This is a genomic window from Sinorhizobium sp., assembly GCF_059070375.1.
The window spans coordinates 2,927,847-2,976,921 of sequence record NZ_JCACWC010000003.1 but is presented as its reverse complement, the minus strand read 5'-3'; the positions used below and the strand labels follow the sequence as shown (position 1 = coordinate 2,976,921).

The 49,075-nt window shown below is 63.3% G+C and carries 41 protein-coding genes and 2 pseudogenes (1 of these 43 running past the window's edge); 32 read left to right on the top strand and 11 right to left on the bottom strand.

Annotated features, from left to right (window positions below):
- Positions 1-5: 5 nt before the first annotated feature.
- Positions 6-971, bottom strand: a complete 966-nt coding sequence (locus tag AC5J09_RS26385; RefSeq protein ID WP_494298901.1) for a LysR family transcriptional regulator — start codon at positions 969-971, stop codon at positions 6-8.
- 74 nt (positions 972-1,045) lie between these two features.
- Here AC5J09_RS26385 and AC5J09_RS26380 point away from each other — a divergent pair, with 74 nt between their 5' ends.
- From AC5J09_RS26380 to AC5J09_RS26350, 7 genes and pseudogenes are all read left to right on the top strand, one after another.
- The gene (locus AC5J09_RS26380; protein ID WP_100672971.1) at positions 1,046-1,279 is read left to right on the top strand and encodes a hypothetical protein; all 234 of its coding nucleotides are present in this window, start codon (positions 1,046-1,048) and stop codon (positions 1,277-1,279) included.
- A gap of 168 nt (positions 1,280-1,447) precedes the next feature.
- On the top strand, positions 1,448-2,020 hold the full coding sequence (locus AC5J09_RS26375) for a 5-formyltetrahydrofolate cyclo-ligase (protein ID WP_026168795.1): 573 nt from the start codon (positions 1,448-1,450) through the stop codon (positions 2,018-2,020).
- A 116-nt stretch (positions 2,021-2,136) separates the two neighbouring features.
- Complete coding sequence (locus tag AC5J09_RS26370) at positions 2,137-2,961, top strand: TIGR00282 family metallophosphoesterase (protein ID WP_013844839.1); 825 nt, start codon at positions 2,137-2,139, stop codon at positions 2,959-2,961.
- 450 nt (positions 2,962-3,411) lie between these two features.
- Complete coding sequence (locus AC5J09_RS26365) at positions 3,412-4,569, top strand: efflux RND transporter periplasmic adaptor subunit (protein WP_324762307.1); 1,158 nt, start codon at positions 3,412-3,414, stop codon at positions 4,567-4,569.
- Positions 4,566-7,743: pseudogene (locus AC5J09_RS26360) on the top strand (efflux RND transporter permease subunit). Before AC5J09_RS26365 ends, AC5J09_RS26360 begins: the two are co-directional and overlap by 4 nt.
- 171 nt (positions 7,744-7,914) lie before the next feature.
- The gene (locus AC5J09_RS26355) at positions 7,915-8,748 is read left to right on the top strand and encodes an MBL fold metallo-hydrolase (protein ID WP_494298900.1); all 834 of its coding nucleotides are present in this window, start codon (positions 7,915-7,917) and stop codon (positions 8,746-8,748) included.
- 115 nt (positions 8,749-8,863) lie between these two features.
- Positions 8,864-9,610, top strand: a complete 747-nt coding sequence (locus tag AC5J09_RS26350; RefSeq protein WP_010970171.1) for a YebC/PmpR family DNA-binding transcriptional regulator — start codon at positions 8,864-8,866, stop codon at positions 9,608-9,610.
- Between the two features lie 69 nt (positions 9,611-9,679).
- Here the strand turns inward: AC5J09_RS26350 and AC5J09_RS26345 are convergent, their stop codons facing one another.
- Positions 9,680-10,678 (bottom strand): LLM class flavin-dependent oxidoreductase, encoded by a 999-nt coding sequence (locus AC5J09_RS26345; protein ID WP_494298899.1) that lies wholly within the window; start codon positions 10,676-10,678, stop codon positions 9,680-9,682.
- Between the two features lie 168 nt (positions 10,679-10,846).
- On the opposite strand from AC5J09_RS26345, the gene ruvC reads away from it, so the two are divergent.
- From ruvC to AC5J09_RS26325, 4 genes are all read left to right on the top strand, one after another.
- Positions 10,847-11,359, top strand: coding sequence for a crossover junction endodeoxyribonuclease RuvC (gene ruvC / locus AC5J09_RS26340; RefSeq protein ID WP_018096835.1), 513 nt, complete (start codon positions 10,847-10,849; stop codon positions 11,357-11,359).
- A gap of 56 nt (positions 11,360-11,415) precedes the next feature.
- The gene (ruvA, locus tag AC5J09_RS26335) at positions 11,416-12,033 is read left to right on the top strand and encodes a Holliday junction branch migration protein RuvA (RefSeq protein WP_494298898.1); all 618 of its coding nucleotides are present in this window, start codon (positions 11,416-11,418) and stop codon (positions 12,031-12,033) included.
- A gap of 172 nt (positions 12,034-12,205) precedes the next feature.
- Entirely contained in the window at positions 12,206-13,246 is a 1,041-nt protein-coding gene (gene ruvB / locus AC5J09_RS26330) for a Holliday junction branch migration DNA helicase RuvB (protein ID WP_494298897.1), read from the top strand.
- Between the two features lies 1 nt (position 13,247).
- The gene (locus AC5J09_RS26325; RefSeq protein WP_100672978.1) at positions 13,248-14,150 is read left to right on the top strand and encodes a metallophosphoesterase; all 903 of its coding nucleotides are present in this window, start codon (positions 13,248-13,250) and stop codon (positions 14,148-14,150) included.
- A gap of 30 nt (positions 14,151-14,180) precedes the next feature.
- Here AC5J09_RS26325 and AC5J09_RS26320 read toward each other — a convergent pair whose 3' ends face one another.
- Genes AC5J09_RS26320 through AC5J09_RS26310 form a run of 3 tightly spaced genes read right to left on the bottom strand, consistent with a single transcriptional unit; the run spans position 14,181 to position 17,166 of the window.
- A complete protein-coding gene (locus tag AC5J09_RS26320) occupies positions 14,181-15,074 on the bottom strand; it encodes an NAD-dependent epimerase/dehydratase family protein (protein ID WP_494298896.1) in 894 nt (297 codons plus the stop codon).
- On the bottom strand, positions 15,071-15,949 hold the full coding sequence (locus tag AC5J09_RS26315; protein WP_494298895.1) for a glycosyltransferase: 879 nt from the start codon (positions 15,947-15,949) through the stop codon (positions 15,071-15,073). Before AC5J09_RS26315 ends, AC5J09_RS26320 begins: the two co-directional genes overlap by 4 nt.
- Positions 15,946-17,166 (bottom strand): NAD-dependent epimerase/dehydratase family protein, encoded by a 1,221-nt coding sequence (locus AC5J09_RS26310; protein WP_494298894.1) that lies wholly within the window; start codon positions 17,164-17,166, stop codon positions 15,946-15,948. Before AC5J09_RS26310 ends, AC5J09_RS26315 begins: the two co-directional genes overlap by 4 nt.
- 127 nt (positions 17,167-17,293) lie before the next feature.
- On the opposite strand from AC5J09_RS26310, the gene ybgC reads away from it, so the two are divergent.
- On the top strand, positions 17,294-17,749 hold the full coding sequence (ybgC, locus tag AC5J09_RS26305; RefSeq protein WP_100672982.1) for a tol-pal system-associated acyl-CoA thioesterase: 456 nt from the start codon (positions 17,294-17,296) through the stop codon (positions 17,747-17,749).
- A gap of 9 nt (positions 17,750-17,758) precedes the next feature.
- Here ybgC and ligD read toward each other — a convergent pair whose 3' ends face one another.
- On the bottom strand, positions 17,759-20,356 hold the full coding sequence (gene ligD / locus AC5J09_RS26300; RefSeq protein ID WP_494298893.1) for a DNA ligase D: 2,598 nt from the start codon (positions 20,354-20,356) through the stop codon (positions 17,759-17,761).
- Between the two features lie 349 nt (positions 20,357-20,705).
- Here ligD and tolQ point away from each other — a divergent pair, with 349 nt between their 5' ends.
- From tolQ to serA, 13 genes are all read left to right on the top strand, one after another.
- A complete protein-coding gene (gene tolQ / locus AC5J09_RS26295) occupies positions 20,706-21,425 on the top strand; it encodes a protein TolQ (RefSeq protein ID WP_003527594.1) in 720 nt (239 codons plus the stop codon).
- A 27-nt stretch (positions 21,426-21,452) separates the two neighbouring features.
- Entirely contained in the window at positions 21,453-21,905 is a 453-nt protein-coding gene (gene tolR / locus AC5J09_RS26290; protein WP_100672984.1) for a protein TolR, read from the top strand.
- Between the two features lie 8 nt (positions 21,906-21,913).
- On the top strand, positions 21,914-22,981 hold the full coding sequence (locus AC5J09_RS26285; RefSeq protein WP_494298892.1) for a cell envelope integrity TolA family protein: 1,068 nt from the start codon (positions 21,914-21,916) through the stop codon (positions 22,979-22,981).
- A gap of 71 nt (positions 22,982-23,052) precedes the next feature.
- Positions 23,053-24,363, top strand: a complete 1,311-nt coding sequence (gene tolB, locus AC5J09_RS26280) for a Tol-Pal system beta propeller repeat protein TolB (RefSeq protein WP_018096845.1) — start codon at positions 23,053-23,055, stop codon at positions 24,361-24,363.
- Positions 24,364-24,626: 263 nt separating this feature from the next.
- Entirely contained in the window at positions 24,627-25,157 is a 531-nt protein-coding gene (gene pal / locus AC5J09_RS26275) for a peptidoglycan-associated lipoprotein Pal (protein WP_494298891.1), read from the top strand.
- Positions 25,158-25,348: 191 nt separating this feature from the next.
- The gene (ybgF, locus tag AC5J09_RS26270; protein ID WP_494298890.1) at positions 25,349-26,386 is read left to right on the top strand and encodes a tol-pal system protein YbgF; all 1,038 of its coding nucleotides are present in this window, start codon (positions 25,349-25,351) and stop codon (positions 26,384-26,386) included.
- Positions 26,387-26,397: 11 nt separating this feature from the next.
- On the top strand, positions 26,398-27,762 hold the full coding sequence (tilS, locus tag AC5J09_RS26265; RefSeq protein WP_494298889.1) for a tRNA lysidine(34) synthetase TilS: 1,365 nt from the start codon (positions 26,398-26,400) through the stop codon (positions 27,760-27,762).
- 99 nt (positions 27,763-27,861) lie between these two features.
- Positions 27,862-29,799, top strand: a complete 1,938-nt coding sequence (ftsH, locus tag AC5J09_RS26260) for an ATP-dependent zinc metalloprotease FtsH (protein ID WP_100672988.1) — start codon at positions 27,862-27,864, stop codon at positions 29,797-29,799.
- 293 nt (positions 29,800-30,092) lie between these two features.
- Positions 30,093-31,445, top strand: coding sequence for a phosphoglucosamine mutase (glmM, locus tag AC5J09_RS26255; protein WP_100673061.1), 1,353 nt, complete (start codon positions 30,093-30,095; stop codon positions 31,443-31,445).
- A gap of 172 nt (positions 31,446-31,617) precedes the next feature.
- A complete protein-coding gene (locus AC5J09_RS26250; RefSeq protein WP_494298888.1) occupies positions 31,618-32,493 on the top strand; it encodes an outer membrane beta-barrel protein in 876 nt (291 codons plus the stop codon).
- A gap of 344 nt (positions 32,494-32,837) precedes the next feature.
- On the top strand, positions 32,838-33,635 hold the full coding sequence (locus tag AC5J09_RS26245) for an outer membrane protein (RefSeq protein ID WP_494298887.1): 798 nt from the start codon (positions 32,838-32,840) through the stop codon (positions 33,633-33,635).
- A 137-nt stretch (positions 33,636-33,772) separates the two neighbouring features.
- On the top strand, positions 33,773-34,951 hold the full coding sequence (locus AC5J09_RS26240; protein ID WP_018096853.1) for a phosphoserine transaminase: 1,179 nt from the start codon (positions 33,773-33,775) through the stop codon (positions 34,949-34,951).
- A gap of 80 nt (positions 34,952-35,031) precedes the next feature.
- Positions 35,032-36,627, top strand: coding sequence for a phosphoglycerate dehydrogenase (gene serA, locus AC5J09_RS26235; RefSeq protein WP_494298886.1), 1,596 nt, complete (start codon positions 35,032-35,034; stop codon positions 36,625-36,627).
- Between the two features lie 67 nt (positions 36,628-36,694).
- Here serA and AC5J09_RS26230 read toward each other — a convergent pair.
- A pseudogene (locus AC5J09_RS26230) lies at positions 36,695-37,586 on the bottom strand (DMT family transporter).
- A 204-nt stretch (positions 37,587-37,790) separates the two neighbouring features.
- Between AC5J09_RS26230 and AC5J09_RS26225 the strand changes: the two are divergent.
- From AC5J09_RS26225 to AC5J09_RS26215, 3 genes are all read left to right on the top strand, one after another.
- Entirely contained in the window at positions 37,791-39,089 is a 1,299-nt protein-coding gene (locus AC5J09_RS26225; RefSeq protein ID WP_275597386.1) for an adenylosuccinate synthase, read from the top strand.
- A gap of 63 nt (positions 39,090-39,152) precedes the next feature.
- Complete coding sequence (locus tag AC5J09_RS26220) at positions 39,153-41,435, top strand: hypothetical protein (RefSeq protein WP_324762290.1); 2,283 nt, start codon at positions 39,153-39,155, stop codon at positions 41,433-41,435.
- A gap of 680 nt (positions 41,436-42,115) precedes the next feature.
- Entirely contained in the window at positions 42,116-42,298 is a 183-nt protein-coding gene (locus AC5J09_RS26215) for a hypothetical protein (protein ID WP_494298885.1), read from the top strand.
- Here the strand turns inward: AC5J09_RS26215 and rpoH are convergent.
- Positions 42,295-43,200 carry an RNA polymerase sigma factor RpoH gene (gene rpoH, locus AC5J09_RS26210; protein WP_003527567.1) on the bottom strand — a complete coding sequence of 302 codons (906 nt, stop codon included), beginning with the start codon at positions 43,198-43,200 and terminating at the stop codon, positions 42,295-42,297. The genes AC5J09_RS26215 and rpoH overlap by 4 nt on opposite strands.
- Before the next feature lie 197 nt (positions 43,201-43,397).
- Complete coding sequence (locus AC5J09_RS26205; protein ID WP_324762288.1) at positions 43,398-44,429, bottom strand: RluA family pseudouridine synthase; 1,032 nt, start codon at positions 44,427-44,429, stop codon at positions 43,398-43,400.
- A 29-nt stretch (positions 44,430-44,458) separates the two neighbouring features.
- Here AC5J09_RS26205 and AC5J09_RS26200 point away from each other — a divergent pair, with 29 nt between their 5' ends.
- Together AC5J09_RS26200 and AC5J09_RS26195 are read left to right on the top strand one after the other, a co-directional pair.
- Positions 44,459-44,842: a hypothetical protein gene (locus tag AC5J09_RS26200; RefSeq protein WP_003527564.1), complete on the top strand. Its 384-nt coding sequence runs from the start codon at positions 44,459-44,461 to the stop codon at positions 44,840-44,842.
- A gap of 4 nt (positions 44,843-44,846) precedes the next feature.
- Positions 44,847-45,674, top strand: a complete 828-nt coding sequence (locus tag AC5J09_RS26195) for a TrmH family RNA methyltransferase (RefSeq protein ID WP_494298884.1) — start codon at positions 44,847-44,849, stop codon at positions 45,672-45,674.
- 71 nt (positions 45,675-45,745) lie between these two features.
- Here AC5J09_RS26195 and AC5J09_RS26190 read toward each other — a convergent pair whose 3' ends face one another.
- Complete coding sequence (locus AC5J09_RS26190; RefSeq protein WP_494298883.1) at positions 45,746-46,828, bottom strand: hypothetical protein; 1,083 nt, start codon at positions 46,826-46,828, stop codon at positions 45,746-45,748.
- A 146-nt stretch (positions 46,829-46,974) separates the two neighbouring features.
- Positions 46,975-47,577 carry a DUF1134 domain-containing protein gene (locus AC5J09_RS26185; protein WP_494298882.1) on the bottom strand — a complete coding sequence of 201 codons (603 nt, stop codon included), beginning with the start codon at positions 47,575-47,577 and terminating at the stop codon, positions 46,975-46,977.
- 367 nt (positions 47,578-47,944) lie between these two features.
- Here AC5J09_RS26185 and chpT point away from each other — a divergent pair, with 367 nt between their 5' ends.
- Both chpT and AC5J09_RS26175 read left to right on the top strand, forming a co-directional pair.
- On the top strand, positions 47,945-48,607 hold the full coding sequence (chpT, locus tag AC5J09_RS26180; RefSeq protein ID WP_198516775.1) for a histidine phosphotransferase ChpT: 663 nt from the start codon (positions 47,945-47,947) through the stop codon (positions 48,605-48,607).
- 241 nt (positions 48,608-48,848) lie between these two features.
- Positions 48,849-49,075: the 5' portion of a response regulator gene (locus AC5J09_RS26175; RefSeq protein ID WP_010970151.1), read on the top strand. It continues 142 nt past the right edge of the window; only the first 227 of its 369 coding nucleotides appear in the window; the start codon lies at positions 48,849-48,851; its stop codon lies off the right edge, out of view.

The following is a 49,075-nucleotide window of genomic DNA, read 5'->3' as shown; positions in this document are numbered from 1 at the left end:
CCTACCTAGTAGGTACCCGGGATCGTAAACTCTCCATCGGTCGTCGTGGATCGCACTTCTTCCCTTTCCTTCTCGCTCGGTGCCCGGAACGCGCGGCGGATTGCATCCGCCATCGCGTCGACCGTCGGCGACCGGTTCCCGCGTCTCGTCCGCAGCACGACATTCGACATATCGATGATGCCGAAGCCATCCGCCTCGGTAAGCTCGCGGCAGCCGGGCGGTATGGTGCTTCGCGACAGGGGCGCAATGGCGAGGCCTGAAACGACGGCGGCGATGAGCCCGCCGCTCGTGCGGCTCACATAGGCGACGCGGTTCTCGATATTCCGGGTCGTCAGGCTGCGCAGGGCCAGGTCGTCGCACCAGCCGCCTTCCGCATAGGTATAGGTCGCGATCGGCAGGGGCTGCCGCAAATGGGTACCATGCTGCTCGGAGGTCGCCCAAACGGTTGGGTTTACCATCAGAACCTCGCTGCGGGTTCGTCCGCCCGGCTCGAAGACGACGGCGATGTCGAGTTCTCCGGCCGCGAGCGCTGCCGAGTTGGCCATGGAGGTTTCCTGACGCACCGTCACTTCGACGCCGGGATGAATGGCCGCGAAAGCGCCGAGCGCCTTCGGCAGGGTGGAGTTGACATATTCCTCGGAAATCCCGATCCGGACGGACCCGTCGAGCGCCGGTGAGCGCATCGCCGCAGCCGTATCGTCGAGAAGGGTAACGATACGGCGTGCATTGTCGACAAGGCGCCGGCCTTCACCGGTCAGTATCACGCCACGCGAATGGCGTTCGAAGAGCGCGGATCCGATGAGATCCTCAAGCCTGCGGATCTGCATGCTGACGGCCGATTGCGTTCGCCGCACCATGTCGGCAGCGCGTGTGACATTGCCGGTGTCGGCCACCGCGAGGAAGGTTCTGAGCAGGTCGCTGTCGAGCGGTGCGGTCATGTCGCTGCCATAAGAAATGCTGATGACAGGCATGGTTGCAATTCATTTGTCACATGTCAAGGACGGCGCAAAGATGGACCTGTCGCAATCCTTCCGAGGTCCTCGCCATGCCCGTTCTGGTCGTCTCAGCACAGCCCGTCAGAAGCTCCTCCCCGCCGCTTGCGACGGCCCTTGCGCGCTGGCGGCTGTGGCTTTCGCTTCGCACGCAATGGGCGCTGGTGAGCCGCCGCGGCGACCGGCACCTTCTGGCAGACGCCGCTATCCCCGCCACGTATCGCCTCGGATGCGAGGAAGACCGGCGCCACCGTGACGCAGTCCGGCATCTGCACTGGATGCTCTGAGGCAACTTCCTTCGAGAATTGGCATCCCTCAGCCATTGTGGCACACGCGCGAGTCGCGAAGTATTGCGAAAGCGGCGCCCGCATGGTTCCGCTTCGGGGTCGTTTTGCGCTATGGCATGGCGTTGAGGTTGATCACCGCGGCAATGTTTGCCCGCAGGGGAAGGTTGGATGTCACCCAAGGATCTGAAAGCAGCTTTGAGGAAGGAGCGCCTGGCGCTCCGCGATGCCATGCCGGCGGAGGCGCGTATCGAGGCGAGCCTTGCCATGGCCGATCATGCGGCCGAGGTCATCGCGCTCGATCCCGGACACGTCGTCTCGGGCTTCTGGCCGATCCGTTCGGAGGCCGACGTCCGGCCGCTGATGGTGCGGCTCAGGGATCGCGGTGCGCGCCTCTGCCTGCCGGTGATCCTGGACAGCAAGGCCATCGTTTTCCGGGAACTGCTCGACGGCATCGCAGTCGTCGAAACCGGCTTCGGCACCACCGGCCCCGGCCCCGATGCGCCGGAAGTCGATCCGGACATCATGCTCGTACCGCTCTCGGCCTTCGATGCCGTGGGCCATCGGATCGGCTATGGCGCCGGCTATTATGATCGGGCGATCGACCGGCTGCGCCGCAAAGGCCACATGCCGCGCCTGATCGGGATTGCATTCGACTGCCAGGAAGTGGCATCAGTGCCGGCTGAACCGCACGACGTGGCGCTGGACGCCGTATTGACGGAGAGCGGTTTTCGGCATTTCTGAGCGGGATGAGGATTTTGCGCGGATTCCGCCACATCCTGCTTAAAATTCATTGAACCGACCACGTGCATGAATTGGAGTCGATCCAGATTGCCTTGGTCCAAGCGGGATTGAACGGCATGCGACTTCTGTTTCTGGGGGATATGGTGGGCAAGACGGGCCGCATGGCCGTCTGGGAGCGCCTCCCGGGACTCGTGAGCGATCTCAAGCTCGACTTCGTCATCGTCAATGGCGAGAACGCTGCCGGCGGATTCGGCATAACCGAAGACATCTTTCTCGAGACGATCAGCGCCGGTGCCGACGTAGTGACCACCGGCAATCACGTCTGGGATCAGAAGGAGGCGGTGGTCTTCTGCGAGCGGCACGATCAGTTCCTGCGGCCGGCAAACTATCCTGCCGGCACGCCGGGTCGCGGCTCCAATCTCTTCTTCGCGCGAAACGGCGCCCGCGTTCTGGTTGCCAATGTCATGGGGCGCGTCTTCATGCATCCCGAGCTCGACGATCCCTTCAAGACGGCCGAGGCGATCCTCGACGCCTGCCCGCTCGGCGAGCAGGCCGATGCAGTCGTCTTCGATTTTCACGCCGAGGCGACGAGCGAGAAGCAATGCTTCGGCCACTTCGTCGACGGGCGTGCCAGCCTGGTGGTCGGCACGCACACCCATGTGCCGACGGCGGACCATCAGATACTCAACGGCGGCACCGGCTATATGAGCGATGCCGGCATGTGCGGCGACTACGACTCGTCCTTGGGGATGGACAAGGAAGAGCCGCTCAACCGCTTCATCTCGAAGATGCCCAAGGGTCGCTTCGAAGCGGCATCCGGCCCGGCGACCATCTGTGGCGTCGGGATCGAGATTTCGGACCGGACGGGGTTGGCGGAAAAGATCGCGCCGCTCAGGATCGGCCCGCGCCTGGCTGAGACGATCCCCCAATTCTGGGTTTGAGCGGCTGGGCTTCCTCCGTCTGCGCATCCATTTCCGGATGCGGGCGCTCTGTTCGGATCTCCTTTTTTCAAGGGTGACAGACCCGCCAAATGGTGGCAGGTTAGCGACCAAAATGAGAGCCGCACCGCACGCGGCCGCTATTCGTAAGTTTCCATGCCAATAATTGAAACGGGATGCGGTCGGAGGCGCTCATACTTTCCCTCATCCCGGCGTACAGCGCCGCGCGTTCCTCAGACGCGCAGAGGTCGCTGCAGCATTTTGATTGCTGCATGTGTCTTCCTTTGACCGAAAACGATCAAGGGAAACATGCAGGTAATGCAGCCGGAGTTCCATAGCGTCGCAGCTCGGTCGGGCGCACAGAGTCGCTGTGGCGCTCCGGTATCCAAAGGCGCCGCACCAATTGCAGTCCCGGTGCCGGCGATCTGACGTTCAGATATCTGGAGAGCGTGCATGTTGCGAAAGTGGCGTCTGCCGGCCATCGCCGGCTTTTTCGTCTCCCTTCTCGTCTCGGTCCCGGCAGGCGCGCAGGATGCGCAGTTGCCGACAGTGACCGTCGCCAAACCGGTCGTGCGCGATGTCGTCGACGCCGACGAATTCATCGGCCGCTTCGAAGCGGTCGACCAGGTCGCGATCCGCGCACGGGTCGGCGGCTATCTCGATCAGGTCTTCTTCACCGACGGCGCCATGGTGAAGAAGGGCGACAAGCTCTTCGTCATAGACCAGCGGCCGTTCCGCACCGCCCTTTCCCAGGCGGAAGCCTCGCTCGAGGCTGCGCGATCGACCCTTGTCTTCGCGGAGACCACGTTCAAGCGAACGGAATCGCTCGCGGAATCGGGCACGCTCTCGGTGTCCAGGCTTGACGACGACCGCCGTGCGCTGCTCGCGGCCCAGGCGAATGTGCGCGGCGCCGAGGCGGCCGTCGAGCGCGCGAAGCTGGATCTGGACTACACGACCATCACGGCGCCGCTGAGCGGACGCGTCGACCGGCGTCTCATTTCCCCCGGCAATCTGGTACAAGCGGACCAGACGGTGCTGACGACGATCGTCTCGCTCGATCCGATCGATTTCTATTTCGACGTCGACGAGCGCCGGCTGCTCTCCTATGCGCGTACGGCTCGGGACCGCGGCAGCGCTTTGCAGGAGGGGGCGGGCTCCATCCCGGTGCTGGTCACGATCGCCGACGCCAACGAGCCGCCGTTCGAGGGCAAGCTCGACTTCGCGGAGAACCGGGTCGACAACCAGACGGGTACGATGCGGGTGCGCGCGCGCCTCGCAAACCCCAAACTGATCCTGCAGCCCGGCCTGTTCGGCCGCGTAGAAGTGGAGGGATCGAACACCTATCGGGCGGTTCTGGTGCCGGACGAGGCAATCGCCGCCGACCAGAACGAACGCATCGTCTACACGGTCGGCGAGGATGGCAGCGTCGCAACCAAACCGGTGCGTCTTGGTCCCAGGCTCCACGGTTACAGGGTCATCCGCAGTGGCTTGACGGGGGAGGAGACGATCGTCGTCAACGGTCTCATGCGCGTCCGTCCGGGCGTGAAGGTCAAGCCCGAGCTCATCGTCCTGCCCCCCGAGGCCGCGCAATCGGCGGAGAATGCCCAATGAGGTTCGCGCATTTCTTTGTCGACAGACCGATCTTCGCGTCGGTGCTTTCGATCGTTCTGCTGATCGTCGGCAGCATCGCCTATTTCCAGCTTCCGGTGGCGCAGTATCCGGAGATCGCGCCGCCTACCATCGTCGTGCGCGCCTCCTATCCGGGCGCGGATGCGGAGACCGTAGCCAATACCGTTGCCACCCCGCTCGAGCAGGAGATCAACGGCGTGGAGAACATGCTCTACATGTCCTCCTATGCCACCGCTGACGGCTCGATGGCGCTGACGATCACCTTCAAGCTCGGGACCGATCTCGATCAGGCGCAGGTGCTGGTGCAGAACCGTGTCTCGATCGCCGAGCCCCGGCTTCCCGAGGAAGTCCGGCGCATCGGCGTAACCACGACGAAGAGCTCGCCGGACCTGATGATGGTCGTTCATCTGCTTTCGCCGAACGACCGCTATGACCAGCTTTATGTTTCCAACTACGCCCGCACGCGCATTCGCGACATATTGGTCCGGCTGGACGGAGTCGGCGACGTTCTTCTGTTCGGCGAGCGTGAATATGCGCTGCGCATCTGGCTCGACCCGCAGAAGCTCTCCGCCTACGGCATGACTGCAGGCGATGTCGTCTCCGCGCTGCGCGAGCAGAACGTCCAGGTCTCGGGCGGATCCATCGGCGGTCCGCCGATGTCGAGCGACAGCGCCTTCCAGTATACGGTGACCACCGACGGCCGCTTCAGCGACGCTCGCCAGTTCCGCTACGTCATCGTCAAAGCGACCGAAGAAGGCAGGCTCGTCCAGTTGCAGGACGTCGCCCGCATCGAACTCGGTGCGCGCGAATACGTGACCAACAGCTATCTCAACGGCAGCCCCGCCGTCGCGCTCGGCATCTTCTCCCGCCCCGGCAGCAATGCGCTCGCTGCGGCCGACGCGATCCAGGCGACGATGACCGAACTTTCGCGGGACTTTCCCGAAGGGCTCGAATACAGGATCATCTACAATCCGACGGAATTCATCTCGGAATCCATCGACGAGGTCTACAAGACGATCGGGGAAGCCGCGCTCCTCGTCGCTCTGGTCGTGATCGTGTTCCTGCAGTCGTGGCGCACGGCGATCATTCCGATCGTCGCCATCCCCGTTTCGCTCGTCGGCACATTCGCGCTTCTCTATGCCTTCGGCTTTTCACTGAACATGCTGACGCTGTTCGGCCTGGTTCTCGCGATCGGCATCGTGGTCGACGACGCTATCGTCGTTGTCGAGAACGTCGAGCGCAACCTTGCGCGCGGGATGACACCGCGAGAGGCGGCGCATGTGACGATGGACGAGGTGGGCGCCGCGGTCATCGCGATTCTCGCTCGTCCTGACGGCAGTGTTCGTGCCGACCGCGTTCATTCCGGGTATTGCCGGGCAGTTCTACCTGCAATTTGCGGTGACGATCGCAGTCGCGACGGTGATCTCCGCGGTCAATTCCCTGACGCTCTCGCCGGCGCTTGCCGCAATCCTGTTGCGGCCGCACGAGAACCACGAGCATGAGAGCCGCAATCCCTTCACGCGGCTCGGCCGCGGTTTTGCCAACGGCTTCAACCGCGGCTTCGACCGCATGGCCGATGGCTATGCATGGACGGTGCGCCACCTCGTCAGGACGCGGATCGCGTTAGCCGGGGCGCTCGTCGTCTTCGTCGCCCTGCTCGGAGCCACCTGGTACATGGCGCAGGTCGTGCCTCGCGGCTTCATACCCACGATGGACCAGGGCTATGCCATCGTCGTCATTCAGCTTCCGGACGGTGCCTCTCTCGAGCGCACCGATAAGGTCGTCCGGCGGGCCTCGGAGATTATCCGGGAGGTACCCGGCGTAAAGGATGCGGTCGCCTTTGCCGGTTTCAACGGCGCGACCTTCACCAATGCATCCAATTCCGGCGTGATATTCACGCCCTTCGACAGCTTCGAAGAACGCCTCGAGCAAAAGCAGAGTGCGGAACAGATCATCGGCCAGATCTTCGGTGCGATGCAAGGCATTCAGGAGGCTTTCATCATCGCCGTTCCGCCACCCTCCGTGCGAGGCATCGGCAATTCGGGCGGCTTCAAGATGCAGATCATGGACCGCCAGAGCGCCGACATGCGCCGGGCGCTCGGGCTCGCCCATCAGATGATGGGAGCGGCCAACCAGACGGAGGGGCTGACCGGCGTCTTCACCACCTTCACGGCCTCCAGCCCGCAATTCTTCCTGGCGATCGATCGCGACAAGGCGCGGGCGCTGAACGTGCCGATTCCCAATATTTTCGAGACACTCTCGATCAATCTGGGGACGTCCTACGTCAACGATTTCAACGCCTTCGGCCGCGTCTATCAGGTCCGTGCCCAAGCCGACCAGCAATTCCGGCTGGAGCGGGAGGACATACTTGCGCTTAAGGTACGCTCCGCCTCGGGCGCCCTGGTGCCGCTCGGCACGCTCGTCGAGATCCGCGATACGAGCGGACCGGCGCTCGTCCAGCGCTACAACATGTATGTCTCGGTCCCCGTTCAGGGCAATCCGGCGCCGGGCGTTTCGACGGGCAGCGCCCTCGACAAGATGGAAGCGCTTGCAGGTCAGATCCTGCCGCAGGGCACCACCTTCGAATGGACGGAACTCGCTTTGCAGGAGCGCCAGACCGGCAACACTGCGGTCTTCATCTTCGCGCTTTCGGTGGTCTTCGTTTTCCTGGCGCTCTCTGCGCAATACGAAAGCTGGGTGCTGCCGCTGGCCATCATCCTGATCGTGCCGCTTGCCGTGCTCGCTGCGCTTCTCGGCGTTTCGATCCGGGGCTTCGACAACAATGTGCTGACCCAGATCGGGCTTATCGTCCTGATCGGTCTTGCCGCGAAGAACGCGATCCTCATCGTGGAATTCGCCCGCCAGGGCGAGGAGGAGGGCAAGACGCCGATCGAGGCGGCGATCGATGCGAGCCGGCTCAGGCTGCGGCCGATCCTGATGACCGCTTTCGCCTTCATCCTCGGCGTCGTGCCGCTGGTCATCGCCACGGGACCCGGCGCCGAAATGCGCCAGTCGCTCGGCACGGCGGTCTTTGCCGGCATGCTCGGGGTCACCGTCCTCGGCCTGTTCCTGACGCCGGTCTTCTATGTGGCCCTGCGCTCATTGCGGCGCAAGCGTGCACCGGCTGCCGCGCCGGCGCCGGCGCCGGGGGAGTGAAGAGACCAGTGCATCGGCAATGACGCAATTGTGAGCGGCCGCCGGTCGTTAGACGCTGGACGCGATCGCGGCCTTGAATGATCCTGCGTGCCGCCCGGCATGAGCAGCAATGCGCTATGCGGGCGGAGTACCAGAGCAAGTTTTTCTTCCCGCACATGCGAGAGGTGAAGGATGCTGCTGCGATACCTTGCCTACACCGTGACCGTCATCTGGATTATCCATGCGCTCTGGCCGACACCGGCGCACGCGCAGCAGGCGGAAGCCCATGTGAGCCAATGCCAGGCGATCGCGGCAGCCACGCCGGCGGCGACGTTCGCCAGCTTCTCGGCCCCCGCCGCGGCTCCCGTGGCCTCTGCCGACACAAGTGAGGTGACGATCACCTTTCTCGGTCATTCCACCTTCCTGATCGAAACGCCGGGCGGAGTTTCGATTGCCACCGACTACAACGGCTGGTTCCGCACGCCGTCGCCGCCAACGGTGGTGACGATGAACAGGGCCCATTCCAGTCATTACACCCTGGCGCCGGTTCCGGCGATCCGGCATGTCCTGCACGGCTGGGGCGACAACGGCGAGCCGGCGGATCATGACCTCGTCGTCGGCGACGCCTATATCCGCAATGTGACCACGGATATCCGTTCGGGTTTCGAGGGAATGGAACGGGACGGCAATTCGATCTTCATTTTCGAGATTGCCGGGCTCTGCATCGGCCATCTCGGCCATCTGCACCACGAGCTCGACGAAAGCCATTACCGGCAAATCGGCCGGCTCGACGTGCTCATGGTGCCGGTGGACGGCGGTCTGACGATGGGAGCGGAGAGCATGAGCCGCGTCGTCTCGCGGCTGCGCTCGGCGCTGATCCTGCCGATGCACAGGCCGATGACCAACAACTTTCTGGCGATGTTCGGAGACGACTTCGACAAGCGCTTCGCCACGGAGCCTTCCGTGAAGGTGTCGCTGCGCTCCCTGCCGAGGAGACCGCTCATCTATGTCCTGCAGGGTGTTTGAGGACCGCCGCAGCGCATTTCCGTCTCCTGAAAACACGACGCGCCTGCTGGACTGGACGCGGCAATGAAACTATAAGGCGCCCGATCTCACCGAAATCACGCATGCAGAGGGCGTCATGGCTGGCCATTCACAGTTCAAGAACATCATGCACCGCAAGGGCCGTCAGGATGCGGTGCGCTCCAAAATGTTTTCCAAGCTCGCGCGCGAAATCACCGTCGCAGCAAAAACCGGCCTTCCCGACCCGACGATGAACCCGCGCCTGCGTCTGGCGATCCAGAACGCCAAGGCGCAGTCGATGCCGAAGGACAATATCGAGCGCGCGGTCAAGAAGGCTGCGGGCGGCGATGCCGAGAATTACGAAGAAGTTCGCTACGAGGGCTACGGCCCGGGCGGCGTCGCAGTCATCGTCGAGGCGTTGACGGACAACCGCAACCGCACCGCCTCCAACGTACGCTCCACCTTCACCAAGGCGGGCGGGGCGCTCGGCGAAACCGGTTCGGTTTCCTTCTCCTTCGATCGCGTCGGTGAAATCACCTACAAGCTTTCCGCCGGCGACGCCGACAAGGTGATGGAAGCGGCAATCGAAGCGGGTGCCGACGACGTCGAGACCGATGAGGAAGGCCACACCATCACCTGCGGCTTCGAGGATATCGGCGAAGTATCGAAGGCGCTCGAAGGCGCGCTCGGCGAGGCGGAGACCGTAAAGGCCGTCTGGAAGCCGCAGAATACCGTGCCGGTGGATGAGGAAAAGGCACAGTCGCTGATGAAGCTCATCGACAATCTCGAAGATGACGACGACGTCCAGAACGTCTATTCGAACTTCGAGGTTTCCGACGAGGTTCTGGCGAAGCTTTCCGCCTGAGCGCCTTCGGAATATCCCAATGCAATTGACCCGCATCGCTCCGAGCGATGCGGGTCTTTGCTGTTCGCGTCAGGCGGCGGCGAGATCGCGTTGCGCTTGGGCAAACAGCTTCACCGAACGCAACCGCGCTTCCATGTCGAAGATCGGCATTGAGACGATCAGCTCGTCCGCCCTGGTGAGATCCACGAATGCCTCGATCTTTCGGCGGATCGTCTCGGGGCCGCCGACCACCGCGTAGCTCATTGCATGGTCGACGAAAATCTTCTCGTCCTGGCTCCAGAGGCCGTCCATCGATTTGACCGGCGGCGGGAAGCGCCCGCGGGCATTGCGGCGAAGCGCGACGAAGGATTGCTGCATGGAGGTGAAGAGGTGGTTCGCCTCATCGTCGGTGTCCGCGGCGACACCCATGACGCCCACCATGACATGCGGCTTGTCGAGCTGGGGCGACGGGGTGAAGCGCTCGCGATATATTTCGAGTGCGGAAAGCAGCATGTCCGGCGCAAAATGCGAGGCGAAGGCGAAGGGAAGGCCGAGCATGCCGGCGAGATGGGCGCTGAAATGGCTCGAACCGAGCAGCCAGATCGGCACGTTCGAATCCGCGCCCGGAACGGCGATGATCTTCTGGTCTTCGGTCGCCGGGCCGAGCAACGCCTGCAGTTCGACGACATCGTTCGGGAAGTTGTTGGCGCTCGCCTCCATGTTGCGGCGGAGCGCTTGCGCCGTTCTCATGTCCGTGCCGGGCGCGCGGCCGAGGCCGAGATCGATGCGGCCGGGGTAAAGCGCCGCAAGCGTGCCGAATTGCTCGGCTATGACGAGCGGTGAATGATTGGGCAGCATGATGCCGCCCGAGCCGACGCGGATCGTTCGCGTGGCCGCAGCCACATGCGAAATCACGAGAGACGTCGCGGCGCTGGCAATGCCTTTCATGCCATGGTGTTCGGCCAGCCAGAAGCGCTCATAGCCGTTCTCCTCCGCGGCGATTGCCAGCCGCCGCGAATTTTCGAGCGACTCTGCGATGCTGCCCCCTTCGGTGATCGGCGACAGGTCGAGAACGGAGAAGGGGATCATGGCGGGGCTTTCAATTAAGAGAAATTGATCTTCCGCAATGTAGGTTCAAGTTTCCTTACGCCAAGGGTGCACCGGCGCTTTTAGGCAAGGCGCGACCATTTCTGTGCAATGTTTTTGTTTTGTTCACTTTTTGCTGGCAGCGTCGCGCCGACCGAAATAGGGTGAAGCATGCAGACTACGATTCGCATTATCGGCATCGATCCGGGCTTGAGGCGCACCGGCTGGGGGGTCATCGAAACGCTCGGCAATTCGCTGCGATTCGTCGCGTCCGGCACCGTCACCTCCGATGGCGAGATGGATCTTGCCTCCCGCCTCTGCCAGTTGCATGACGGGCTTGCCGAGGTGGTGCACGGCTATCAGCCGCACGAGGCCGCTGTCGAACAGACCTTCGTCAACAAGGACGCGACGGCGACGCTGAAGCTCGGCCAGGCGCGCGGCATCGCCATGCTGGTGCCGGCCCGGGCGGGCTTGAGGGTCGCGGAATATGCGCCAAACGCCGTCAAGAAGGCCGTGATCGGCGTCGGCCACGGCGAAAAGCAGCAGATACACATGATGCTGAAGGTGCTGATGCCCAAGGCCGAGTTCAAAGGCAACGATGCCGCCGACGCGCTCGCCATCGCCATCTGCCACGCCCATAACAGGCAGGCGGTGACGAGCCGCCTTGCGGCGCTTGCGGGGTAGGCCGGGCAACGGCATTTCTTCGAAGACGACGGACCAACACCATCCAGAGAGACCAGATGATCGGCAAGCTCAAGGGCACGATAGACGAGATCGGTGAGGATCACGTGGTTCTCGACGTGCATGGGGTCGGGTATGTCGCCCATTGTTCGGCGCGTACGCTCGGAAAGCTCGGAAGCGCCGGAGAGGCGGCCGTTCTCTTCATCGAGACCTATGTGCGCGAGGATCAGCTGAAGCTGTTCGGGTTCTTGAGCGCGTTGGAGCGCGAATGGTTCCGCCTGCTTCAGAGCGTTCAGGGTGTGGGATCCAAGGTGGCGCTGGCGGTGCTCTCTACGCTGACCCCCGGGGAACTCGCCAACGCGATCGCCTTGCAGGACAAGACGTCGATCTCGCGCGCGCCGGGCGTGGGTCCGAAAGTTGCCGTGCGCATCGTCACCGAACTCAAGAACAAGGCTCCGGCCTTTGCCGGCGAGATGGCACCGTCGATCGGCCTGAAGCAGGAGCTCGGCGAAGGCGTTGCCGCGGCGCAGGTTGCGGACGCGGTCTCGGCGCTCACCAATCTCGGCTATTCGCGAGACCAGGCGGCCAATGCCGTTGCGGCTGCGCTGAAAAACGGCGGGGAGGGCGGCGACAGCGCCAAGCTGATCCGCCTCGGCTTGAAGGAGCTGTCGCGGTGAGGAAGCGGCGAGCCTTCCTGCGGCCACAAAAGCATTGGAGTAGAGGGACGCTGGCCGTTCTCGCTGGATTGATCCGGGCGCCGCTATTATGGTTGAGCGCGGCAGCGACGGTGACCGCGCCTCAACGCCGGTGCCCCTATGGCCGCGGACAGCCCGAAACGGAAGCAATGACATGAGCGAAGCCGCACGTCTGATCGCGCCGGAAAAGCGAGGCGAAGACCTCGATGCGACCATGCGCCCGCAGACGCTCGACGACTTCACCGGCCAGGCGGAAGCGCGCGCCAATCTGAAGATTTTTATCGAGGCGGCGCGCAATCGCGGCGAAGCGCTCGACCACGTACTCTTCGTCGGCCCGCCCGGGCTCGGCAAGACGACGCTGGCGCAGATCATGGCGAAGGAGCTCGGCGTCAATTTTCGCTCGACTTCCGGGCCGGTGATCGCCAAGGCCGGTGACCTTGCGGCGCTGCTCACCAACCTCGAAGAGCGCGACGTGCTCTTCATCGATGAAATCCACCGCCTCAATCCGGCCGTCGAGGAAATCCTCTATCCGGCCATGGAGGATTTCCAGCTCGACCTCATCATCGGCGAGGGGCCGGCGGCCCGTTCGGTGAAGATCGATCTCGCGAAGTTCACCCTGGTGGCGGCGACGACGCGCCTCGGACTGCTGACGACGCCGCTGCGCGATCGCTTCGGCATCCCCGTGCGGCTCAATTTCTATACGGTCGAGGAGTTGGAGCTGATCGTCCGGCGTGGCGCGCGGCTGATGGGTCTCGGCATGACCGACGAAGGCGCGCGCGAGATTGCCCGCCGTGCGCGCGGCACGCCTCGCATTGCCGGCCGTCTCCTGCGCCGGGTGCGCGACTTCGCCGAAGTCGCACGGGCGGAGGCCGTGACGCGGAAGATTGCCGACGAGGCGCTGACCCGGCTGCTCGTCGACAGCATGGGTCTCGACCAGCTCGACCGGCGGTATCTGACGATGATCGCCCAGAATTTCGGCGGGGGGCCGGTGGGGATCGAGACCATCGCCGCCGGGCTTTCCGAGCCGCGCGACGCGATCGAAGACATCATCGAGCCCTATCTGATCCAGCAGGGCTTCATCCAGCGCACGCCGCGTGGTCGCGTGCTCACGGCGAATGCCTGGAAGCATCTCGGCCTCAATCCGCCAGGGGATGTCGAGGCAAGCCAATTCCGGCTGACGCTCGAGGACGATTGAAATGATCACCCGGCGGGGCTTCATGAAGGTCCTCGGCGGTGGATTGGCGAGCGCCGTGGCCCTCGGCAGCTACGCCTTCGCCATCGAACCGCTTGCGCGTCTGAGGGTGGCCCGCTACGCCGTGACGCCACCGGGCTGGACGCCCGGCCTTAAGCTCCGCCTGGTCGCGCTCGCGGATATTCACGCCTGCGAACCCTGGATGTCTGCGCGCCGCATCACATCCATCTGCGAGCGCGCCAACGACCTCGGCGGCGACGTGACAGTCCTTCTCGGCGACTACGCTTCCGGCATGAATCTCGTGACGCGGTATGTCCATGCGAGCGAGTGGTCGAAGGCGCTTGCCACGCTCACGGCGCCCCTTGGCGTCCATGCGATCATGGGAAATCATGATTGGTGGGAAGACATGACGGCCCAGAAGAACGGCGGCGGCGATACCTTCGGCCATCGGGCATTGGCCGGGGTCGGCATTCAGGTGCACAGCAATCGCGCGGTCCGCCTTGAGAAGAGCGGCTTCCCTTTCTGGCTCGCAGGGCTCGAGGACCAGCTTGCGCTCCTGCCGGGACGGAAATGGAAACGCGCGTGGATGGCTGGGCTCGACGATCTCGATGGCACGCTTGCACAGGTGACGGACGAGGCGCCAGTGATCCTGCTCGCGCACGAGCCGGACATTTTTCCGAAGGTGCCCTCGCGGGTCGCATTGACGCTGTCCGGTCACACCCATGGCGGACAGGTGCGCTTTGCCGGCCACTCGCCCGTCGTGCCGTCGCGTTTCGGTGACCGGTACGCCTATGGTCATATTGTCGAGCATGATCGCAACCTCATCGTCTCGGGCGGCCTTGGCTGCTCCATCGCGCCGATCCGTTTCGGCGTGCCGCCGGAGATTGTGGTCGTCGATCTCGGATAAGTGGGAAATCGCCCCTCATCCGCCTGCCGGTCACCGTCTCCCCGCAAGTTCCCGGATCGTCGCAGCCAGTCTTTCCCTTCCGCCCGGCACCCAGCCGAGAGCGCGCAGCTTCTCCGTCGACATCGTCTTGAATTCGGCGGCTTCCGCTGCCGGCGGCAGCGGGTGCGGACAGCCGGTTGCGGCCTGGAGAAAGGAGAGAATCTGGCGGTTGTCGGTCAGCACGTCGGAGACGTTGAACACCTGACCGGATATCCTCGCCGGTTCGGTCTCGAGCATGAGCCGGACGGCCTGGGCGACATCGTCGCCGTGGACTTCCGTGCCGATGCGCCCTGGTACCGGCCGGCCGGCAATGTAATCGGAAAAGAGATCGCTCCACTTGTGTTTTCGCCCCGAGCCCGCGGGACCATAGACACCGGTGACGCGCAGGCTCGTCGTGACGAAACTGTGGTCGGCTATCGACTTCAAGGCGTTCTCGGTGGCGAGCTTTACCTGTCCGTAGAGCGTGTCCGGAGCGGCAAGTGAGGTCTCTGCGACAAGGGGCGGCGCCGTGTCGCCGTAGACCGCGCGGCTCGACAGGAAAACGCAGCGGCGTACGCCGGCGGCGCGCGCTTCCTCGAACAGGCGAACGGAGCCGTCGAGATTGGCGCGGCGGAACCCCTGGGGGTCATCACCCTCTCCTCCGCGATATCTGCCCTCGACATGCTCGAAGGCGGCATGGACGAAATAATAGATATCGTCGAACGCGCCGGCCTGGTCCGCATCCGCATCGAGACGCAGCGGCACATGGGACACCCGTTGCGAATACAAGCCAGCAGGGGGCGGAGAGCGCCCGCCGACCGTGACTTCATAGCCGTTTGCCAGCAGGTGCTCGACGATGAAGCGGCCGACGAATCCGGTGCCGCCGGAGACGAGAACGCGGGTCATGGCGACGTCGGACCCGCCTGCGGCGGATTGGGAAGACCGGCAATATCCGGAATTTGATTGCCGGTCAGATAGGCGTGCCAGAGATCGATCAGCGGGCGCAGCACGTCCGCGCGCGGATGATCCTTCTCCCACGGCTTTTCATACTGGTAGTGAAGCACCCCGATCGAGCGCCAGTCCCAAAGCCCAGGCAGGTTGAACCACACATATTGCAGCATGTTCATCGTCACCGGCAGTCCATGCCAATCGGGGAAGAAGCTTTGCAGAAAGGTCTGGTCCGTGCGCGGCCAGAAGGCGTCCGGCGCATCGAGGGCCGCGAGCATATTCTCGAAGGTCGCGACGGCCGGCTCGGCGACGAAGACGCCGGAGTTCAGGCGGTGGAAGTCCGCGAGACTCTCATAGACGTTCGGCGCTGCGGCAAATTCCGGATAGAGAAACAGCTTGTCGATGTTGCGCAAAACGATCGCGTCGGCATCGATGAAGATGCAGCGTTCGTATTCCACGAGTTGCCACAGCCTTATCTTGCAGAAATTGTCGAGCGGCGAATGGAAATCGGGCTTGCGTCCTTTGGTGAAGGGTGCCTGCTCATGCACGTTGCGGCGTTGATGCCGGGCGTTGAATTCGTCCGAGAGCGGCAGCAGATCGGTTTGGATCAGGCGGCAGTCGAATTCGCGCAGCGGCTCGAGAGCGGCGGCATCCACCCCGCCGGTGTGGAGCACGACGATATCGGCGGGCGTGCGGGTGAGGCGGATCGATCTGAGCAGGGCCCGCGCACCGAGCGCGTAGTCGCTATTGGTGACGAGCGTCACGAAAGCGTGGCGCGCAGTCACCGTAGAGGAGGGGCTGAGCCCCTCCGGACTGGCGAAGACGCGGCTCATGAAACGGATTTCAGCCGCTTGCCCTCCGGATCGTGGTTGATCAAGGGGGCGATGTCCTTCGTCCAGGCGGAAACGGCCGGCACGCGCGAGCGATCGACGCGATAGGCGAACTTCTTCGCCACATCGACGATCTCCGAAAGCAGTCCGTCTTCGAGCCGAACCGGATTGAGGCCGAGCGCGAGGAATTTCTCGTTCTGCACCACGAGCTCGTTCTCGGCCGCTTCCTTGCGCGGATTGGGAAGCCAGGCGATTTTCGCGCCGGTCATGCGTGCGACCATCTCGGCGAGATCGCGGATGCGATGCGTTTCCGTCATCTGGTTGAATATCTCGACACGGCTGCCGCGCGCCGGCGGGTTCCTGAGCGCGAGTTCGATGCAGCGCACCGAGTCCTGAATATGGATGAAGGCACGCGTCTGGCCCCCGGTTCCGTGAACCGTCAGCGGATAGTCGATTGCTGCCTGGATCAGGAAACGGTTGAGGACGGTTCCGTAATCGCCGTCGTAGTCGAAGCGGTTGATGAGCTGCGGATGACGCCGCGTCTGTTCCGTATGCGTGCCCCAGACGATGCCCTGATGCAGATCGGTGATCCTGAGGCCGTCATTCTTCGCATAAAACTGGAAGAGCAGCTGATCCAGGCACTTGGTCATGTGATAGACGGAGCCCGGGTTGGAAGGATAGAGGATTTCCTGGTTCACCGTCTCTCCGCCCATGGTCTCGATGCCGACGGGCAGGTAGCCTTCAGGGATCGCGGCCCCGATCGTGGAATAGCCGTAAACGCCCATCGTACCGAGATGCACGAGATGCGCATCGAGGTCGAGTTCGACCAGTGCATTGAGGAGGTTGTGGGTCGCGTTGACGTTGTTGTTGACCGTGTAATTCTTGTGCCTGTCGCTCTTCATCGAATAGGGAGCGGCCCGCTGCTCGGCGAAGTGGACCACCGCATCGGGCCGATGCTCCGCCAGCCAATTCTTCAGGAGTTCGTAGTCGCGGGCGAGATCGATCAGATTGAAGTGGATACGCCGGCCGGTTTCGGCGTGCCAGATGCGCGTGCGCTCCTGGATGGAATCCATCGGCGTCAGAGATTGCACGCCGAGTTCCGTGTCGATCCAGCGGCGGGAGAGATTGTCGAGGATGTGAACGTCGTGGCCCGCATCGGACAAATACAGGGCGGTGGGCCAGCCGACGAAACCATCACCGCCGAGGACTGCAATCTTCATGCACGATTCTCCTGCTCGGGAAGAGGACAGGGTCCTGATAGGATAGGATTGTGACAAAGCTGCAGTGCTTGCAAATGTCTTTTTGTTCCTGCACAGGAAAACGCGAAAAATCCTCCCGGAGAATGCCATGTCACTGATTTCGCTTGCCGGCGAGCTGACCGAGACCGGCCACCGACTGATCCAGCGGGTCTATTACGAGGACACCGATTTTTCCGGCGTCGTCTACCATGCGCGCTATCTGCATTTCATGGAACGCGCCCGGACCGACTATCTGCGGCTTCTCGGCGTCGAGCAGGCGTCGCTGGCGATCGAAGGCGACGTGGAAGGCCTCGTCTTCGTCGTCCATCGTATGGAAATCGACTTCAAGGCGCCGGCGCGCATGGACGACGTCCTGACCATCGAGACCGCGACCGAAAAGGCCGGCGGCGCAAAAATGATTCTGCAGCAGCAGATCAGGCGCGGCGACGCTCTGCTGATCGCGGCCAAGGTAATCATTGCGGTCATCAACGGTCAGGGGCGGCCGAGGCGTCTGCCGGAGGCACTGGCAACGAAATTCCTTGCTGCGCAGGCGGCTTCCGGGTGAGCGGCCGGCTCACTCGACCGAGTTCAATATCTTCTTCGTCAGCGACTGACTGATCTTGCCGATCTCCCGCCACGGATCGGTTCCGGATTCTATCCGCTCGACAATGTCCGGAATGTGAAACCCGTTGGCGGCTTCGAGCCCTTGGAGTTCGTCCCAGCCGACCGGAGTGGCCACCGGTCCGCCGGAGCGCGCGCGGGTGGAATAGGGTGCGATCGCCGTGGCGCCGCGATCGTTTCTCAGCCAGTCTATGAAAATCCTTCCCTTGCGCTTCGCCTTCGACATGGTGGCGACGAAATTATCCGGATCGCGCTCTGCAATAGACCGCGCGAGCGCTTTGGCGAAGCCCTTGGCCTCTTCCCATTCGGCATGGGGGCGGAGCGGAACGATGACGTGGACGCCCTTGCCGCCGGTCACCATGGGCACTGTCTTCAGGCCGATCTCGGCGAGCTCGTCGCGAAGCTTGACGGCTGCCGCCTTGACCGTCTCGAAGTCGACGCTCGGATCGGGGTCGAGATCGAAGACCAGACGGTCGGGTTTCTCCAGTCGATCGATGCCTGAACCCCAGATGTGAAACTCGAGCGTTCCCATCTGCACGGCGGCGACGAGGCCCTTGGCATCGTGGATGTACATATAGTTCTCGGTGTCGCCCGATGACTCGGTGATCGGCACTTCCCGGATCGCGTCGGGGAAGCCGTCGCTCGCGTGTTTCTGAAAGAAGCAGTGCCGATCGCCGCCCTGCGGGCAGCGCACCAGCGAAACGGGGTGATCGGCGGCAAAGGGGAGCATCCTCTCGGCGACGACGGCATAATAGCGGGCGAGATCGATCTTGGTGATGCCCTGGCCTTCGAAGAGCACCCGGTCCGGATGCGAGATGCGAATACCGAGAACATCGCGGTCTCCTTGCACAGCCGGCGTCTTGCGCGGCTTGGCCGAGGTTTTGCTTTTGGCGGTCTCCGGCTCCGCTTCCGCCGGCTTCGCTGTCTCCAGTTTCACGGCCCTGGCCTCCTTGTCCTCGCGCAATCCCTCGAATGAACCGTGGCGGACATGTCCGTCAGCCGTGAACTCGGCGAAATCCACCTCCGCCACCAGGTCCGGCTCAACCCATACCGAATTGCGCATTCTCTCTCGCGGCACGCTGTCGAAGGGCGACGTGTCGCGTCTGCGCTTCGCGAAGGCCGCAGCGAGTTCCTTCATCGTCTTTCCGCTGAATCCGGTGCCGACGCCGCCACGGTAGATCAGCTTCCGGCCTTCGAACGTCCCGACAAGAAGCGAGGCAAAGGCGCGTCCCTTCTTCGAAGATGGGGTATAGCCACCGATGACGAACTCCTGGCGCTTCGTGCATTTCACCTTCAGCCAGCTTCGGCTGCGCCCGCTGCGATAGGGCGCATCCGCCTCCTTGGCAATTATACCCTCCTGGCCTGCCTTGCATATCGCGGAAAGCACGTGCTCGCCATTGCCGCGGACATGCTCGCTGAATTGTATGGTCGAGGTGGTGCCGAGCGTTTGGAGCAGCGCTTCGAGCCGTTCCTTGCGTTCCACGAGCGGCTTACGGCTCAAATCCTTGCCGTCGAGCTCGATGAGGTCGAAAGCGTAAAGCCGTGTGCTGGCCCCCGTTCTAAGCGCTTTCTGCAAGGCCGAGAACGTCGATCCGCCTTCCGACAGCGCCACCACTTCGCCATCGATGAGGGCCGACCGGCAGTCGAGTTCGGCAAGGGCCGCGGCAATTGCCGGGAACTTCTCGGTCCAGTCGAGGCCGTTGCGCGTGTAGCAGCGCACGGTGCCGGCGCCGACGGCGCAGACAAGACGGTAGCCGTCGAACTTGGCTTCGTTCAGCCATGCATCGCCGGCAGGCACCTTGGTCACCAGAGTCGCCAGCTGCGGTGCCTTGAAGGCGGGCAGCTTACCGGAGGCTTTTCGCGTGACAGGCTTGGCCGCATTGCCGGTTTCGGCGATCGCGCCCGCCTTGAGATTGGCCGCGATGCTCTCGTTGGAATGCCAGACCCGTGCCTGCTTCTCGCCTTTGCCGTTGGCGATCTCCTCCATTGTCCGGCCGGTGACGATGCTGGTGATGTTCTCGTTGATGAGACTCTCGCCGTCTTCGGAGGCGATCTCGTCCGTTTCCTTGACGAGCAGCCAGTTCTCGCGCTTTTCGCCTTCGCGTGGCCGCATGCGCACCAGCGCCCAGCCGCCCTTCATTCGGCTGCCATGCAGCTTGAAGGAGAGCTTGCCCTTCTTCAAGGCCTTCGACGGGTCATCCTCCGGCTCCCACCAGCCGGTATCCCAGAGCATCACGGTACCGCCGCCGTACTCTCCCTTCGGTATCGTTCCTTCGAAATCGCCATAGGCAAGCGGGTGGTCTTCGGTGCGCACGGCCAGGCGCTTGTCTTCGGGGTTGAGGCTCGGGCCGCGGGTCACCGCCCAGCTCTTCAGCACGCCCTCCCATTCCAGGCGGAAGTCGTAATGCAGGCGGGTCGCAGCGTGCTTCTGGACCAGAAACCGCATCCTGTTGTCCCCGCGGCGCTGCGCGACCGCACCCTTGGGTTCGCTGGTCCGCGTGAAATCGCGGCGCCGGTTATATTCGGAAAGCGGTTGATTGCGAGCGGCCATGGATCGTCAGCCCGATTTCGGCTGGAAGGCTGTATGTTTCGGGGGCCAGGGGCTCATGGCACCGAAACGTGCGACCCGGTGCGAAGTTCCGTATCGCTCAAGCTCAGTCGAACTGCGCGCGCGGTAATACTCCCTTAACCATAATGGTGTCTTAATCCGTGTATCAGGATTTGTGCAGTGCACGTCATCCTTTGACCAAAATTGACGGCAAGAAGGCAGGCTGACGCGAGTAGATCGCAATGCCGCGATCGGTGGCAATACCGGGGCATTCCTGCTGCAGGACGTTTGGGCGACCCGGTCTCGAGCATGAGTTGCTCTGCCGGGTGTTTGGATTCGGGGACTGAAATCGATGGAACAGGTTGGATTGGCCGCGACGAGCGACGTGACCCTCTGGTCGCTCTTCATGCAAGCGGGCTTGGTCGTGAAGCTGGTCATGCTGGGGCTCATCGCCGCCTCGGTCTGGACCTGGGCGATCGTCGTCGACAAGAGCCTCAATTACGGGCGCGTCCGCCGGCAGCTCGACAATTTCGAGCAGGTATTCTGGTCGGGTCAATCGCTGGAGGAGCTCTATCGGACCCTCTCGGACAGGCAGACGAGCGGAATGGGCGCGATCTTCGTTTCGGCCATGCGCGAATGGAAGAAAAGCTTCGAGCGCGGCGCGCGCGCGCCGATCGGCCTACAGATGCGTATCGACCGCGCCATGGACGTGACGCTCGCCCGGGAATCCGAAGCGCTCGAGGCAAGGCTCGGCTCGCTGGCGACGATCGGCTCGGCTGCACCCTTCATCGGCCTTTTCGGTACCGTCGTCGGTATCATGACCTCGTTCCAGGCCATCGCCGGTTCCAAATCCACCAACCTCGCCGTCGTAGCGCCCGGTATCGCCGAAGCGCTGCTGGCGACCGCCATCGGTCTGCTCGCCGCTATTCCTGCCGTTATCGCCTACAACAAGTTCACCGCGGATGCCGGCAAGCTGACGGCACGCATGGAAGCCTTTGCCGACGAGTTCTCCGCCATCCTGTCGCGGCAGATCGACGAGAAGCTGCAGCCTTCTCGTCAGGCCGCGCAATAACGACCTCAAAGCACGGAGACTACGCTGATGGGTATGGCAGCTGGCGGAGCCAAGGGGTCGGGCGGCGGGCGCCGCCGCCGTGGCGGCAGAAGAAGCGCGATCAGCGAGATCAACGTCACGCCGCTCGTCGACGTCATGCTGGTTCTCCTCATCATCTTCATGGTGGCCGCGCCGATGATGACGGTCGGCGTGCCGATCGATCTGCCGGAAACGCAGGCGAAGGCCATGAACGCCGATACCCAACCGATCACCGTTTCGGTCAACCCGGCGGGCGAGATCTTCCTGCAGGAGACTCCGATCGCGATCGACGAGGTCGTGCCGAAGCTCGAGGCGATTGCCACGACCGGCTACAATGAGCGCATCTATGTGCGCGGCGACACCAGCGCCGATTACGGCACCGTGATGAAGGTGATGGCACGCATCTCCGCGGCAGGCTTCAAGAACCTGGGTCTCGTAACGCTTCAAGAACAAGAGAAGTGATCGTCCGAATGAAGGGCAGTATCGCTACATCTGCTGTCCTCCACGCTCTGGTTCTCACCTGGGCGCTGGTGTCGCTTGGCAGCCCGGCCGATTTCGAGGTCGCGGATGTCGAGGCGCTGCCGGTCGACATCGTGCCGGTCGAGTCGATCACGCAGATCCAGCAGGGCGACAAGAAAGCTCCGGCCAAGGAAAAGGCATCGCCCGTTCCGACCAAGAAGCCGACGCCTGTCGAAAACGCCGAGAATGTCGGCGAGAACGACGTCGACCTGAAGACGCCGCCCACACCCAATGTCAAGCCGGTCGAAAACGAGTCGGCCGCAGCGCCGCAGAAGACCGAAAAGGCACCGCCGACACCCGATCCGGTGAAGGAAGCGATCGAGAACGTCGAGGAGAAGCCGGCGGCCGAGCCGGCCACGGAAGTGGCGGCACTCCCCGAACCCAAACAGGAAGTGAAGCCGGACACGAAGCCGGAACCGGCACCGGCGGAAGAACAGCCTGCGGAAAATCCCGAGGCCGAGGCTCTGCCGGACAGGGTGCCGACGCCGCAGTCGAAGCCCAAGGTCGAAAAGCCCGCGCAAACGGCCAAGACGCCCGAACGCAAGAAGGACGAAGTCAAGAAGGAGCAGAAGAAGGCGTCCTCCCAGAAGGAGAGCGACTTCAATGCCGACGAGGTCGCGGCGCTGCTCAACAAGCAGGAATCCTCCGGCGGCGGCGCCAAGCGCTCGACCGAGGAGGCGGCCCTCGGCGGCAAGAAGACGACGAGCGGCAATACGCTTTCGCAGAGCGAAATGGACGCGCTTCGCGGCCAGATCCAGAACAACTGGTCGATCATTCCCGGCATGGCCGACGCGGCGGATGTCCGCATCAAGGTAACGATGCGGCTCGACCCGAACGGCGACCTGAACGGCGAACCGGAAGTGGAAGCCAGCGGCGGCTCGGATGCGGCGCGGCGGGCACTCATGGGTGGTGCACGCCGGGCCATTCTGAAGTCTGCTCCCTTCAAGGGGCTGCCGGCCGACAAATACGATTCGTGGAGCGAGGTCGTCGTCAACTTCGACCCGAGCTCGATGCTCTAGACAGGTTGGGCTGGTTGTGGGCGGATCATTGCGCCTCATCCTGCTCGGAACACGAAAGGCTGAAAGGCTTTATGGAAATGCTGAGACGCAATTTTTTCCGCCTCCTGATGGTGCTGGTCGCCGGCTGCGGGCTCATTGCCTCGCCGGCAAATGCGCTCGTCGAGATCAACATCAACAAGGGTAACGTCGAGCCGCTGCCGATCGCGATCACGGACTTCCTGCAGGGCGATCTCGCCCGGAAGATCTCCGACGTCGTTGCCGCAGACCTGAAGCGCTCCGGGCTCTTCGCGCCGATCGACAAGGGCGCCTTCATCGAGAAGATCTCCAATCCCGATGCCGCGCCGCGTTTCGAGGACTGGAAAGTGATCAACGCGCAGGCGCTCGTCATCGGCCGCGTCACGCAGGAAGGCGACGGCAGGCTGAAGGCGGAGTTCCGCCTCTGGGATACCTTTGCCGGCCAGCAGATGCTCGGTCAGCAGTTCTACACCCAGCCGGAGAACTGGCGCCGGGTCGCCCACATCATCGCCGACGCGATCTATGAGAGGATCACCGGCGAGAAGGGCTATTTCGACACGCGCATCGTTTACGTCGCCGAGAGCGGGCCGAAGAACGCGCGCAAGCGCCAACTTGCCATCATGGACCAGGACGGGGCCAATTCCCGGGCGCTCACCAATGCCAACGACATCGTGCTGACGCCGCGCTTCTCGCCGAACCGTCAGGAAATCACCTATATGTCGTTCGAGAACCAGCAGCCGCGCGTCTATCTGCTGCAGCTCGAAACGGGGCAGCGCGAGGTGGTCGGCAATTTCCCGGGCATGACCTTCGCCCCGCGTTTCTCGCCGGATGGCCAGCGGGTGATCATGAGCCTGCAGCAGGAAGGCAACGCCAACATCTATACGATGGATCTGCGCTCGCGCACGACGACGCGGCTCACCAATACCGCGGCGATCGACACCTCTCCTTCCTATTCGCCGGACGGCAGCCGGATCGTCTTCGAAAGCGACCGCGGCGGCAGGCAGCAGCTCTACGTCATGGGCGCCGACGGCTCGGGCCAGACGCGCATTTCCTTCGGCGACGGCTCCTATTCGACGCCCGTCTGGTCTCCACGCGGCGACCTCATCGCCTTCACCAAGCAGTCCGGGGGCAAGTTCTCGATCGGCGTCATGAAGCCGGACGGTTCGGGCGAACGCATTCTCACCACCGGCTTCCACAATGAAGGCCCGACCTGGGCGCCGAACGGCCGCGTTCTCATGTTCTTCCGCCAGAACGCCGGTGCGGGCGGTCCGCAGCTCTATTCGATCGATCTGACGGGCTACAACGAACAGCTCGTCCAGACGCAGGGCTTCGCCTCGGACCCGGCCTGGTCGCCGTTGATGGAATAGGGCCGCCGGCGGGCCCGATCGAGAGAATTGATGAGATTCAAAGATTTCGGGCCGATACGGCCCGAAATTCTTCGTGATCGCGCGTCCACAGTTATGGCAGGGAATGAGGCGAATGTGCCGCTTTCTCGCCGCAAAGTGCTGGTGTAGCAGGCGCCCCGACGCACATTGTCGATTTGTTAACCATATCCGTTGAAAAGCAATTAACCGCTTCCGGTTACAGTCTGGCAACCGTGAATTTGACACTTCTCAAGGAGACCCGGCCCATGAGCCGAATTGACACCCCGGCAGCAAGCCGCATGCAGACCATCGCCCGCAATCCGGTCATGATCGCGCTCGTCATGACGCTTGCCCTTGCTGGCTGCGCTTCCAAGAAGAACCTGCCGAACGATGCTGCCGGCCTCGGACTCGGCGCAGGCGCGGCGACCCCGGGCTCACAGCAGGACTTCACCGTGAACGTCGGCGACCGCATCTTCTTCGATACCGACTCGACATCGATCCGAGCCGACGCACAGGCGACGCTCGACCGCCAGGCGCAGTGGCTGGCAAAATATCCGAACTACGCAATCACCATCGAAGGCCATGCCGACGAGCGCGGCACCCGCGAATACAACCTCGCGCTCGGCGCCCGCCGCGCTGCCGCGACCCGCGACTATCTCGTCAGCCGCGGCATCCCTGGAAATCGCATGCGCACGATCTCCTACGGCAAGGAAAAACCGGTCGCCGTTTGCGACGACATCTCCTGCTGGTCGCAGAACCGCCGCGCCGTTACCGTTCTCGGCGGCGCCGGCAGCTGATTATTCGGCATCGAGGGGGATTCGAGGGGCGGCCTGCGGGCCGCCCTTTCTTTTTTACCACACTTTGGCCGAACTCCGTTGCTTTTTCACGGGAGTTGGAAAACTGTGCGGCACCCCACCTCGGATTCGACGAATGTACTGCGCAAGGCGATTCAGGGGCGGGAGAATCGGTTACGAACAGGACAAATGAAATGAAGAAATTTGTCGTGGCAGGACTGCTTGGCCTCGTGACCCTTGCGGGTCTCGGCTCTACAGCAGATGCCATGCCGCTTTCCGGGCTCTTTGCCCGTACGACGCAGACCGATGCCGGCAGCAAGGGCAACCTTCCGATAATGAAGGTGCAGTCATCCGATATCGCACGGGTCGGTCAACTCGAGGAACAGATCCGCTCTCTCAACGGGCGTATCGAGGAAATGAGCTTCCAGCTCCTGCAGATGCAGGAGCAGATCCGGAAGTTCCAGGAGGACAACGAGTTCCGCTTCCAGGACCTGGAAAACGGCAGGTCCTCCTCCAAGAAGAGCGGCGCGCTTGAAACGCCGAAATCGAATGATCAGGCGTCCGTCACCCCCGGGGTGACGGATAGCCGGCCCTCGGGCGCTCCGGCTGCCGGCGGCGCCGATAGGGCGGGTGTCGATCCCAGCGGGCCAGGCGCAGCGCCTGCGCCGACGACGCTGGGTCAGATCATCTTCGACGAGAACGGCAATCCCGTCTCTGCAACGGCGGGCGTTGAGCCCGGGGCCAACGCGACTCTGCCCGGCGTCGACACAGGACTTGCGACCCAGGGCGGCGGCCTCAACGACAATCCGGGAAGCGTGTCGGACAGCGGACAGGCGACCGCGTCTCTCAGCGATCCGGGCGATCTCTACCAAGCAGGCTACAGCCACGTGCTTTCCGGTGATTACAGCATCGCGGAGCAGGAATTCCGCGATTATCTCGATGCCTTTCCAAGCGGCGACAAGGCGGCGGATGCGAGCTTCTGGATGGGCGAGGCACAGTATTCGCAAGGCAAGTACAGCGAGGCGGCCAAGACCTTCCTCAACGCGCATCAGAGCCACGGCAAGTCACCGAAGGCTCCGGAAATGCTCTTGAAGCTCGGCATGTCCCTCGGCGCACTCGACAACAAGGAGACCGCCTGCGCCACGCTGCGCGAGGTCAACAAGCGCTATCCGAAAGCATCACCCGCCGTGAAGGCGAAGGTGGCGAGCGAGCAGAGCCGTTTCGGCTGCTGAGGCGGGCCAAGATGCCCCATGCCGTCCTCGATACGGCCCGAAATTTTCTCCGATCCTTTATCAGGCCCTGCAGGATTCTGGTTGCCGTCTCCGGTGGCAGCGACTCGATGGGGTTGCTTGTAGCCCTGCATGCGGCGATCGCCGCAGATGAGCGCCGTGGATTTTCCCTTGCCGCCTGCACTGTCGACCATGCGCTGAGGCCGCAGTCGGCTCGCGAAGCAGAAGATGTGGCGGCTTTTTGTGCCGCGCTCGGTATTGCCCACCGCGTGTACCGCTGGGAGGGCGCGAAGCCGTCGACCGGCATTCAGGCGGCGGCTCGAAACAAACGCTACGAATTGCTGGCCGAGGCCGCGGGGGGGCTTGGCGCCGATTGCATCGCGACCGGCCATACGTGTGACGACCAGCAGGAGACCGTCGCCATGCGCGTTGCCCGCGGCAGAAGCGATGGTGCTGGAGACGGGGGGCAGGGCGAAGGGCATGGCGCCGCCGGCATGGCCGCGGCCATGTTGTACGGACGGCGGATCTGGGTGTTGCGGCCGTTTCTCGGCTTGGCGCGCGCCGAGATCCGCAGCTTTCTCCAGGCATGCGGCGTCTCCTGGATCGACGATCCAAGCAATGCCAACCCCGCCTTCGAGCGGGTCCGGGTGCGTGCCCGGATAGCGACATCCCAGGGGATGCCGACGCCCTTGTGCAACGGGCGTCAGCGCGCCGCCTCTTCCGCCAGAGCCGCCGCCCTGATCGAGGAGCGCATCCGCGTTCACGCGGCGCTCGTCGCGGAGATTTCGGCACGGCATGCCGGGGAGATCGACGATGCGGACTGGCGCCGTGCGCTCCTGACGGTCGCGTCTGTTCTCGGCGGGCGCGACCACATGCCCGCTCGCGCCACGGTGCAGCGGCTTTCGCAGTTCCTGCGATCGGGTGAGCCTGGCCGCATGACGGCGGGACGGGTCGTCTTCGACCGGCGGGCAAACGGTCTCTATCTCTATCGAGAGGCGCGCAACCTGCCGGGGCTCGCCGTCGGACCGGGCGGGCAGGGCATTTGGGATGGGCGGTTCACGGTAAAGAGCGGCGGGACGGCGGTTACGGTCGCCGCGGACGCTTCGGGGAGGCTGTGGACTCAGAGGCTTATTGACGCAGGGCTGCCGACGGGGATTGCCAAGCGCGGATCCACGGTGGCACCAGAAATCGCGTCGACGGGCGGCGCGGGGCTCGCCTTCGGCGAGGCTCCGGCGAAAGTCGAGTACCACATCCCGCTTTACGACACCTTTTTGCCGGGTTTCGACAGGATCATGGCGGATGCGGTCGCCGCGTCGTTTGGGCGTGATCGATACCCCGCGCCGCCGGTGCACGATGTTTTGATAGAAATGGAAACGTAACCGGCGGTTTTCCTTGGCAAGGTCACCCCGGACACCTATGTTAGGACCAACAATACAGTCCGGCGAATGCGCGGGCTGCGACAGGTTCCGGGGAGTTCGATGAACCCTAATTTTCGAAATTTTGCCCTTTGGGCAATCATAGCGCTTCTCCTGATAGCGCTATTCAGCATGTTCCAGCAGCCGACCGAACGAGCAGGCTCGCGTGAAATTCCATTCTCGCAGTTCCTCAAGGACGTAGACGCGAGCCGTGTGAAGGACGTGGTGATCACCGGTTCGAAGGTGATCGGCAGCTACACCGAAAGCGGGGCGACTTTCCAGACCTATGCGCCCGCCGTCGACACGGCGCTGACGGAGCGGCTGGAAGCCAAGGACGTCACGGTCACGGTTCGGCCGGAGACGGACGGCTCGTCGGGCTTCCTCAGCTATATCGGAACGCTGTTGCCGATGCTCCTGATCCTCGGCGTCTGGCTGTTCTTCATGCGGCAGATGCAAGGTGGCTCGCGCGGCGCGATGGGTTTCGGAAAGTCCAAGGCAAAGCTTTTGACGGAAGCGCATGGCCGCGTGACCTTCGACGACGTCGCTGGTGTCGACGAGGCCAAGCAGGATCTCGAGGAAATAGTCGAATTCCTGCGCGACCCGCAGAAGTTCCAGCGCCTCGGTGGCCGCATCCCGCGCGGCGTGCTGCTGGTCGGACCGCCCGGCACCGGTAAGACGCTGCTTGCCCGCTCGGTTGCCGGCGAGGCGAACGTCCCCTTCTTCACGATTTCGGGTTCGGACTTCGTCGAAATGTTCGTCGGTGTCGGCGCATCGCGCGTCCGCGACATGTTCGAGCAGGCGAAGAAGAACGCCCCCTGCATCATTTTCATCGACGAAATCGATGCGGTCGGCCGCCATCGCGGCGCCGGTCTCGGCGGCGGCAACGACGAGCGCGAGCAGACGCTGAACCAGCTGCTGGTCGAGATGGACGGCTTCGAGGCGAACGAGGGCATCATCCTCATCGCAGCCACGAACCGGCCGGACGTGCTCGACCCGGCGCTTCTGCGTCCGGGCCGCTTCGACCGCCAGGTCGTCGTACCGAACCCGGACATCAACGGCCGCGAGCGGATCCTGAAAGTGCATGTCCGCAACGTGCCGCTCGCACCGAACGTGGACCTCAAGGTGCTGGCGCGCGGCACGCCGGGCTTCTCGGGCGCCGATCTCATGAATCTCGTCAACGAGGCCGCGCTGATGGCGGCGCGGCGCAACAAGCGCCTCGTTACCATGCAGGAGTTCGAGGACGCCAAGGACAAGATCATGATGGGCGCCGAGCGCCGCTCTTCGGCCATGACCGAAGCCGAGAAGAAGCTCACCGCCTATCACGAGGCGGGCCACGCGATCCTCGCGCTCAACGTCCCCTCGGCCGATCCGTTGCACAAGGCGACGATCATTCCCCGCGGCCGTGCGCTCGGCATGGTGATGCAGCTTCCCGAGGGCGACCGCTACTCGATGAGCTACAAGTGGATGATCTCGCGCCTTGCGATCATGATGGGCGGACGCGTTGCCGAGGAACTGACCTTCGGCAAGGAGAACATCACCTCCGGCGCATCCTCCGATATCGAGCAGGCGACGAAGCTTGCCCGGGCGATGGTGACGCAGTGGGGCTTCTCCGACCAGCTCGGTCAGGTCGCCTATGGCGAGAATCAGCAGGAGGTTTTCCTCGGCCATTCCGTCGCGCAGCAGAAGAACGTTTCGGAATCGACCGCCCAGAAAATCGACAACGAAATCCGCCGGCTGATCGACGAGGCCTATGAGACGGCGCGCCGCATCCTCATCGAAAAGAACCATGAATTCGTGGCTCTCGCGGAAGGATTGCTCGAATACGAGACGCTGACCGGCGACGAGATCAAGGCACTGATCCGCGGCGAGAAGCCGGCGCGCGATCTCGGGGACGACACACCACCGCATCGCGGCTCTGCAGTGCCGTCAGCCGGCACGAAGAAGGAAGCCGGCACCAAGGGCGAGGAGCCCGAAGGTGGGTTCGAACCGCAGCCGCAATAGGTTCCCACACATGCGCAAATCCAATGCCGCCGCCCCGGAAGGAGCGGCGGCATTTTTGGATGCTCGCGTTTCAGTGCAACAGTGGTGCGCCCAAGCGTTGCTCAGGGAAAGATCCGGTTGTAACGCGCTGTAATGATTTCTGATGTTATGATCGGTGCCGTATATTGCGGTTTTATGGCAAATATGGCGCAGATTTGCGGGCGGGTCGCGGAACTATGAAAACCAAGAGCGGAACAAGCAGGCGCACGCGGCCGGCACAAGAGGCGACGCCGAAGCAGGACAATGGAGTTTTTATGAAGCGCAGATATTTCGGCACCGACGGCATTCGCGGCCAGTCCAATATATTTCCGATGACGCCGGACCTCGCCATGCGGGTCGGCATTGCAGTAGGAACGATTTTCAGAAACGGCGCTCACCGCCACCGGGTGGTGATCGGCAAGGACACGCGCCTGTCCGGCTACATGCTCGAGAACGCAATGGTCGCGGGCTTCACGGCAGCGGGGCTCGACGTCTTTCTGCTCGGCCCGATCCCGACGCCCGGCGTTGCCATGCTGACGCGGTCGCTGAGGGCCGATATCGGCGTGATGATCTCCGCCTCGCACAATGCGTTCCGCGACAACGGCATCAAGCTCTTCGGGCCCGATGGCTACAAGCTCTCGGATGACATCGAACAAAAGATCGAAGAACTGTTGGAGCAGGATATGTCCGGGCAGCTGGCCAAGCCGGAGGATATCGGCCGGGCCAAGCGCGTCGACGGTGACATCTACCGGTATATCGAGCAAGCCAAGCGGACGCTGCCGCGCGACGTCACGCTGAAAGGTCTTCGGATCGCCATCGATTGCGCAAACGGTGCCGCCTACAAGGTCGCGCCCTCCGCCCTTTGGGAACTAGGCGCCGAAGTCGTTACGATCGGAACCGAACCGAACGGCGTCAACATCAACCTTGAGTGCGGATCGACGCATCCGGCGGCGCTTCAGAAGAAGGTGCACGAGGTGAGGGCGGATATCGGCATCGCGCTCGACGGAGACGCCGACCGTGTTCTGATCGTCGACGAGGAGGGGGCGGTGATCGACGGCGACCAGCTCATGGCGGTCATCGCCGACAGCTGGGCGGCAGATGGCATGCTCAAGGGCGGCGGCATTGCCGCGACCGTCATGTCGAATCTCGGCCTCGAACGCTACCTTCAGGCGCGCCGGCTCAAGCTCCACCGCACCAAGGTGGGCGATCGCTACGTCGTCGAGCAGATGCGTCAGGACGGCCTGAACGTCGGTGGCGAACAATCGGGCCACATCGTGCTTTCCGATTTCGGCACCACCGGCGACGGCCTCGTCGCGGCGCTGCAGATCCTCGCGGTCGTAAAGCGCCAGGGCAAGACTGTGAGCGAAATCTGCCGTCGTTTCGAGCCCGTGCCGCAGGTCCTGAAGAATGTTCGCGTTGCGGCCGGCAAGCCCCTGGAGGATGCCGGCGTGCAGCAGGCGATCGCCGATGCGGAGGCGCAGCTCGCCAAGAACGGGCGGCTGCTCATCCGGCCCTCCGGCACCGAACCGCTGATCCGCGTCATGGCGGAGGGCGACGACCGCGGTCAGGTCGAGCGCATCGTCGACGAACTCGTCAACGTGATCGGCGGCGTGCGCAACGCTGCCTGATTAAGAAATAGCCGCTGCCCCTCATCCGCAGGCGGATGAGGGGCAATCACTGTACGTAAATATACCGACCGAATACTTCCAAAAGTTAATATTCAAGGTAAATTTTTGTAGTTAATCAGGGATTAACCTTTCCCCTTCATCATGCGTCGAAGCATACAAAACGGCTGCGACTATGATCCATCAGCCGTTCAAGAATACACTAATGTATTGGGGTTGGGGCATGAAGAAGATTTTTAGGGGCGTTGCTGCGGCTCTGCTGAGCGGCACGCCGGTTTATGCAGCGGACGTCTATCAGCCGCCCGTAGAAGCACCGTTCGTCGAGCAGCCGGTGGAGGTGGTCGAAGCCAGCGGCTGGTATTTGCGCGGCGACGTCGGTTACGCGTGGAACGATTTGCGCGGTGCCCACTATTTCCAGGGCTCGAACAGCAATCTGGTCGATTTCGACCGCGCCGATGTAGATGATTCCTACGTCCTTGGCGGCGGTGTCGGATACCAGATCAACAGCTATCTGCGTGCCGACGTCACGCTCGACTACCTCGGCGAGTCCGACTTCAACGGCTCTACCAGCGGCGGTTGCGGGGTTGCCGTCAACTGCGTCTCGAACGATGTCGCATCGATGTCCGCCTGGAGCCTGCTGGCCAATGCCTATGTCGACCTCGGGACCTACGGTGCCTTCACACCCTATGTCGGTGCCGGTATCGGTGGTACCCGGGTAAAGTGGGGAACCCTGCGCAACACGAGTTGCGACGTTACGGATCCCGGCAACTGCGACCCGACGATCGAGCACAAGGGCGAAAGCGATTGGCGCTTCACCTATGCGCTGATGGCCGGTACCGCCGTGGATCTCACCTGCAATCTCAAGGCCGATGTCGGCTACCGCTTCCGCCATATCAACGGCGGCAACATGTTCGGCTACAATCTCAACAGCGGCCCGGCCTACGACAAGGACATCTATGTGCACGAGGCGCGCGCCGGCCTGCGCTATTCCTTCGGCAACAATTGCGAAGCGGCCTATGTGCCGCCGGCCGAGCCGATCGTATATAAGTGATCCGGGCTAAGGCCTGTTGAGATTCGGGCCACCGCCGCCGCTTGTTTGATCGCCTCATCCCTGTGACAAGCACAGGGACGAGGCAGAGGCCAGATTGCAGTCCTGCGAAAAGTTCCCTACAGCGCCGCGCGTCTTATGAGACGCGCAAATGGCGCTGTAGCCCTTTGAGCAGCTGCATGTTTTTGTCCACTGACCGGTTTCCACGTTCCTAAGAGACATGGTTAACCCGTAGTTAACCCGTGCCTGCAATAGTTAACGCGAATGGCCAGCTTCATGCTGCAGCGCTTTGCGTCTCCCCATATATGCGCAAGCCCGCAGCACCTGGCCGAGCGAAAGGGCACGGCATGGATTGGCGACGGGGATTTTGCAGCATGGCATTCTGCGCCGGCCTGTTGGCGCCGTTCTCTGCGCAGGCCGCCGACGAAGAGCTGCTCGACGCGCCCGAGATCACGATTTCGCCGGAAGCGACCGGCGGCGGCCCTTATCTACGTGGCGACATCGGCTACGCAGCCTGGCTGGACGAGGGCGATCCCTTCTACCGCTCCTCTGGCGGCACGGGAGCCGTTTCCTTCGACGACGCGCGCTTCGACAAGCCGGCCTCCGCCACCATCGGCCTCGGCTATCAATTCACCGACGTCATTCGTGCCGATCTAACGGCCGAATATTTCGAGGGCCGCTTCGACGGGACGTCGCTGTCCGCCAGTCCGTGCGCGGGCGAGGGCGCGGGGACGAGGTGCGCTCTTTCCCATAGCGCCAATTTTTCCGCGCTCGGCCTGATGGCAAACGGTTATGTCGATCTGGCGACGCTTGCCGGTTTCACGCCGTATCTCGGTGCCGGTATCGGAGCGACCCGGATCGACTGGAAAACGACCCATGAGACCTCGACCTGCGTTGGGGCAGGCGGGGCCTGCTCCGGGGCGGCGGGCGGTGCTTCCTACGGCGGGCGAGACAGCTGGCGCTTTACCTATGCCTTCATGGCGGGCGCCTCCTACGACGTCACGGATCGGCTGAAGTTCGATGCCGGCTATCGCTATTCGCAGATTGCGGATGGCGACATGTTTGGCTCCGGGGGCGCGGAGGGCTATGACGACGGACTGTCGCGTCATGAGTTCCGCGTCGGACTGCGTTTCGCGCTTTGGTGATGCAGTGCCGGTTTGCTCCAAACGACAAAACTTTCTTCAAACGCGACGCGACCGCTTGACTTCCTCTCCGAGCCGCAATATTCCCGGCGGCGGGACACCCCTCCCCAACGAGGGGCTTCTATCTGAGAGGATAGCATATGACGAAGCCTGCCAAGCCGGCCATGCGCCCGGCCAATACTCATTTTTCTTCTGGTCCTTGCGCCAAGCGTCCCGGTTGGACGCTCGAAGCTCTCTCCGATGCCCCGCTCGGTCGCTCGCACCGAGCCAAGATCGGAAAGACAAAGCTCAAGCAAGCGATAGACCTCACCCGCGAAATTCTCGAAGTTCCGGCCGATTACCGTATCGGTATCGTGCCCGCTTCGGACACCGGTGCCGTTGAGATGGCGCTTTGGTCGCTGCTCGGCGCCCGCGGCGTCGACATGCTGGCGTGGGAGAGCTTTGGTGCCGGCTGGGTGACCGACGTCGTCAAGCAGTTGAAGCTTTCCGATGTCCGCCGCCTGGAGGCCGATTACGGCGCGCTCCCGGACCTGTCCAAGGTCGATTTCGATCGCGACGTGGTCTTCACCTGGAACGGCACGACCTCCGGCGTGCGGGTCCCGAATGCCGATTTCATTCCCGCGGATCGCAAGGGCCTGACCATCTGCGATGCGACCTCCGCCGCCTTCGCGCAGGCGCTCGATTTCGCCAAGCTCGACGTCGTGACCTTCTCCTGGCAGAAGGTGCTCGGCGGAGAGGGCGCTCATGGCGTGCTGATCCTCAGCCCCCGCGCAGTCGAACGGCTGGAGACCTATGTCCCCGCCTGGCCGCTGCCGAAGATCTTCCGCATGACCAAGGGCGGCAAGCTGATCGAGGGTATCTTCACCGGCGAGACGATCAATACGCCGTCCATGCTCTGCGTCGAGGACTATATCGACGCGCTTCTCTGGGCGAAGTCGGTCGGTGGCCTCGAGGGTCTGATGGCCCGCGCCGATGCCAATGCCGAGGTCATTCACCGTTTCGTTGCAGCCAATGACTGGATCGCCAACCTCGCGGTGAAGCCCGAAACCCGATCCAATACGTCGGTCTGCCTGAAGATCGCCGACAATGATGTGTCGGCGCTCGACGCGGACGCACAGGCCGCCTTCGCCAAGGGGGTCGTGGCCCTCCTCGAGAAGGAAGGCGTCGCATTCGACATCGGCCATTATCGCGATGCGCCGTCCGGGCTTCGCATATGGGCGGGCGCGACGATCGAGACGTCCGACATGGAAGCGTTGATGCCGTGGCTCGCCTGGGCTTTCGAGACCCAGAAGGCGACGCTTTCGCAGGCTGCCGCCTGATCCGATGCGATCCGCTTCGCTCTCCCTGAGGGCGAAGCCTAATCCCCAATGGTTCAGACCTGTTTTTCAAGGAGGCCTTCATGGCACCTCGCGTTCTCGTATCCGATGAACTGTCGGAAACCGCTGTCCAGATATTCCGCGATCATGGCGTGGAAGTGGATTTCCAGCCGAAGCTTGGCAAGGACAAGGAGAAGCTTGCCGAGATCATCGGCAATTACGACGGCCTTGCCATCCGCTCCGCCACCAAGGTGACCGAAAAGCTGATCTCCGCCGCGACCAATCTCAAGGTCGTCGGCCGCGCCGGCATCGGCGTCGACAATGTCGACATTCCCGCCGCTTCGCGCCGCGGCATCATCGTCATGAACACGCCCTTCGGCAACTCGATCACCACCGCCGAGCATGCGATCGCGTTGATGTTCGCCGTGGCAAGGCAGCTTCCCGCCGCCGACGGCTCGACCCAGGCCGGCAAGTGGGAAAAGTCGAAGTTCATGGGTGTCGAGATCACCGGCAAGGTGCTCGGGGTCATCGGCGCCGGCAATATCGGCTCGATCGTCTGCGCCCGCGCGATCGGTCTCAAGATGCACGTCATCGCCTATGATCCGTTCCTGTCGAAGGAGCGGGCAGAGGAAATGGGCGTCGTCAAGGTCGAGCTCGACGAACTCCTCGCCCAGGCAGACTTCATCAGCCTGCACGTGCCGCTGACGGACAAGACCCGCAACATCCTGAACGCGGAGGCGATCGCGAAGACCAAGCCGGGCGTGCGCATCATCAACTGCGCCCGCGGCGGTCTCGTCGATGAAAAGGCGCTTGCCGAGGCCCTCAAGTCCGGCCAGGTCGCCGGCGCAGGCTTCGACGTCTTCGAGGTCGAGCCCGCCACCGAGAGCCCGCTCTTCGGCCTGCCGAACGTCGTCTGCACTCCGCATCTCGGCGCATCGACGACCGAGGCGCAGGAGAACGTCGCTCTGCAGGTCGCCGAGCAGATGTCGGAATATCTCGTCAAGGGTGCGGTCACGAACGCCATCAACATGCCGTCGATCACGGCGGAAGAGGCGCCGATCCTGAAGCCCTTCATCCGGCTCGCGGACGTTCTCGGTGCCTTTGTCGGACAGGTCACCGAAAGCGCGATCAAGGAGATCGAGATCCTCTACGACGGCTCGACCGCGGCGATGAACACCAAGGCGCTGACGAGCGCGGCGCTCGCCGGCCTGATCCGCCCGCAGGTGGCCGACGTCAACATGGTTTCGGCGCCGGTCATGGTCAAGGAAAAGGGTGTGATCCTTTCCGAGGTCAAGCGCGACAAGACCGGTGTCTTCGACGGCTACATCAAGCTGACTGTCAAGACGGCGAACCAGACCCGCTCCGTCGCAGGGACCGTCTTCTCCGACGGCAAGCCGCGCTTCATCCAGATCAAGGGCATCAATCTCGATGCGGATGTCGGCAATCACATGGTCTACATAACCAACACCGACGTTCCCGGCATGATCGGCTTCATCGGATCGACCCTCGGCGACGCGGGCGTCAACATCGCCAATTTCCAGCTCGGCCGTGAGAAGCAGGGCGGCGATGCGATCGCGCTGCTTTACGTCGATGGCCCGGTTTCGGAGACCGTGCTCGGCAAGCTGCGGGCGAACGAAGCGATCCGCCAGGCAAAGCCGCTGGTGTTCAATATCGACTGAGCCGCACTCGGGCTCTCAAATTGCCCCTTCCCGCAGGCGTCCGCAGGGGAGGGGCTTTACCATTATGTCACCGCGGCAGCTTCGGCCGGCCGCGTTCGGCAATGGCGATGCCGCCGAGGACGAGTGCCAAAGCCGCGAGATGAAACGGGTGGAATATCTCGCCGACCAGAAGGACGGAGAGAAGGGTCCCGAACACGGGAATGGCGTTGATGAACAGGCCGGCACGATTGGCGCCGATCATCTCGACGCCGCGAACATAGAGAACCTGCGACATCAGCGAGGGGAAGATCGCCGCATAGATCACGATCGCCCAGCCGGTCGCATCCGGCATGATTGCCGTACCTTTCCCGATCTCCCACAAGAGGAGCGGTATGGCGCTCAGCAGCGCCCCGAAGGCCGGGGCGGCTATGAAGCTCTGCCAATGCATTGCCGGTTTCCACCGCAGCGCAACCGTATATGCGGCATAGACGATGCAGGCGAGGATCATCAGCGCGTCGCCGAAATTGAAGCTCAGGCGCATGAGGCTGGCGAGATCGCCATGGGCGGCGGTAATGAGCACGCCGATTAACGTCACGGTAAAGCCGATGACCTGGGCGAGCGACGCCTTCATCTTGAAAAGCGCGAAATTGAAGATGAAGATCAGCATCGGAATGCCGGCCTGAAGGATGACGGCATTGATGGCGCTGGTGTATTGCACCAGCGGAATACAGGAACGCATTGAACATGGTGAAGCCGACGGCGCCATAGGCAAGCAGCTGCAGCCAGTGCTGGCGGATCTTTTGCCAGTCGCGGCGGATCTGCGGCGTCATCAGGGCCAGGATGACCGCAAGCGCGAGCAACCAGCGCAGGGTCGTCAGCATCATCGGGCTGACGTGCCCGACGGCCATCTTGCCCGCCACTGAATTGCCGCCCCAAAAGAGCGCGGTAATACCGAGATAGAAATAGGCTCTGGCGTTCACGATGATACGGTCCGTGCGGGATGGAGGAGGATTGCCGGAATGGCACGAGAGTTCGAGATATAGGCGTTAAATCCGCGCTTTGTCATTCAAAAAGGGCTGGCCACCGCTCATAACGGGGTCGCTTTCCGAAAGACAACACAGTATAGATGCGCGGGTTTGAGAACAGCGCAACGTCCGCATGCGCGCGTAAACAGGAAGAGAATTATGACGAATGTCGTGGTGGTCGGATCCCAGTGGGGCGACGAAGGCAAAGGCAAGATCGTGGATTGGCTCTCGGAACGCGCCGACATCGTGGTGCGCTTCCAGGGCGGCCACAATGCCGGCCACACGCTGGTGATCGACGGCGTCAGCTACAAGCTGTCGCTGCTGCCTTCGGGTGTCGTCCGCCCCGGCAAGCTCGCCGTCATCGGCAATGGCGTGGTGATCGACCCTCATGCATTGCTCGCCGAGATCGACAAGCTTGCGGCCCAGGGCGTCAAGGTCACGCCCGAGAACCTGCGCATCGCCGACAATGCCACGCTCATTCTCTCGCTGCACCGCGAGCTCGACGGCATACGCGAGGACGCGGCTTCAAACAGCGGCACGAAGATCGGCACGACTCGCCGCGGCATCGGTCCGGCCTACGAGGACAAGGTCGGCCGCCGCGCGATCCGCGTCATGGATCTCGCCGATCTCGACACGCTGCCGGCAAAGGTCGATCGGCTGCTGACGCATCACAACGCGTTGCGCCGCGGCCTCGGCGAGGCCGAAATCAGCCATCAGGCGATCATGGACGAGTTGTCGTCGGTTGCCGAGCGCGTGCTGCCGTTCATGGACACGATCTGGCTGCTGCTGGACCGGCAGCGCCGCAAGGGCGCACGGATTCTCTTCGAAGGCGCGCAGGGCACGCTGCTCGATATCGATCACGGCACCTATCCCTTCGTGACCTCGTCGAATACGGTCGCCGGTCAGGCCGCCGCCGGCTCGGGCATGGGCCCCGGCGCGCTCGGCTATATCCTCGGCATCACCAAGGCCTACACGACGCGGGTCGGCGAAGGGCCGTTCCCGACCGAACTCGACGATGAGATCGGCCGCTTCCTCGGAGAGCGCGGCCATGAATTCGGGACGGTGACGGGGCGCAAGCGCCGTTGCGGCTGGTTCGATGCTGCGCTGGTGCGCCAGTCGGTGGCCGCTAACGGCATCACGGGCATAGCGCTCACCAAGCTCGACGTGCTCGACGGGCTGGACGAGTTGAAGATTTGCGTCGGCTATACTCTGGATGGACAGCAGATCGACCATCTTCCCGCAAGTCAGGCACAGCAAGCTTCGGCAAAGCCGGTCTATATCACGCTCGAGGGATGGAAAGAATCGACGGTGGGCGCCCGCACTTGGGCCGATCTTCCGGCGCAGGCGATCAAGTATGTTCGCCAGGTCGAGGAACTGATCGGCGCGCCGGTCGCGCTACTTTCGACCAGCCCGGAACGGGACGACACGATACTTGTGACGGACCCTTTTGAGGACTAGTGTCGGCGCAAGGAAAGCGGCGACGCGGCAATTGCCGCGGGTCTGGAAATTGAGAAAGTACTGATGGCGGATTTTGTTGCAGTTATTCGCAGGACGGTCGACGGCCTGTCGGAAAACACACTGGAAATGCGAGGCAGGGTCTACGAGAAGGCGCGCGGTGCCGTGCGCCGCCAGCTCGAGAGCATGAACCCCCGGCCGTCGGACGACATGATCAACCGCCAGCTCAACAAGCTGGAACAGGCAATCTCCGAGGTTGAAAGCGAGCACGCCGAAGCCCTGCCGCCGGTCGAGGAAACCGAAGCTCTCGAGCCGGATACGCTCGAAGCACCGCCGGGCGACGAGGCCGCCACACCGGTAACACAGGAGGCGGAGCCCGAGGCACTGCCGGCCGCATCCGTCGAAACGGAGCAGACCGCCCCAACGCCGGTCGAAGAGCCTGCTTCGGACGCCGCCCCCGAAGAGCCCGAAGATCTTGTGCAATCGGCCCCCGATGAGGAGCCGCCCGCACCGGTTGCCGAGGCCCCCACGGTCGACATGCGCGACGAGGCACCGCTTCACGAAGAGGAGCCGGCCGACGCTGCCGCCGCCGTTCCGCAACGGGATGAGCCGGCCGAGGAACAGCAACCGGCCGCCGAAGCCGATGCGCAGCAGGAACATCCTGCCCAAGACGTGACGGCCGCCGAGCCCGATCCGCAGGATGTCAGCCGCGATGAGGCTGAGGTCGAATCATATCCGGCCGAGCCGGCACCGGACGAGGCGACGCCGGTGGAGGTCCAGGCCGATGATGTGCCGGACAGGCGGGGACCATCCGAGTGGGCTTTGCCCGAATGGGAGGATACCACCCCCTCGCCACGGCCGAGCGAGGTCCCGGTCGAGCCGGAAGACCATAGGCAGGACGAGACGTCGCCGGCCGAGCCCGAGCGGCTGGGGATACATCCGGTCGAGCCGGAAAAGGCCGAAACGGAACAGCATAGCGGCGAGGCGGATGCAGCGCGCTCCTGGTCTTTCGACGACAGCGATCCCTTCGCCCAAGGTACCGAAAGCAAGAAGGACCGGCCGGCCGACGAGCCGGAAATTTCCGAATGGTCGTGGCCCGTCGAGAAGGCTCCGGCCGCCGCGAACCAGGAAGAGCGTGCCGGCACTGCCTGGGATCATGTCGACGATCTGCTCGGTTTTGAGGACGACGGCCGGACGGCGAATGGTTCGGCGAGCAACAAGGACAAAGACAGCAGCCTTGCCGCGCCGCCTGCGGTTCCCGCTCGCCCCGCGTCCTATCGCGCCACGCCCAAGCCCAGCCGGTTCAGCATCAAACGCCTGGCGATCGGCGGGGCGGTCGTGCTTCTCCTCGGCGCCGGCGGCTACGCCTACTGGCAGAATAGAGAGGCGGGCAATGCCTGGCTCACGGGCATGGTCGCGAAGATCATGCCGAGCGATCCCGCCGAGACGCCGGCACCGGCGACACCCGGTGGCGAGGCCGAGCCGGCGAACCAACCGGCCGAACAGTCCGGCACCGAGGAAAATACAGCGCTTTCCGATGCTGCTTCCACCAAGTTCACCCAGCGGCTGCTTGCCGATGGAACGGAAAGGGACGAGGGACCTGCCGTAGCGACCGAGACGGCCGCTTCTCAGGAAGGCAAATCCGTCGCTGCACGGACGCATGCGGTAGAGCCGCCGAACGCCAATGCCGGCGTGCAACAGGCGGCAGCGGATCAGACAGCCTCGCCGGTGCCCGGCCAGACCGCCAGCGAGGCAGCAGCGCAGCCCGAGGTTTCCGTCGCCGATGGCGAGAAGATGTTCCTCTATGAAGAGAGGCTCGGCCAGTCCTCGCCGACCGCGATTCCCGGCACCGTTGCCTGGTCGATCAAGGAGGAGTCGCCAGGCGGCGATGCCAAGCCCGAGCCCGCCATCCAGGCGCAGATCACGGTTCCCGATCGTGGCCTCACGGCTCTGATGACCATCAAGCGCAATGCCGATCCGTCCTTGCCGGCAAGCCACGTGATCGAATTCGTGTTTTCGCTGCCCGAGAGCTTCGAGGGCGGCGCCATAGACGGCGTCCAGCGCGTCTCGATGAAGCGAACCGAGCAGGACCGCGGCGATCCGCTGATCGCCGTTCCGGCGAAGATCACCGACGACTTCCACATGATCGCGCTCAACGATTTTGCCGAAGCGGTCAGCAACAACACCGAACTTCTGCGCAGCCGCAGCTGGATCGATATCCCGATCACCTACCGCAACGGCCGCCGCGCTCTCCTCACCCTGGAGAAAGGGCAGGGCGGAGCGGACGCCTTCAACAAGGCCTTGCAGGCTTGGGGAAGTCCCGGCAGCACAGCTTCCAGCGGGCAATAGTCTGAGGCCTGTTGAGATCCAGGCCACCCGCCGCCGCTTGTTTGATCGCCTCGTCCCTGTGACGAGCACCGCGATGAGGATGAGAGGGTGCGGTTCCTTGGCGCGCTTCATAAACCGTGAAGATGGTGAGGCGGCGCGGAAGGTCGCGGGCCAGGCCCGGGTACAGCGTCCCGCTTCGCTTTGATGCGAGAATGTAGGAGCCGCACATCCCGGTCCCTTATTCCTGTGCTCATCACAGGAATCCAGCCAGACCAAGTCCTTGGGCTGAAAGAACGCTTCCCGCGCCGCGGACGCGGCGCTGCTGGATCCCTGTGACGAGCACAGGGATGAGGGGTAGAGAGGGTGCGGTTCCTTGGCGCGCTTCATAGACCGTGAAGATGGTGAGGCGGCGCGGAAGGTCGCGGGTTACGCCCGTGTAAAGCGTCCCGCTTCGCTTCTATGCGAGGATGTAGGAGCCGCACATCCCCGGTCCCTCATTCCTGTGCTTGTCACAGGAATCCAGCCAGACCAAGTCCTTGGGCTGGAAAGGCTCTTCCGCGCCGCAGACGCGGCGCTGCTGGATCTCTGTGATGAGGATGAGGAGAGATTGTAGCCCTCCGAAAAGTGTTCTACAGCGCCGCGCGTCTTACGAGACGCGCAAAGGTCGCTGTAGCACTTGAGCTGCTGCTCGGTCGGTACTCATGGAATTCCAGCGCATCGCCATCCGTGCCGACAAAACCGACCAGAGCTTCAACGCCGTTATCCATCTCGCGGCCGCCGCCCATCCGGAAGTGCGCAGTGTCAGAATACATGAAGACATGAAAAATCCCGGCTGGATCTCCAGCCGGGACTTTCGTTGTGGGGGTGAATGCGTGGGCCTTTAAGCGCCTTCAACCACGCGCAGCGCACTGGCCCGTTCCAGCGCGGCCTTGCGCACGGCCTCCTGCACCTTTTCGAAGGCCCGAACCTCGATCTGCCGCACGCGCTCGCGGCTGATGTCGAACTCGGTCGAGAGATCCTCCAGCGTTATCGGCTCCTCGGTGAGGCGGCGGGCCTCGAAAATCCGGCGCTCACGGTCGTTCAGAACCTTCATGGCATTGGCCAGCAGTGCGCGGCGGCTCTCGAGCTCGTCCTGTTCGATCAGGATTTGCTCCTGATTGTCGTGATCGTCCACCAGCCAATCCTGCCACTGGCCGGAATCGCCTTCGCTCGCCTTGATCGGGGCATTGAGCGAAGCGTCGCCCGAAAGGCGACGGTTCATCGAGACGACCTCTTCCTCACTGACCTTCAGGGTCGTGGCGATCTCCTTCACCTGTTCCGGCTTGAGATCGCCTTCATCGAGGGCCTGGATGCGGCCTTTCAGCCGTCTCAGATTGAAGAACAGGCGCTTCTGGTTGGCCGTCGTGCCCATTTTGACCAGAGACCACGAACGCAGGATGTATTCCTGGATGGCAGCCTTGATCCACCACATGGCGTAGGTCGCGAGGCGGAAGCCGCGATCGGGCTCGAACTTCTTGACCGCCTGCATCAGGCCGACATTGCCTTCGGAAATGACTTCGCCGATCGGCAGACCGTAGCCGCGATAACCCATCGCGATCTTGGCAACGAGGCGAAGATGGCTCGTTACGAGCTTGTGCGCGGCCTTGCGGTCGTCATGCTCCTGGTACCGCTTGGCGAGCATGTACTCTTCCTGCGGCTCGAGCATGGGAAATTTGCGAATTTCGTCGAGATAGCGGTTGAGACCGCCCTCTCCAGCAGCAATGGTCGGCAAGGTATTGCGGGCCATGAAGCACCCCCTTTGTGCGTCGCCGGCCTCCGGGACGGCAGGCCGGGCCTGTGGGTCTTCATCCAAGACCCCACGAGGCTAATAGATAAGTGCGGCGAAAGCATGATTCAAGGAATCCAGTTTCACGCTGTCGTGAAACTGGAGAAAGAAATCGGCGGGTTGAAACGCCTATAAGATTGGAATCTTCACACGCAAATTCAAGGGGCTCCGACCCGCAGCGCCGCGATCAATTCCTGAATATCCGCCGGCACAGGCGTTTCGAAATGCATGGTCTCGCCGGTTGCGGGGTGTTCGAACTGCAGCATGAAGGCGTGCAGGGCCTGTCGTGGAAAGCGGTTGACGGCGGCTCTCGCCGGTTCCGGCAGCAGATTGGCCTTGGTGCGGAAGGCCGCGCCGTAATCCGGATCGCCGATCAGCGGATGACCGATATGGGCCATGTGCACGCGGATCTGGTGGGTACGCCCGGTCTCCAGATGGCACTCGACGGTGGAGGCGAGAGAGGTGCCGTCCGGTTTCTCGTGATAGCGCTCGATCACCTCGTAATGCGTGATCGCCTCGCGAGCATCGTCGCTGTCTTCGCGTTTGACGGCCCGTTTCGTCCGGTCGCCGGCCCGCCCCAGCGGCGCGTCGATCTTGCCCTTCAATTGGCGCGGCCGGCCCCAGACTACGGCGCGATAGGCGCGCTCGAGCGGCCCGCTGCGGCCGTGGTCGGCGAACTGATCCGAAAGGTGGCGGTGTGCGGCATCGTTCTTCGCGACCACCATGACGCCGCTCGTGTCCTTGTCGAGGCGATGCACGATACCGGGGCGCTTGACGCCGCCGATGCCGGAAAGGCTGTCGCCGCAATGGTGGATGAGCGCGTTGACGAGGGTTCCCGTCCAATTGCCGGCGCCGGGATGCACGACCAGGCCGGCCGGCTTGACCAGTACGATCAGGTCGGCATCCTCGTAAAGCACGTCGAGCGGGATCGCCTCACCCTTGGGTTCGGGATCCTCCGGCTCGGGCAGGGCAATCCGGAAGGAGTCGCCGGGGTGAACCTTTCGCTTCGGTTCGGTGACGGTCGCGCCGTTGATCGAGACGGCTCCTTGCTCGATCAGGCCCTTGATGCGATTGCGGGAAAACTCGCCCGCAAGCGCTTCCGTCAGGAAGGCGTCGAGGCGTCCGGCCGCGTCATCGCCTGCCGTCAGGACTTTCCTATTGCCGGGCGCTTGTTTAAAGGGATCGTTCATTCCGTTCCAATTCCGATAGAAAGCCGACCATGACCGCAATCGAGCCTGAAGAACAGGAAGACAAGCCGCTTGATCCAGCGATGGAGAACGTCCGTCGCAAGATGGTGCGCCTGCAACTCGTCTCGGCCGGCGTGATGCTGGTGATGCTTATGGCCGTCCTCGGAGCCATTGTCTACAAGCTGACCCGCACGGACGGAAGCGCCGAGGCGGCGCAGCCGGCCTTGAGCGTGCCCGGCGATGCGCCGGTGAGCGCCATCGCGGCGCTGCCGGCCGGCTTCTCGGTGAGCAATGTGGCGCTTTCCGGCTCGCAGCTCGTCTTCTACGGCAGCCTGCCCGGTGCGGAGCCGCGTGCGATCGTTTTCGACATCAGGGCCGGCCGCATCGTCGCCGACGTCACTGTCAGGACCAACTGACGATATGACTGAACCTCTCCTTCGCATCGACGATCCGGCGGACCCGCGCATAGCCGGGTTCCTGTCGATCAAGGAGCGCGATCTGACGGGACGGCAGGGCCGCTTCATCGCCGAGGGGACCGTCGTGCTCAGGATGCTTGCGGCCGCGCATCGCGAAAGGCGCGGCATCGCAGCCGAGGCGATCCTGCTCCTCGAGAGCCGGGTGGCCGGTATCGCGGACCTGCTCGCGCAGTTTCCGCCGGACGTTCCGGTTTATGTGGCGGCCGGCCGCGTCTTCGACGCGATCGCCGGGTTCAACATGCATCGCGGCGTGCTGGCGCTCGGCCGGCGCGATGCTGCGCCCGGCCGCGATGCGCTGATTGCAGGATTACCGCAGTCGAGCCTCGTGCTCGCCGCCTGCGGCATATCGAACCACGACAATATGGGGTCGCTCTTTCGCAACGCTGCGGCCTTCGGGGTCGATGCGGTGCTGATGGACTCGATGAGTTGCGATCCGATGTACCGCAAGGCAATCCGCGTATCCGTGGGGTCGGTGCTGACGCTGCCCTTCGCGCGCGAGGGTACAGCGGCGGAGCTGGTCGGACGTCTTCAGACGGCAGGTTTCGTCCTCTGGGGGCTGTCCCCGCGCGGCACCGCCGACATCACCGCGATCCCGCCGGCGCCGCGCACCGCATTGCTGGTCGGCACCGAGGGCGAGGGGCTGCCCGACACGATACTTTCGGAAATTCGCACGGCCCGCATCCGGCAACGGCCCGGCCTGGACAGCCTCAACGTGGCGATGGCAGCCGGCATCGCGCTTCATCAGGTTGCAAGCATCAACGGCAGGGTTTGAGCGGAACGGCATCGTTTCGGCACGATGGGTGCAGATACAAGGGGCATGCCGCCGGCATCCCCGGCCTGATCTCATTCGGGCTCCAGCATCTCCTTCACCCGCTGCGCCAGGCTCCTTCGGCCTGCCCGCCCTTCGGCATCTTCGCCGGCAAGAAGGCCGTGGATGGGCGAGGTGTTGCCCTCGCGCGTCGCCGTCAGGGTGACCATGCCTGCTGCGATTTCCGCCATCTCCTGGCGGAGCGCCTCGTCGTGAGCAGCCGATTTGGAGCCGACAAGGCGTTCGGAAAGCGCTGTCGCCCGGTTTCTGAGATCGTCGGAAAGCGCGGCCGTGTCGAGGCCATCCGTCGTGGCGTCGTGCTCATCCGCATGCTTCGAACGCTTCGCACCGCGCGTTTTGACCTGCGACCTCAAATGGGCGATCTCTGCCGCGCGTTGTTCGAGGGCACTCTCGCGATCGGCGTTGGCCGCCGTTTCGCGGGCGAGCCGGTTTTCGAGTTGATGCATGCGTGTCTCGTCCTGGGTGAGGCGCTGCTCCATTTCCCCGGCGCGGGCAGTTTCCGCCTCCAGGTTGGCGCGTAAGGTCTCGCGCTCGTCGTGGATCGCTCGCATCCGGCTCTTCAGGTGCTCGATTTCGGTGTCGCGCGCCGCAAGGTCTATCTTGAGGCCATCGAGGTCCGCGCTCTGCTTGTCGATCCGGCTCTGCAGCGCGCGCACGGTCTCGGAATGCGCGCCGTTCTCTCGTGCCGAGCTTTTGGCAGCCGCCTCCATGCTTTCCAGGCGTTGTTCCAGCCGACGGATGGTAGAGCGCATGGTGGCCGCCTCGACGTTCATATCCGCCAGCTGCGCCTGAAGTTCGGTGTTTTCGCTCACCAGATGGCGCGTGTCCCTCAGGGTTCTTTCATGCTGCACCATCAGCGCGACAGCCTTGTCGCGCTCGCGGCGCAGCGCCTGAAGCGTCTTGGCGTTTTCGACGGCATAGGTCGCGCGCGCCGCATCCCTTTGCGCGCGCACTTCCTGCGGGCTCAGAGGCATCGTTGCCTTCAGCCTGTCCTCCGCAAAGCGCACGATGCGCCTTTGGATGGCAGGGGCGACGAGAAGGCCGATGACGACCGCCGTCAGGAAGCCCAGGGCAAAGAGGAGCGCATATTCAATCACGTGCTGGCCGTTTCAGTGTGGACCGGGTCTGCAGCAGGCAGTCATTCGCGTTCATGCAGTAAGCATGATGCAGGAAATGCTGCAACAATTACCGCAAGCTTGCACGTCTTTTCGGCAGGGTTCATCGGCGCCGTGGCGCGGGCGCCTCAGAAGGGGTTCCAGGTCGGCTGCTGCGTCAGCTTGAGATAGCCGACATTGATGCCGAGCCTCGCGCCGATGCCGGTGCGGATCGGCACCACCACGACATGTTCGTCCGTCAGCACCGTCATGCCGACGCCGGCGACCACGTAGGCCGAACCGGAGACGCCGCCGAAGCGCTTGTAGAGAGCAGGGACGCTCGGCAGATTGTAGACGAGCATCATGGCGCGGCTGCCCTGGCCGCCCCAGTCGAGGCCGAGCGACGGGCCCTGCCAGAAGACGCTGTGCTGCCCCACATTCTTGGTATGGAGCTCGCCCTCGCCATAGGTGACGCCGGCGATGAAGGCACCGGATCCTTCCTGGCCGAGGATATAGCCGTTCGGCAGACCATAGCTCTCGAAGGCGCGCTCGACGACCTTGGCAAGGCCCCCGGACGTTTCGCCGAAGAAACCGTGACCGGCGTCGACGATCTCCTGCATCGTGTACTGGCTGGAGTTTTGGGATTGCGCCCGTGCGCCAGAGGTGCCGGCGATCAGGGTGCTGGCCACCAGGGCGATCATGGTCACAATAGCGCGGACAGCCATCAGGGTGGTCTTCATCATCGGCTGCATCGTTTCCTCCGTCGGGGCGCGAAAGCGGCTCGCGCGCCGGCCGTCATGACCGGCTCTTCATCGGCTGCGCCGTCGGTGCCGGCACGGGCCATTTTTCACAAGCATGCGCGCGGAACGCACTAGCATTTGGAACGAGTGCACCTTATCGGCTTCCAGGAACCCACCTGAAATCGGGGTGCTCCAACAATTTGAACGGATCATCTTAACAATCGGTTTACCAAATGTGATGTCATTATGGCTTATCGACATATGGCACGACCGCCCGCCTCATGATCTTACTCACGACCGTGCGGGAGCTGCGTCGGGCTTATGCGCGCCCGGCGCCGCGACAGCCCGTGATCCGGTTTGAAGCGAGCAAGGAAGAATGATGGCAAAGAATCCGAATCTGACGTTGACGGGACACGATCTGGCCGCGCTGCTGTGCAGCCGCGTCTGCCACGACATCATCTCGCCGGTCGGCGCCATCAACAACGGTCTCGAACTCCTCGACGAGGGCGGCGCCGATGCGGATGCGATGGACCTGATTCGCACCAGCGCGCTCAATGCGTCCGTACGGCTGAAATTCGCGCGCCTTGCCTTCGGGGCATCGGGCTCGGTCGGCGCCTCGATCGACACCGGCGAGGCCGAGAAGGCCGCCAAGGATTTTGCCGCCTCGGAGAAGAAGACCGAGGTCAACTGGAACGGACCGCGCGCGATCATCGCCAAGAACCGCGTCAAGCTGCTCCTGAACCTGTTCCTGATCGCTTATGGCTCGATCCCGCGTGGCGGCGTCATCGACATCACTCTGGAGAATCCGGAGTTCGACGCGATATTCACCCTCAGTGCCAAGGGGCGCATGATGCGCGTGCCGCCGAAGCTGGTGGAGCTCATCTCCGGCACGCCGGAAGAGGCGGTCGACGCCCATTCGATCCAGCCCTATTACACCGTGCTCCTGGCGGAAGAGGCCGGCATGGCGATCGACGTCGTATCGACCGGCGAAGCGATCGTCTTCACCGCTCGCGTGGTAGCGCCCGAAACGGTGAGCGCCTGAGGCGGAACCGCGCGCGGCTTTCGGCACATCTGGCCGTTTCCATCGTCTCATTGCTCTGGTGACGGGAGGACTCATGCGCCCTCCCGCATGCTTCACGACCGCATCGCTCCAACCGACGGGAAGCACCGGCGGATTTCAGCGCGGCGGGTGATGCCGCGTCACCGCGGTAACTGTTTCTTTGCCAAATCCGTATAGGATTGCGTGATGGAGATGGTTTCGCGTGTGGCGAAGCGGGAAGGAGATGGACGTGCGGCGCTTGATGATTGCTGACGGATCGGATGTTGTGCGCAAGGTCGGGAAGCGCATCCTGTCGGGAATGGGATTCCTGGTTTCCGAAGCGCCGAGCAGCCTTGAAGCGCTGGTGCGATGCGAGGCCGAACTGCCGAACATCCTTATCGTCGACGCGGGCCTAGACGGTGCGCTCGACCTGATCGGCAATATCCGGCGCCTGCCTGAGGGCGCTTCGGT

What these genes read in the sequence shown, in the direction of transcription:
- AC5J09_RS26365 (WP_324762307.1), top strand. Translation starts at nt 3,412, where the DNA reads ATGTTGCGAAAGTGGCGTCTGCCGGCCATCGCCGGCTTTTTCGTCTCC.
- AC5J09_RS26250 (WP_494298888.1), top strand. Translation starts at nt 31,618, where the DNA reads ATGATCCATCAGCCGTTCAAGAATACACTAATGTATTGGGGTTGGGGC.
- AC5J09_RS26195 (WP_494298884.1), top strand. Translation starts at nt 44,847, where the DNA reads ATGACTGAACCTCTCCTTCGCATCGACGATCCGGCGGACCCGCGCATA.
- pal (WP_494298891.1), top strand. Translation starts at nt 24,627, where the DNA reads ATGAGCCGAATTGACACCCCGGCAGCAAGCCGCATGCAGACCATCGCC.
- glmM (WP_100673061.1), top strand. Translation starts at nt 30,093, where the DNA reads ATGAAGCGCAGATATTTCGGCACCGACGGCATTCGCGGCCAGTCCAAT.
- AC5J09_RS26370 (WP_013844839.1), top strand. Translation starts at nt 2,137, where the DNA reads ATGCGACTTCTGTTTCTGGGGGATATGGTGGGCAAGACGGGCCGCATG.
- AC5J09_RS26285 (WP_494298892.1), top strand. Translation starts at nt 21,914, where the DNA reads ATGAAGGGCAGTATCGCTACATCTGCTGTCCTCCACGCTCTGGTTCTC.
- AC5J09_RS26215 (WP_494298885.1), top strand. Translation starts at nt 42,116, where the DNA reads ATGGAATTCCAGCGCATCGCCATCCGTGCCGACAAAACCGACCAGAGC.
- AC5J09_RS26345 (WP_494298899.1), bottom strand. Translation starts at nt 10,678, where the DNA reads ATGATCCCCTTCTCCGTTCTCGACCTGTCGCCGATCACCGAAGGGGGC.
- serA (WP_494298886.1), top strand. Translation starts at nt 35,032, where the DNA reads ATGGCACCTCGCGTTCTCGTATCCGATGAACTGTCGGAAACCGCTGTC.
- rpoH (WP_003527567.1), bottom strand. Translation starts at nt 43,200, where the DNA reads ATGGCCCGCAATACCTTGCCGACCATTGCTGCTGGAGAGGGCGGTCTC.
- AC5J09_RS26350 (WP_010970171.1), top strand. Translation starts at nt 8,864, where the DNA reads ATGGCTGGCCATTCACAGTTCAAGAACATCATGCACCGCAAGGGCCGT.
- AC5J09_RS26225 (WP_275597386.1), top strand. Translation starts at nt 37,791, where the DNA reads ATGACGAATGTCGTGGTGGTCGGATCCCAGTGGGGCGACGAAGGCAAA.
- ybgC (WP_100672982.1), top strand. Translation starts at nt 17,294, where the DNA reads ATGTCACTGATTTCGCTTGCCGGCGAGCTGACCGAGACCGGCCACCGA.
- AC5J09_RS26315 (WP_494298895.1), bottom strand. Translation starts at nt 15,949, where the DNA reads ATGAGCCGCGTCTTCGCCAGTCCGGAGGGGCTCAGCCCCTCCTCTACG.
- AC5J09_RS26205 (WP_324762288.1), bottom strand. Translation starts at nt 44,429, where the DNA reads ATGAACGATCCCTTTAAACAAGCGCCCGGCAATAGGAAAGTCCTGACG.
- AC5J09_RS26200 (WP_003527564.1), top strand. Translation starts at nt 44,459, where the DNA reads ATGACCGCAATCGAGCCTGAAGAACAGGAAGACAAGCCGCTTGATCCA.
- AC5J09_RS26325 (WP_100672978.1), top strand. Translation starts at nt 13,248, where the DNA reads ATGATCACCCGGCGGGGCTTCATGAAGGTCCTCGGCGGTGGATTGGCG.
- ybgF (WP_494298890.1), top strand. Translation starts at nt 25,349, where the DNA reads ATGAAGAAATTTGTCGTGGCAGGACTGCTTGGCCTCGTGACCCTTGCG.
- tolQ (WP_003527594.1), top strand. Translation starts at nt 20,706, where the DNA reads ATGGAACAGGTTGGATTGGCCGCGACGAGCGACGTGACCCTCTGGTCG.
- AC5J09_RS26245 (WP_494298887.1), top strand. Translation starts at nt 32,838, where the DNA reads ATGGATTGGCGACGGGGATTTTGCAGCATGGCATTCTGCGCCGGCCTG.
- AC5J09_RS26380 (WP_100672971.1), top strand. Translation starts at nt 1,046, where the DNA reads ATGCCCGTTCTGGTCGTCTCAGCACAGCCCGTCAGAAGCTCCTCCCCG.
- ruvB (WP_494298897.1), top strand. Translation starts at nt 12,206, where the DNA reads ATGAGCGAAGCCGCACGTCTGATCGCGCCGGAAAAGCGAGGCGAAGAC.
- tilS (WP_494298889.1), top strand. Translation starts at nt 26,398, where the DNA reads ATGCCCCATGCCGTCCTCGATACGGCCCGAAATTTTCTCCGATCCTTT.
- AC5J09_RS26220 (WP_324762290.1), top strand. Translation starts at nt 39,153, where the DNA reads ATGGCGGATTTTGTTGCAGTTATTCGCAGGACGGTCGACGGCCTGTCG.
- AC5J09_RS26310 (WP_494298894.1), bottom strand. Translation starts at nt 17,166, where the DNA reads ATGAAGATTGCAGTCCTCGGCGGTGATGGTTTCGTCGGCTGGCCCACC.
- AC5J09_RS26355 (WP_494298900.1), top strand. Translation starts at nt 7,915, where the DNA reads ATGCTGCTGCGATACCTTGCCTACACCGTGACCGTCATCTGGATTATC.
- ruvC (WP_018096835.1), top strand. Translation starts at nt 10,847, where the DNA reads ATGCAGACTACGATTCGCATTATCGGCATCGATCCGGGCTTGAGGCGC.
- AC5J09_RS26240 (WP_018096853.1), top strand. Translation starts at nt 33,773, where the DNA reads ATGACGAAGCCTGCCAAGCCGGCCATGCGCCCGGCCAATACTCATTTT.
- AC5J09_RS26385 (WP_494298901.1), bottom strand. Translation starts at nt 971, where the DNA reads ATGCCTGTCATCAGCATTTCTTATGGCAGCGACATGACCGCACCGCTC.
- ruvA (WP_494298898.1), top strand. Translation starts at nt 11,416, where the DNA reads ATGATCGGCAAGCTCAAGGGCACGATAGACGAGATCGGTGAGGATCAC.
- AC5J09_RS26320 (WP_494298896.1), bottom strand. Translation starts at nt 15,074, where the DNA reads ATGACCCGCGTTCTCGTCTCCGGCGGCACCGGATTCGTCGGCCGCTTC.
- tolB (WP_018096845.1), top strand. Translation starts at nt 23,053, where the DNA reads ATGGAAATGCTGAGACGCAATTTTTTCCGCCTCCTGATGGTGCTGGTC.
- AC5J09_RS26185 (WP_494298882.1), bottom strand. Translation starts at nt 47,577, where the DNA reads ATGCAGCCGATGATGAAGACCACCCTGATGGCTGTCCGCGCTATTGTG.
- ftsH (WP_100672988.1), top strand. Translation starts at nt 27,862, where the DNA reads ATGAACCCTAATTTTCGAAATTTTGCCCTTTGGGCAATCATAGCGCTT.
- AC5J09_RS26375 (WP_026168795.1), top strand. Translation starts at nt 1,448, where the DNA reads ATGTCACCCAAGGATCTGAAAGCAGCTTTGAGGAAGGAGCGCCTGGCG.
- chpT (WP_198516775.1), top strand. Translation starts at nt 47,945, where the DNA reads ATGGCAAAGAATCCGAATCTGACGTTGACGGGACACGATCTGGCCGCG.
- tolR (WP_100672984.1), top strand. Translation starts at nt 21,453, where the DNA reads ATGGGTATGGCAGCTGGCGGAGCCAAGGGGTCGGGCGGCGGGCGCCGC.
- ligD (WP_494298893.1), bottom strand. Translation starts at nt 20,356, where the DNA reads ATGGCCGCTCGCAATCAACCGCTTTCCGAATATAACCGGCGCCGCGAT.